Raw genomic sequence first — 55,782 nt, forward strand, 5'->3', positions numbered from 1 at the left:
TTATGGCTCAGGATAAGGAAATGATTGATGAAGCATTTCCAGGAGATATTGTGGGTCTGTATGATACCGGAAACCTGAAAATCGGTGATACGCTGACGGATGGAGAAGACATGCAGTTTGTCGGAATCCCAAGTTTCTCACCTGAGATTTTCCGTGAGGTGGTGAACAAGGATGCCATGAAAACCAAGCAACTTGAGAAAGGCTTGAAGCAACTGATGGAAGAAGGAGTAGCGCAGCTTTTTACCTTCGATATGGGTTCGAGAAAAGTGGTAGGTACAGTTGGTCAACTTCAGTTTGAAGTAATACAGTTCCGATTGAAAAACGAATACAATGCTACGGTAGAGTTTCATCCGATGAATCTCTACAAAGCTTGCTGGATCACCAGTAAGGACAAGAAGCAACTGGATGAATTTGTCCGCTCCAAAAACCGTCATATCGCCCATGATAAAGACGGCAAGCTGGTCTTTATGGCCGAGTCAAAAGCCTGGCTTCAGATGGTGATGGATAATTATCCTGAGATAGAATTTCATTTTACTTCGGAGTATTAAGCATAATCTTTTCAAAGTACCAAAAGCACCAAGAGGACAAGGTTTATCGTAATCCTGAAAATAAAGGCAATGTTATTCTTGACTGGATTTTCAATTTTTTCACTGTGCTTGATACTCTGAAAGAAATAATAGGTTGAGGATATAATTGTTAAGCAGACGACGAGAATCAATGGAATAGTCAGAAAGTTTAACTCTTCAATTCTGCTTGCAAAAGCATTGATAATAAATGAGATCATGGTCACAATGCTTCCGATGGAATGTGCCTTTTGGATTTGAGATAAAATATGGAAGTCTGGATCTTTCAAAATATGATAAATAATTTTAGCAAACGGAGAAAGAGCGTCTTGGAGAGAGCTTTATTTTAAAGATTAAGGCTACTTCTGTCTCCCGTCTTCTGTCTTCCGTCTCTCTACAAACACATCCTCAAACTCAAATCGCTGCCCATTAAACAGTCCTTTGTCGCTCAATTTCAAATCAGGAATCACCAGCAAGGCCATAAAGCTCAGCGTCATAAATGGCGAGTTCAGCGTAGCTCCCATTTCTTTGGCAAGTTTATCGATTCTCGTGTAGGCGGCAGCTACTTCGTATCCATCCGAAGCAGACATAATTCCTCCAACTGGAAGTGGAAGTATTTCTTCCTGATCTTCAGAGACAGCGGATACACCGCCTTTGGCTGCGATGATTAGATTCACCGCCTGACAGATGGATTCATCATCGATGCCGACTGCAATGATATTGTGGGAATCATGACCGACGGAGGAAGCGATAGCTCCATTTTTTAAGCCAAAGTTCTTAATGAAGGCTACTGCTGGTGGTGCATCTTCATATCGATTGACCACTGTAATTTTTAAGATATCTTCTGCTGGGTTGGATTCTGCAAAACCTTCTTTGATAAGGATTTTACCAGTGATTTCAGGAGTGATCAATTGTCCGTCTAAAGCTTCGATAACTCTGACTTTGGCCCCTGTGGCTTTGACTCGGAAGTCTTCAGGCCTTTTTAGGGATGTGTGGAAGTTGTTGATGATTTCGTTTGTGGTTGGCCGGATCAACGTTTTCCCATTTTCAGATACTTTCTCACCATCTATATAGGTGCTGATAACCTGAAAGTCTTTCAAGTTTTTCACCAGTATAAAATCAGCAGGGTCTCCCTCTCTCAATTGTCCTACATTCATGGAATAGTGAGCAATTGGATTCAAGCAAGCAGCCCGAAGAACATTGAACACATCTTTGCCTTTTGCGACAGCTCTTGCTGCCAGTTCATTAATATGAGAAATAGCTAGATTATCTGGATGCTTATCATCTGAGCAAAACATAATCATTTCAGGATAATCATCGATCAGGTCTATAAGAGCTTCGAAATTTTTGGCAGCAGAACCTTCACGGATGGCGATTTTCATTCCCAACTTTAATTTTCCTAAAGCCTCCTCAGCAGTGAAGCATTCATGGTCAGTGCTTGGGCCAGCGCTTACATAATTTTCTACCAGTTCGCCTTTTAGTCCTGGCGCATGACCATCGATAGGTTTACCGTATTTCTGCGAGATGCGGATTTTCTCCATAACCAGTTCGTCTCGATTTACCGTACCAGGCCAGTTCATCATTTCTGCTAGGTAATTAATCTCGGGGCGGGACATTAGATTTTCTATGTCAGCGGCATTGATTTCTCCACCCGCTGTTTCAAAAGGAGTGGCAGGTACACATGAAGGAGCGCCAAAGTAAAATTTAAAAGGAACCTGTTTCCCGTTCTCGATCATGTATTCCACACCTTCCATTCCACAGACATTGGCGATTTCGTGTGGATCGGAGACTGTTGCTATGGTTCCATGAACGACTGCAAGTCGAGCGAATTCGGAAGGAACAAGCATGGAACTCTCTACGTGCACATGGGCGTCAATAAAACCAGGCATCAAATAGGGCAAGGAAGGGTCTTCTTCTATTTTTTCCAGCTTCACTATTTTCCCATGGGCTACACTGAGAGAAACAGAATAAATTTCACGGTTTGGGATGTCTACGAATTGACCTAGGATTTGCATAAAAATGTGGGAGAAATTAATTGGAGAGAATCTGTATAAGCGATTCGATTCCAAGGTTTGGGGATTGGTTTAGATTAAAACTACTATATTTGCGCAGTAATAAAAAAACGAATTAAGCTGGTTTTTTGAATGAATAAAATCGTCATCGCCATTGATGGATATTCGGGATGTGGGAAGAGCTCCACGGCCAAAGCAGTAGCAAAGGATTTGGGATATACTTACATCGATTCCGGAGCCATGTATAGAGCGGCGACTTTACACTTTTTGAACCATTTCCTATCTCCAGCTAATCCACATGATGTGGAGAAAGCCCTGAAATCACTGGAAATTTCATTCCACCTAAATCCCATTACGCTCAAACAAGAGACCTATCTGAATGGTTTGAATGTGGAGGGTGAAATCCGCACCATGAGAATTTCCAATAAAGTATCAGAAATCGCGACTATCCCTTCCATCAGAAAAGAGCTGGTAGCCCAGCAACAGCGCTTAGGCAAGAAAAAGGGTGTGGTCATGGACGGCCGGGATATTGGATCAGTTGTTTTTCCAGATGCGGATCTCAAGGTTTTTATGACTGCTAATCTCGATACCCGAGCAGTCAGACGCCAGGAAGAGCTTTTGGAAAAGGGTGAAATGGTGGAGCTTGAAGCTATAAAAACCAATTTGTCAGAGCGGGATCGAGTAGATTCCTCCCGTGCAGAAAGTCCTTTGAAGAAAATGGATGATGCTATGGAGGTGGATACAAGTAATATTACCTTTGCGGAGCAAGTAGCGCAGATTGTTCACGCAGCGAGACAAATCATTGATAAATAAAAAGCTATGCAGGTAAGCATTGATAAAAACTCTGGGTATTGCTTTGGCGTCGAATTCGCCATTAAAATGGCAGAGGATGAAATGGAGCAAAGCGACCAGCTTTATTGCTTGGGAGATATTGTACATAATGATATGGAGGTATCTCGTCTGAGTGCAAAAGGTCTGGTGGTGATAGATCGAGAACAGTTATCAGAATTACATGATTGCAAAGTTTTAATTCGTGCACATGGCGAGCCGCCAGAAACTTATAGAACTGCAATAGAAAACAATATAGAGTTGATAGATGCTTCCTGTCCGGTGGTGTTGAAGCTTCAGCATAGGGTTAAAAGTGCTTTTGACAAAATGGAGCGTGAGGAAGGTCAAATCGTGATTTACGGAAAAAAAGGACATGCCGAAGTGATTGGCTTGACTGGGCAAACGCTTGAAAAGGCGATTGTCGTAATGGAAGATTCCGATCTGGATAAGATAGATTTCTCCAGGCCTGTGACGCTTTTTAGCCAGACTACAAAAAGCACAAAGGGGTTTTACGAGATTTCCCAGAAAATAGAAGAGCGAATTCAGGCAGCTAAGCAGGATTTGACTAGGGAGACGTTTAACGCAAATGATTCGATTTGCCGTCAGGTCTCTAATCGTGAACCACAATTACACCGCTTTTCCCAAGAGAATGATGTGATACTATTTGTATCAGGTAAAAAAAGCTCGAATGGAAAGGCTTTATATCAGGTTTGTCTGGCTCAAAATGAAAGAAGCTATTTCATAGAAAATGAGACTGAAATAGACCCTTCTTGGTTTCAAAAGGATGAGAAAGTGGGCATATGCGGTGCTACTTCCACCCCGATGTGGCTCATGGAGCAGGTCAAATCCTATGTGGAATCACTTGAAGAAGGAGTACTTACCGTATAAATCAGAGGTATTTAAAATAACAGGAAGCCATTCTTCCGAAAGTTCAAACATTAAAGTTCATATACCCTCAAATTAAAAAGGTTATTTATTAGATTTGGGGCGTTTTTCAAAAGCTCATAGTTCAAAAACAGATATGTCTAAAATAGTGAAGCTTAAGAAAGGTTTTGACATCAATATGGTGGGAAAGGCTAAGCAGGAGCTTGCTGATTTCGCCCCGGCGCAAACCTTCGCAATTAAGCCGACAGACTTTATCGGGCTCCAGCGCCCTAAAGTTCTTGTCAATGAAGGAGATACCGTAAAGGCAGGTACTCCAATCCTGATCGACAAAGCAATGGATCAGGTAATTTATGCAGCTCCTGTTTCCGGCAAAATCGTCGAGATAAAAAGAGGGGATCGTCGTAAGTTACTTGAGGTCAAAATTTTGGCGGATGCCACCATCGACCACGAACAATTCGGTAAAGTTGATATTGCTTCTCTGGATAGGGATGCATTGGCGACCAAATTGGCAGGAAGTGGTGCTTGGCCTAACATCATCCAAAGACCTTTCGGCATAGTAGCCAATCCTGCAGATACTCCAAAGAGTATTTTCATCTCTGCTTTTGATACACACCCTTTAGCTCCTGACTATGGTTTTGCCCTTCAGGGACAAGAGAAATATCTTCAGGCGGGAATTGAGGCTTTGGCAAAACTTACTAGCGGCAAAGTTCATTTGAATGTAGACGGATCTAAGTCTGTTCCGGCTGTGTTTTCAGATTTGAAAGGCGCCCAGGTGAACAAATTCTCAGGTCCCCACCCAGCCGGTAACGTGGGTGTACAGATTCACCACTTAGATCCTGTGAATAAAGGTGAAATTGCCTGGACTGTCACTCCTTATGGAGTTGCTCAGATCGGAAAATTTATCTTAGAAGGAATTTATGATGCTTCTAAAGTAATCGCGGTAACAGGTTCTGAATTGACGAAACCTGCTTATGTAAAGACCTACATGGGTGCTTCAGTATCGACTTTCGTGAAAGGAAATTTAAATTCAGGTCACGTAAGAGTAGTATCCGGAAACGTACTTACAGGCGAGAAGATTTCTTTGGAAGGTTTCTTAGGTTTCTATCACAACCAGATCACTGTTATTCCTGAAGGTGATTACTATGAGTTCATGGGATGGGCTAAGCCTACGACAAGATTGAGCTACCATAGAGCACTTGGTTTACTTTCTTTCCTTACGCCGAACAAAGAATTCGTTTTGGATTCTAATGGTAGAGGAGAAGAGAGAGCTTTTGTACAAACCGGCGTTTTTGAATCCGTGACTCCAATGGATATTCTTCCTGTTTATCTTTTGAAAGCCATCATGGCTGAGGATTTTGACGAAATCGAGGAATTGGGGATCTATGAGATCGTGGAAGAAGATTTAGCTCTATGCGAGTTTGTGGATGTATCAAAGCATCCTGTGCAGGAGTTGGTGAGAAAAGGAATTGAATTAATCCAATACAGTTAATCCATATGAAGTTTCTAAGAGATTTATTGGACAAGCAGAAGCCCCTTTTCGAAAAAGGAGGAAAGCTTGAAAGTCTATATTATGCGTTTGAGGCAGGGGAGACATTTATGTTCAGCCCTAAGCATACTACCGGCATCAAAGGTGCCCAGGTAAAGGATGCTATTGATTTAAAGCGAATGATGATCACGGTGGTAATCGCTATGATTCCTTGCTTGCTTTTTGGTATGTACAACACAGGTCATCAGCATTTACTTGCAACAGGTGGAACAGCCGGGTTGTGGGAAAATTTTGGTGAGAAATTGGGTATTGGAGCGATGTTGGTACTTCCACTTGTTTTGGTAGCCTATACAGCTGGTGGTATTGTAGAAGCAATTTTTGCAATAGTACGTAAACACCCAATCAACGAAGGCTTCCTAGTGACTGGGATGCTTATTCCGCTGGTAGTTCCTGCTACTACCCCATTATGGCAAGTTGCTTTGGCTACTGTTTTCGCAGTAGTTATAGCTAAGGAAGTGTTTGGTGGTACTGGTATGAACGTGCTAAACGTTGCCATGACTGCTAGAGCATTCTTGTATTTCGCATATCCTGCTCAGATTTCCGGTGATCAGGTTTGGACTTATTTAGGAGATAAAACACCAGTGGATGGGTTCTCTGGAGCTACTGCTCTTTCTGTAGTTTATAATGCAGGAGTAGAAGGTACCCAGTCCGCAGTGGAGGCTTTGGCCAGCCACAACAGTGTGCTTGGATCTGGATTATATGAATTTACTAATTTATTTATGGGTTGGATTCCGGGTTCTATTGGAGAAACCTCAACCTTGATGGCATTAGTAGGAGCTTTGATCTTGATCGGTACAGGAGTTGGAAGTTGGAAAATAATCGTTTCTGGTTTTGCAGGTGCATATATCATGGGAACAGTAATGAATCTTTTCGCTGTAAATGAGTACATGGCTCTACCTCCTCAATATCACTGGGTAATGGGTGGTCTGGCATTTGGAATTGTTTTCATGGCAACTGACCCTGTGTCTGCAGCACAAACAGAAACTGGTAAATGGATATATGGTCTATTAATAGGTATGCTTACCGTGATCATTAGAGTGACGAACCCGGCATATCCTGAGGGAATTATGCTAGCTGTTCTGTTCATGAACGTGTTCGCTCCACTGATCGATTATTATGTAGTTAAGGCAAATAAAACAAGGAGGTTACAACGTGCAACAGTCTAACACTTATATTATTACGTTCTCCGTCATCTTGACGGTAATTCTTGGATTACTTCTTTCTGGTACTTCACAGGTATTAGGGCCTATGCAAAAAGAAGCTATTGCCTTGGATAACAAGAAGCAAATTCTCGGAGCCCTTATTTCAGGTGATGAGATAGCTGCAATGAATCCGAAAGAGGTTAATGATTACTATGAAAATAGAGTTTCATCCATTGTTGTAGATATTAATGGTAAGGAAGTTACCGAACAGGATGGAGTTCCAGTAACTGCTGAGACAGTTGATGTTGCAAAGAATTATAAAAAGCCTGCTGAACAGAGACTATTTCCAGTTTATATCTATCACGCAGAGGGAAATCCAGACGATGTAGCAAATTATGTGTTGCCACTTTATGGTGCAGGTCTTTGGAATGCCATTTGGGGATATATAGCTTTGGATACAGATATGAACACCGTCGGAGGTATTACATTGGCACATGCTGGGGAAACTCCTGGGCTTGGAGCAAGAATTACCGATTGGGAAGTACAGTCTCGCTACGTGGGAAAAGAAATCTATGATGAGTCCGGTCAACTTGTATCAGTCGAAATGCAAAAAGGTGAAGGCATAGATTACTCCAACAGCCCGCATAAAGTCGATGGTATGTCAGGTGCTACCATTACAGGTAAAGGAGTAAATAATATGCTTTATAATTACCTCAATTATTATCAGGCTTATATAGAATCTAAAAAGTCATCTACCGCTGTAGCTGAACTTCAATAAAATTATCAACTCAACAATTTCATAAACATGAGTGCTGAAACTGTAGAAAAAGCGATTGAGAAAAAGCCCGCTGAGGCCTTATTATCTAAGCGCCGGAAAAAATTAATATCAGATCCATTAGTAGACGATAACCCCGTTACCATACAAGTATTGGGTATTTGCTCTGCTTTGGCTGTCACTACCCAGATGAAGCCTACTTTGGTTATGGCGATTGCTGTAATCTTTGTGGTGGTAATGTCCAATTTTGTGATTTCTTTGATGAGAAACACCGTTCCTGGACGTGTAAGGATTATTGTACAGCTGGCTGTAGTGGCTACCTTGGTTACTTTAGTAAATGAAGTGCTTAAAGCCTTTGCTTACGATATGTACAAAGAGCTTTCTGTATTCGTTGGTTTGATTATTACTAACTGTATTGTGATGGGCCGTCTGGAAGCATTTGCCATGGGCAATAAGCCATACGATTCAGTACTAGATGGATTTGGATCTGCTTTAGGATATTCCTGGATTATTTTAGCAGTTGCTTTCTTCCGCGAATTACTTGGGTCAGGTGCTGTATTTGGTATTCCGGTCTACGATTATATCTCAGGTCTCTTCGGTCCTGATTTCACATTAGCTACTAATGGATTGATGGTATCACCTGTAGGAGCATTTATGATCTTGGGTATCATCATCTGGGTACAGCGTACCAAGACAGGATATGTTGAACACTAATTAATTAGCGAAAAAATGGATTTATTTAATTTAGGTATTCGGTCGATTTTTATCGACAATATGATTTTCGCTTACTTCCTTGGAATGTGTTCATTCTTGGCTGTTTCCAAAAAAGTAAGTACTGCAATGGGTTTGGGGGCTGCTGTTATTTTCGTATTGACAGTAACTGTTCCTACCAACTGGATGCTAAATGAGTATGTGTTGAAAGAAGGAGCTTTAGCTTGGATCAGTCCAGGTTTGGCCGAAATTGATCTTTCATTTCTTCAATTCATCATGTTCATTGCCATTATCGCCGCTATGGTGCAATTAGTGGAGATGATCGTAGAGAAATTTGCTCCAGCCCTATATGGCGCGTTGGGTATCTTCCTTCCTTTGATTGCGGTAAACTGTGCAATCCTTGGTGGTTCACTATTCATGGCCCAACGAGATTATACACTAGCAGAATCTGCGGTTTATGGTTTCGGTTCTGGTGTGGGATGGTTACTTGCTATTATTGCACTGGCAGCTATCCGTGAAAAATTGAAATATTCTCACGTTCCCAATGGTTTGAAAGGATTGGGCATTACAATGCTTTTGACTGGATTGATGGGCTTGGCATTTATGTCCTTTATGGGTATTGATTTGTAAGTATATTCTCTTTAATAAAATATTTAAAAGCTTCGGGAAATTATCTCGGAGCTTTTGTTTTTAGCGGTAATTGATTTTTGTCAATTAGCTCGTAACTTTTCGGCTGAAAACTTATTAATTCAATAACCCTGACTCTTATGAAAATCCTATTAACATTTTGCTGCTTTGTGGCACTTACGTTTTCAGCTACCGCGCAAAGCGGAGAGTGGATCGAACTATTCAATGGCGAAAATCTAGACGGCTGGAAAATTTCTGAAAAATCACAATCTTTCCAAGTTGAAGATGGGGTGATAAAAGTAGCTGGACCGCGTGGACATGCGTTCTATAATGGTGATGTGGCAAATCACGATTTTAACAACTTTGAGGTAATTGCTGAAGTTAAAACAATGCCTGGAGCTAACTCCGGTATTTTTATCCATACCGAATACCAAGAGAATGGTTGGCCAAATGTAGGGTATGAAATCCAAGTAAATCAAAGCCACACTGATTGGAGAAAAACTGGTAGTGTATATTCCTTTCAGGACGTGAAAGATGTCTATGTGGAGGACGGTGAATGGTACACTGAGCATATTATCGTGCAAGGTGATGTAGTAACAGTAAAAATCAATGGCGAAACTGTCAATGTATATGATCAATCTAAGGATGAAAACCGCAAAGGTGATCTAGGTACTAAAAAAGTTGACCATGGCACTATTGCTCTGCAAGCACATGATCCTAAGTCTGTGATTTACTACAAAAGTGTGAAAGTAAAAGTCCTGCCAGATTAATCTGAGAGAAAAACAGAAAGAAAATATCTTAAAGTACAAATCCTGATTATTATTGAGTAATAATCAGGATTTTCATTTACTAGCCATGTCATTTACATACAAACGCATTATTTCTTATTTCCTTCGAGGACTGTTATTCATCACCCCGGTAGCAGTGACGCTGTATATTATTTTTCAAACCATCCTTTTCTTGGATAATCTGATACCCGTCCCGCTACCAGGAATTGGTATTGTGATGGTTTTAGCATTGATCACCTTCGTTGGATATTTGGCAAGCCTTTTCTTTGCCCAACCATTTTTTGATTGGTTTGAGCGGGGGCTAATTAAGATTCCATTGGTAAATCTGATATACACAAGTATCAAAGATCTGATGGGAGCTTTTGTAGGGGATAAGAAAAAGTTTTCTTCTCCGGTCAAAGTTCAGCTAAGCGATACTTTTATACGATTAGGGTTTATAACCCAAGAAGATATGTCCATCGTCGGGGAGCCCGGCATGGTTGCTGTCTATTTCCCGCACAGTTACAATGTCTCTGGGAACGTATTCTTAGTACCAAAAGACAAAGTGACGCCTCTTTTGGATGTGAAGAGTTCTGATGTGATGAAATTTATGGTTTCAGGTGGAGTTTCTCCCCTGATCTAGTTTATGGCTTGTGGTAAATCACAAACGAAATCCATTCGCCATCCGGAGACCAGCTGTGTACATTGATCGTGCCTTGACCTCCGTAAAATACTGGGGTCAAATCCTTGATTTCTTTTGTCTCCACATCTATTAGGCGTAGTTTGACATCTTTGCCAAATGGATGTGATCCTTTTTGATCTTCTAAATAAGAAATCATTACTGCTGATTTATTGTCTGGGGAAGGATGAGGAAACCAATTATCCAATTCATCGTCAGTGAGTTGCTCAGCCCCTGTTCCATCAGGCTTCATTCTGTAGGCGTGCATTCTTCCTGTGCGATTGGAATTAAAATAAATCCACTTTCCGTCATAAGAGTATTCAGGACCATCATCAAGACCTTCGGTGGTAGTGATCCTTTTCTCGTCACCTCCTATGGTTGGAATGGAGTAGATATCCCAAGCTCCATCCCGTTGAGCACAGTAGACCAAGGTTTTTCCGTCTGGGCTGATTCCATGCCAATAGCTTGGGTGATTTGGGGTGATCAGCTTTGGTTCACCACCTGTTAGGGGAACGGTATAAATACGTGAGCTAGTGCCCTCATCACTTTTGCTGATCACGAGTAGTTCACCATCAAAGCTAAGTCCATGGTCATTGTTTGCACGGGCAATTTTATCTGGTAAGATTTGGCCCAGTTTATTGCCGTCTAAATCTACTTTTTCGAGATGACCACCAGAATTTATGATTAAGAATTCCCCATCTCTAGACCAGTTTGGAGCTTCAAAATGCCTGACTTCTTTAAAAATCGTTTTTCGTTCTCCCGATTTTACATTGAGGATTACCAGTTCGCTGGTAGTTCCTTCTGGTGCTTGTTGAGCAAAAATCGAAAATGAGAATAGAAGACAATAAGCAGAAAGGAAGATTTTAGATACTGACATCATAGGGTTGGGTTAATTGTTCCCTTAATATAGGAAACTGATAACAAACCTATTGCATCACTTCTACCACGAACTCGTTTTTATCTTTAAATCGACCGATTTCCCATAGAACTTGATTTTGCTGCTTCATTGCTTCTTCAAACCAATCCTTATTTTCTGGATCCACTGCCACCATTAACCCGCCGCTAGTTTGAGGATCACAAAGTTTGACTAAGTCCATTCCCACCACGCCTTTTGTTTTGGCGCTGTAGGCTTTCCAGTTGCGATAGGTATTGTCAGGGAAAATAAACTGATTGATATATTCCTGTACTCCATCTATCATCGGAAGTTTATGCAAATCAATTTCAGCGGAGAGCCCAGACCCCTCACACATTTCAATCAAATGGCCCAAGAGACCAAAACCAGTCACATCTGTCATCGCATGAACTTCTTCGTGATTGCCGATTATCTCCCCTATAGAATTCAATCTACAAGCAGTATCAAGTAAACTCATGTAATCTTTGTCAGATATCTTCTGACGTTTTAGAGCTGTAGCCAATACGCCCACGCCAAGTGGTTTGGTCAGGTAAATAATGTCTCCGATTTTAGCGCCTTGGTTCTTTTTAATTTTATGCGGATGGACAATTCCGTTTACTGAAAGACCAAAAATCGGATCTTTAGCAGCGATGGAATGTCCGCCTGCCAATTCAATTCCCGCAACTTTGCAAATAGATTTTGCTCCTTCCATTACTTTGGCTGCAAGTTCAGGCGCAAGTTTTTCTACCGGCCAACTTAGAATAGCATTCGCAAAAATTGGTTTACCGCCCATAGCATAGACATCCGAAAGTGCATTTGCAGCTGCAATTCTTCCAAAGTCAAAAGGATCGTCCACAATAGGAGTGAAGAAGTCCACTGTATTAATGACAGCCAAATCTTCTGACACCTGATAAACGGCAGCATCATCTTTTCCCGAGTTACCTACCAATAAATTTGGGTCGGATTGGGAAAAGGATCCACTTGAACTTAATATTTGGTCTAAAATGGCTGGTGCGATTTTGCAACCACAGCCTGAGCCTTCACTCCACTCTGTCAGTCGGGTAGGTGTATTTTCCATAAAATTGGGATTTTGCTTCAAGTAGTATTTGTGTAGCCTTGTCTTCATCAATTCCGGAAAGGTCTAACTGTATCGTTTTCCCTTCAGGATGTTTATCAAGATCAAATGTATAAGCCTTATCATAGTAGATTAACATGTTTGAGATCCAGTCTTCGTGATTTCCATCAATAATTGCTTGTATCGCTTGGGAAGTTCGCAATCCCCCCAGACGTTTTTTGATGCGTAAAACAGCGAGAATCAACTCATCCTGAGGTAAGCTTGCATATTCTTTTTTAATCAAATCAATTCGTTCTTGGTCAGTCTTGTAAATATCAATCAGCGGTGAGGCAAGCATCTGATGGTAGAATTTATCAGGTAGAATTAATCTTCCGATTTTTCGACTTTCATTTTCTACCCAACTTGGTTTTTCAGGATCAAGATTTTGTAAAGTTTCTGCAAATTCATTTTCAAATTGCTCCACTGAAGGTTGGACAGGTTGCCCAATAGCGCCAAAGGCAGAACCTTTATGATTTGCAAGTCCTTCGAGATCGATGATTTGCTCACCAGCTTTATGGAGTTTTTTAAGTAATCTAGTTTTTCCACTTCCTGTTTTTCCTCCTAAAACAATTAGATTCCAATCTTTTCGGACCAGTTCATAGCTGTAGGTCCTATAAGTTTTATAGCCTCCAACTACGCGGAAGATTTCAAAGCCGACCATGCTTAACAACCATGAAAGAATATGGCTCCTCATCCCGCCGCGCCAACAATAGATTATTATTTTTTTCTCAGGGAAGCGCTTTAAAGCGTCTTTTAAAATTAAATGAAACCTGGGGCCAACTAACTCAAACCCTTTGATAGTTGCTTCTTCCGGGCCTCGTTCTTTATATAGTGTCCCAACTTGAATTCGCTCATTATTATTAAGGATGGGAATGTTAATAGATCCTGGTATATGGCTTTGGTCAAACTCTCTTTCGCTGCGCGCATCTATCACAGGAAAATGATCCCGCAAACTCCAAAATTCATCTAAAGAAATTAACTGCTCCGCCATAAAGTTTGAAGATAAAAAAAGCCGCAAGGAATTCCTTGCGGCTCTGAATGTAATATAGTCAACTAATTAAAGTTGAGCGTCTAGTTTTTGAGATAAAACAGATTTTGGAACTGCTCCCACTTGCTTATCTACGATTTGGCCACCCTTAAAGAAAAGTAGGGTTGGTATAGATCTGATACCGAATGCTTGAGCAACGCCCGGGTTTGCATCTACGTCTACTTTACCAATTACGGCTTTACCATTATAATCTCCAGCTAGTTCTTCCACTACTGGTCCGATCATTTTACAAGGTCCGCACCACTCAGCCCAGAAATCCACTAGGATTGGCTGCTCAGATTTGATGATTTCTTCAAAGTTTGCGTCAGTAATTTCGATTGCTTTTGACATTGTATGTTTGGTTTTTGATTTCGAGATTTCAAATATATGAGCAAAAGCCAATAGCGTATTAATAAGTTCCGAGGGGTTTAATTTTTTTGTCTATAGGTAATTGATAGAAACTATAATTATTTAAAAGCTTTATCCAAAAGTAGGATCGGAGCATATTAAACCACACGATACATTACCTCAGGAATTTCCTTCAGTTCCTTGATCATTTCAGCACTTGGATCGATAGAGAATCTTTTTGAGAAAAGCTCCAGAGCTATGTTCTCTTTTCTATCTACCACATCAAAATACAGCTTTGCATCTCCTTTATATTTCTCGGTGATTGCCTGAAGCTTTTCCATCAAATCCATCGTGAGATCGTCAAGATCAATATTGACACGAAGTCCTTTTACCATTTTACCGCGGATCTCATCCAAGAGCGTAATGTTGCCAATCTTAAATTCCAGTTCATTTTCCGCCCATCGTTTACCAGCTACAGTTCCGCTGATGAACAAGAACCAGCCTGGCATAAAGTACTCTTTGAACTTCACATAGTCATCTCCAAACAAGAAGAAAGTAAATGCTCCTTGGTAATCTTCTAAAGTAAGCGTTCCGAAAGGCTTTCCATTCTTTGTGGTTCGGTGGGCAAAAGTCGATACTGATCCAGCCAATTTGATGTCTGTACGATTTCTTAGGCTTTCCAAATCATTCAGATCAGGCAAAGAGGCATTGGTGAACGACTCAATTTCCAGTCTAAATTGGTCAAGTGGATGACCGGAGATATAAAGACCGACCACCTCCTTTTCAATGTTTAATTGCTGCAATTGCGTAAAAGGCTCCATGGGTGCAATGGTTGGAAGCGGTACTTCCATATTTCCTGCACCTCCACCGAAAAGACTAACCTGATTGCTTTCCTCCTCTTGTTGTACTTTCTGAGCGTATTTTGTTGCTTTCTCTATCAAATTCAAATCTCCATCCACAGCCTCCAAGTATTGTCTTCTATGATGCTGCGGGAAGCAGTCAAATCCTCCCGCCATCGCTAGGGCTTCCATTGTTTTCTTATTGAGTGCCTTGGAACTTACTCGCTTAGCAAAGTCAAAGATGTTTTTGTATGGCCCATTTTTCTCTCGCTCCACGATGATTGCATTAACTGCCGCAGATCCGGCACCTTTGATCGCTGCCATTCCAAAACGGATTTCTCCGGCAGCATTTACGGTGAAGCCATTTTTGGATTCATTCACGTCTGGCCCCAATACAGGAATTCCAGCCCGCTTACATTCTTCCATGAAAAACGTCACCTGCGTGATGTCATTCATATTATTACTCAGAACGGAAGCGAGGTATTCCGCAGGATAATGAGCTTTTAGATAAGCAGTTTGATAGGCAATCCAAGCATAGCAAGTTGAGTGAGATTTATTGAATGCATAGGATGCAAATGCTTCCCAGTCAGTCCAAATCTTTGAAAGTTTCTTTGCATCATGACCCTTTGCAGAAGCTTGTTCTACGAATTTTGGCTTCATCTTATCCAGTACGTCCTTCTGCTTTTTACCCATTGCCTTTCTCAAAACATCCGCCTCACCTTTGGTGAATCCTGCGAGTTTCTGGGACAAAAGCATCACTTGCTCTTGGTAAACTGTAATTCCGTATGTCTCCTCCAAGTATTCCTGCATGTCGTCCAGATCGTATTCGATCGCTTCGGTTCCATGCTTTCTTTTAATGAAAGAAGGTATATATGCCAAAGGCCCCGGACGATACAAGGCGTTCATGGCAATCAAATCCGCAAAAACAGTTGGCTTCAACTCACGCATGTATTTCTGCATCCCGGCAGATTCATACTGGAAAATCCCGACAGTTTCACCTCGTTGGAAAAGCTCATACGTCTTCACATCGTCGATTGGGAAATGATCCGCATCCAGCTCGATGCCATGCCTTTCCTTTACTATTCTGATAGCGGTCTTTATAAGCGTAAGGGTCTTTAGACCCAAAAAGTCCATTTTAAGCAAGCCTGCTGATTCTACCACTGAGTTATCAAACTGGGTACAAACCATGTCGGAGTCCTTCGCTAAGGCAACAGGTACATAGTTAGTAATGTCGGCAGGAGTGATGATCACCCCACAGGCGTGAATCCCTAAGTTTCTCACCGATCCTTCAAGCATGGTCGCCTGATTGATCGTCTTGGCAGAGTCATCCTGTCCTTTGGAAATTCGGATCAGCTCATCTGCTTTTGCAATCAATTCCCCCTGACCTTTCAGTTTGTCAGAAAGAGCTGCTCTATTTCCAGCCAAGCCAAAAAGTGCTTTCAGTTTGATGTCAGGGACTAAATTGGCTAATCTTCCAGCTTCCGCCAGCGGAAGATTAAGCACTCTTGCGGTATCACGAATCGCAGACTTGGCTGCCATCGTACCATAAGTGATGATTTGTGCTACCTGATTGGAACCATACTTTTTGATTACATAATCAATCACGCTCTGACGGCCTTCGTCGTCAAAGTCAATATCAATATCGGGAAGTGAAACTCGATCCGGATTTAGGAATCTCTCAAAAAGGAGATTGTATGCAATTGGGTCAATGTTGGTGATACCTGTGCAATAAGCAACCGCTGAGCCAGCCGCCGATCCACGTCCCGGACCCACAGAAACCCCCATTTTTCTTGCCTCCACAATGAAATCCTGAACGATCAAGAAGTAACCCGGATATCCTGTATTTTGGATTGTGGCTAGTTCAAAATCTAAACGTTCTTCAATTTCAGGAGTGATTTCTGGGTATCGTTTTTTAGCTCCCTCGTAAGTCAAGTGCCTTAGGAAGGCATTTTCTCCACGTTTCCCTCCGTCCACTTCGTCTTCTGGATGCTTGAATTCATCAGGAATTTCAAAAGCAGGAAGAAGAACTTCCCGTGCGAGTTTATAGGTCTCTATTTTCTCGGAAATCTCATTTGTACATTCGATGGCTTCGGGCAAATCCGCGAAGAGTTTTTTCATCTCATCGGGAGTTTTGATGTAGAATTCATCATTTGGAAAGCCATAGCGAAACTCACGGCCACGCTTTCCTATGTACTTTTTCGGTTTATCGTACAGTTCCCCGTCTTTCACACAAAGCAGCACATCGTGTGCTTTGGCATCGGATTTCTCACTGTAGTAGGAGTTGTTTGCTGCGAAATACTTCACATCATATTTCTTCGCAAACTCCAAAAGCACTTCATTTACTTTTTCTTCCTCAGGAACTCCATGGCGGTTTAGCTCCACGTAAAAGTCTTCACCAAACTGCTCTTTCCACCAGACAAAAGCCTCTTCTGCCTGGGTTTCGCCGACGTTTAGAATCAGAAATGGAATCTCTCCCCAAAGTCCTCCAGTAGTTGCAATTAGATCGCTCTTATATTCAACGAGCACTTCTTTGTCAATGCGTGGAACATAGTAAAAGCCTTCTATATTGGCGTAGGAAGCCAGTTTTGCCAGGTTATGATAACCTGCTTTATTTTTTGCAAGGAGAACAGTTTGGTAACCGTCGTCTTTGTTTGATTTGTTTTTTCTGTCGCGGCAAAGATTGAATTCACAACCCAAAATCGGTTTGATTTCTTTTGCAATGGCTTCTTTCACAAAGTGAAAAGCGCCCATCATATTACCATGATCCGTCATTGCGATGGCTGGCATTCCGAGCTCTTTTGCGCGAGCAATCATAGCAGGAATTTCGCAAGTTGCTTGGAGCACAGAGTACTGACTATGCACATGAAGGTGGGTAAAAGGAATTTCGGTGAGATCCGAAATGTCAGCCTTTCCAGCTTGCTTTAATACATCTTTGGCTGCGGCTTTCTGAGCATCTTTTGCTTGCGCAAAGTTTGCTTCTTCTAGCTTTGGAGCTTCGTAGATTACTTCAGCGATGGTAACTCCAGCTTCGGGAGCTTGGACGCCTTGATTAATCAACCCAAAGAAACAGCGTGCAGTAGCATCAACATCATAAGCTGCATCGTGTGCGTCACCGAAGCCTTTTCCGAAAAGCTTTTGATGAAGTTCAGTAAGTGTTGGCCACTTGTATTTTCCACCTCGACCGCCAGGAAGTGCACAGAAATCAGTTGATATGTCTTTGGTATCCAGTTGTTGTGCAGTCAGAGGCATGGTGGCTTCAGCACGGTAATATTCCGAACCGGTTACATTGACATCAAACTCGACATTGTGTCCAACCAAATATTTGGCTTGCTTCACATCTCCTTCGAAAATCCCAAGGATCTGCTTGAGGTCGTGACCTTCGGCTAAGGCGCGCTTGGTGGAAATTCCATGGACTTTTTCCGCATTGTAAGGAATGGTAAATCCTTCTGGACGGATGATGTAATTGTGATTTGAAATCAGATTTCCCTTAGCATCATGCAGTTGCCAAGCGAGCTGGACAAGGCGTGGCCAGTTGTCCACGTCGGACATGGGAGCATTGTAATCGCGAGGAAGACCAGTGGTTTCGGTATCAAAAATTAAATACATACAGCTTGGGTAATTGAGCCTTCAAATTAGGGCTAATCTCTGAAAGGAGGCAAGTGTACTGGAGGTAATTGTCGTAGAAATTTGAATTAACTAGGTTCAAGTTTGACCCGAAATAGGTAAGGGCTTTTAAACAATATGATTATCCGCAATGGTGACTTTCACCTTAGCATCTTTGGTCGGAAGACCCATGACATAAGTCAGGATTAGTCTCAATTATTATTTTAACTCAAACTAGATTGATTTTGCCTCTTCTGGTAGAAAAGCGGATGCACGTATTAAAAAATATTTTCCTTGATAACAATGAAATACCTTTTTCAAGGTAAAATGCGGAATAAATAAATAGGGAATTTGTTTACTTAATAATTTCCACACTCTATACCGTAAGATTTCTTGAGCTAATGGTTGAATAAGAGGTTCGTTTTTTTAGAACCTTATCCACAAGGATTTTTCCTTTTGGATAAATAAATCAACATCTTTCGACCTTTGTACTATGCAACCTCTTTAGTACCTTATTTCCCACATCCAAGCTCTCTTGCTTTCTATTGAAGTCTGAATAAACTCTCGGACCAGGTCCTGATATTTGGTACCAGATACTTCTCTCCCTTTTAGTTTTTTTGGAAGGGTGATGATTTCTTCCGGCTCCCCAAAAGTAATTTTTTCAGCTTCCACTATGAGCATACCATCGTTGATGTCATAAGCCAAAATCAAACCTGGTAGCCCGAATTGCTCTTCAGGGCCAGTTGGAACTGGAATATCGGATGCAAACCATGCTGTAATCTTTTGGCCTCTAAGGGTGTCTTCTGTCACGGCTTTCATACACATGTGCCCGAGAATATCTCGTATTTCATTCATGACCCTCCATTTTGGAGCATTAAGGCTGTCACGGACTATGTAAGTTTTGCCCATTTGATCCATGTATTTGAGATAGGTCTGATCTTTAAGATTGTTTTCAATGAAATAGTCTTCCACTTGCCAAGAGTAACTTTGAACCTCGTAGGGTGCACCAAAGGTGTAAAGACTTTTTTCTGGCCAAAACTGGAGTTTCATACGTGTGCTGTAGCCTTCTGGACTGCCCCAGGAAAGTAGGATTCTGTCCTTTTCTTGCTGGGTTAGGTGTGGTAGACTTGCGTAGATTTTGTCATAGAAAATTCGGTATCGGTATTCTACTTGACCAACAATATTTTGAGCTCTTAATCCCGTGGTAATCAGTATCAGTGCAATGGTTTTAAGTATTGATTTCATTGTCATAATGGTATCCTGCTAGTTTTTATTATCTTCTGTTTTTTACTTCTACTCCGCGCATATTGTAAGTCACTCCGAGAAGGAAATATCTTGACAATGTTTCAATCCTGCCAGTGGAAACGAAGTTTTGACCAGCATATTGACTGATGGTTTGATTTTGCTTAAAGATGTCATAGGCGGAGAGTCTAACTTCCCATTTTTTGGCCTGACCGAGAAGTTTATAGATAAATGCATTTAGAATAGGTACTTCCTGATCAAATCCAAAACTCTCGTTTTCATATCGATTGTAGTTGAACTTCATGTCCAGGTAGAAATTTTTGGGAAGCTTAATGTTCATATTAGTATAGGCACTCCAATTAATGATGTCCTGGTTCTGAGATGGGTTTTGCTCGTATTTGGTTTTGCTTAGGCGGAATGAGGTTCCGGCGTAGATGTTAAACCATTCCAACGGGGTAGCATCCAGGTTTACCCCAAAATTATGGCTAAAGGTGTTGGTCTCTGTCTCGATAGAATTGATTAAAGTTAGACTTTTAGAATAAGATGGATTTGCATTTAAGAATGCATTGAATTTTGTTTTTACGATTGGAAACCCAAATCCTATGTAGGAAAAATACCGCTGCCCTCCAGAAACGTTTCCAGCCTTATAGGTAGTGACAAAAGTTTCGGGATCAATGGTTTGGTTTTGAACCACCTGACTTTCGTAGAGAGTTGAATTCAATGAAATTCGGAAGTTTATAAATGTAGCAGGATCATACATGCTATATCCCGTATTAAAAGAATGTGCTACTTCAGGTTTTAGATCTGGATTTCCTTCTCGGATATACAAGGGGTTAGAAATATCTTTGAAAGGCTGCAGGTCAGAAATATTTGGTGGAGTTACACCCATGGAATAGCCAGCGTTGAGGCGCTTGTTGCCCTTCATGGTTTTCCAGTAGGATACATTAGGGGTTAAATTGAAATAGTTTTTGTCCACTGTGCCAAGAATATCACTTTCTTTTACTACTGAAAATTGACCGTTCAAATTGTAGTTGGAAGCCGCTAAGCCCACACTTAGGTTAGAGCCTTTATTAGCATATCTAATGCTGGACCCTACCCGGTTGTAGGTAATTGAATTGTCAAAAAATCGGCTAAGATCAGCATTCAGTTGTGGGGTATCACTTGCCTCCACATCGTATACTTTACGGTCTGTTTCACTATTTGAAAGACTGAAATTATAGAACGATTCCCAAAATAATGTCTTTTTGATAGGTTCAACAAAGAGTAAACTTGATTTGATCAAGTTCGAGCTATTCAATGCTTGGTTTACTTGATCCAAATTTCTAAAATACGTATTAGGATCTGTTGAGTTAACAAGGTCTACGATGGATTTTTGGACACCATCTTGGTCTGCCTTGCTGTATGTATTACTGGCGCTTGCTGCAAAAGTTCTTCCATTTTTCCTGAATTTATGCCTGTAAATGGCAGTTCCTTGAAACGCGCCAGACCATTTATCAGATTGGTTGTTACGATCCATTTGGCTCTGCTCGGTGCTACTGCGTATTAGTTCTTGATAACTTAATAGTGAGGTAGATAACGTGCTAAATCTACCTTTAGCGGTAAGTGTAATGGTGTTGGTGCTGTCAAGATCATTTTGAAAACGAATATTTGCCCGATGATGTCCGGCTACATTGTTTTGTGAATTTTGGTCTGTGGAAGTGAATGATGTGTTGTCCTCTAGGAAGGTAGTTCTTGCATTATAGCTTTCTACGATTTGATCACTCCGGCTAAAGAAATAGTTGCTGCTGAAATCCTTTTTGTCTTTTAGATAGTTGTAATTAACTCCGAAAGCCTGGTTATTTGAAAAGCCTGAACTTAGGTTGTTGAAAGGAATTTCGAAGGATTCCTCATTATCTCCTCCAAAAGAGATGTATGAAATACCTCCGCTTCCATTAAAACCGAAATCCCCGGTATCTCCAAATTGAAATGCGCTGCTCCCTCTAAACTCCTGTAGGTCGTCAAATGACAAACCACTTTGATTGACATTATTTCCATATCCTATAATTGAAAATTGGTTTGTCTTGTCAAACTTATTATAAGAGGCATTGGCTGCCCATCTATCATCAGTCCCTCCTGATGCTGAAATCTTTCCAAAACCTCCTTTTTTAGCCTCTTCCTTAAGCTCTACGTTTAAAGTTTTTTCGTTCACTCCATCATCCACTCCGGTAAGTTTAGCTTGTTCTGACTTATCGTCAAATAACTGTAGTTTGCTAATAGATTCGGCATTGAGGTTTTGAGTTGCCATTTTCGTGTTTCCTCCAAAAAAGCGCCTGCCATCTACTGTTACTTTCTGGACTTGTTGTCCTTGGGCAATAATGTTTCCATCTGCGTCGATCTGCATTCCAGGTAGTTTTCGGAGAAGCTCTTCCAAAGTCGCTCCAGGCGGCACTTTAAATTTGCTGGCATCATACTCAAGCGTGTCTCCCCGCATCATTAACGGCGCTTTTGCGGCCTTCACTACCACCTCGTAGAGTTCCTGTAAGATGGGCATCAACAGGATTTCTTCCACTTCCAAGTCACCTGTTTCTGGAAGGATCAATTCCTTTTGTTTAGGAAGGTAACCCATATAGGTAGCTTTGATGAGTAAGGGTTGCCTGTCTACGTTTTTAAATTGGTACTCACCATTTTTATTTGTCAAGGTATATGCTATTAAGGATGAGTCCTTTGGAGTAAGAAGTAGCACCGAGGTGTAGTCGAGTGGAGCATTGGTGGTGTCTTTCACCACTCCTCGAATATTGAGTTTTGATTGGGCTTGGGTCGTAAAAATGAGAGTAGCCAGAAGAAAGTATGAAATGAGGAATTTCATTTTTTTTAGTTTTATGTTTATAACTATATTTTTTTTGACAAAATGAACCCAATCAAAAGATAACTACTAATGCATCTCTGCAAGTAGTATTCTTTGTGTTAGATGAGAGACTGAGGATCGAATGGATACTATGTGAATCCAGCTAAGTTGAAAATGATTGTACTTTACTTTTGCAACCCCTTAGTCCTATATTATATATAACCTTAAGCCCTATTTCTATAAGAAGATTTTAAAATTTCTCTTTTCTTCTTTAGGGCTATTATTAAAACAAATCAAAAATTCTTTCAATCAACTAGCGCCGTTCAATGAAAAGTAGGCAGCTATCTATACAAAATAATAATAAGTATTTTGATACTACTAGTATAGTAATCATTTAACTAAAAGTAGCTTACTAGTTTGTTAAAAGATGTTATTAAGGAAGGGGGTAACGCGTGGGATTTAGAGAAATTTAAAGTTAAATGGAGACAATTAACTTGTTTTGATTAGTCTTTTATATATTTTATTTATTATGCTCAAAAGAAAAAAACTTCACCTTTTATCTTCCCAAGGCATGTAAATCACCTTTTTGGTCTCAAAAAATTCTTCTTTAAAATAGTCTTCCAGGTGATACACCACATAAGATTTTCCTAGCTCCTCCATTTCCTCGTCTACCTCTCCTCCCTTCAGATAAAGAATGCCATTTGGATATTCATTAATATCTTCTTTGCGGATTTTATTTTTCACCCAGGGATAAAAATTAACCATCCGAGTAACTGCCCGACTGATAACAAAGTCATATTTCCTGATCAATTGCTCTGCTCTCGCTTGTTGAGCTTCCACATTTGTCAATTTCAGTTGCTTGACCACATCCTTTACTACAGTTATCTTTTTCCCAATGGAATCAACCAAATGAAAATGCGTTTCTGGAAACATTATGGCTAATGGAATCCCGGGAAATCCACCTCCAGTTCCGATGTCCAATATCTTCGATCCCGGCTCAAAAGGCATCACCTTCACAATTCCAAGCGAGTGCAGCACATGATGCACATAGAATTGCTCCATGTCTTTACGGGAAATCACATTTATCTTGGAATTCCAATCTTCATAAAGCTCCTGGAGCTTTTCGAACTGAGCAAGCTGAGTCTCTGTAAGGTCAGGAAAATAAGACTGGATAAGCTGAGTGCCAGTATTCATTAAATGTGTTTTTGTTTGCCAGCGGCAATTTCGTAAAGTAATTCCCTTGAGCGGTGAAGTTGTGCTTTCACAGTTCCCAAGGGTTTTTCGAGTTCCTGAGCGATTTCTTCGTAGGAAAGTTCATCGAAATAGCGAAGCTGTACTAGCTTTCTATATTTCGCAGGAAGCTTGTCTACAAAAATTCTGACCATCTCGATACGTTGCGTACGGATGAATTCATCCTGTGGATTATTGTCATCATCTTCCACATCTATAGTCACAGCATTTCCTCCATCATCTGACATAGTCGTATTCAAACTCATCGTTTTGAGTTTTTTCTTTCTGATGAAGTCAATGGTGTTGTTTGTAGCTATCCGGAAAAGCCAGGTAGAAAAAGTATAATCTTTCTTAAACCGATGAAGATTTTTAAAAGCTTTGGCAAAAGCCTCCATAGTCAGATCCTCAGCATCATCCGCATCACGGATCATTTTCAGAATCATGTAATAAACGGCCTTTTTGTATCGCTTCATCAAAGAGGCAAAGGCTTGCTGATCTTTTTGGTGTACTGCCTGATCGATTAGCTCAAAGTCCTCAAGTGCTTTCTTAGAAAAACCGCGTTCGTTTATTTCCATTGGATGTCTTTTGCCTGGTGGGAAATAGTCCCTAAAATCCAAAAGTAACCTAAATACAAGAAATCGAGCATCCAGATATTTTTCGGTGGTTTAGTTCCTTGGATCTTCTTTTCCGCCGCTTTGAATACGCGGACAAGGAGAATAGATCTCAATAGGATAATACCGAAAACAATAGAAAAATGTTCCCAGCTTTGCGCTAAACCGAAATAAATAAGTAATCCTAAGCCAGCAATCCAGAATAATGCATGAGAAAAGGAGTATAATCCAATCTTTCTCTTGTCAGCACCGTCGTAATACTTCCCGGCATGTAGATGTCTTTTTTTCTGAATTAAATAGTCTTTTACGTTTTCCTTGGGTTTGGATGTAGTGTTTGCATCAGGGTCCAAGACTATCTCTGTGTTTCTTCCATTTGTATACAGATTTACAAAAAGATCATCATCTCCACCTTCTATATGCCAGAGGTTTTTGAATGCTTTCACTTCCATAAAGAAACTTCTCCGGTAGCAAAGATTTCTTCCCACTGCCATGAAGGGTCTTTTCCATAATCCAAAGGACATGTAATACAGTGCTGTCAACAATGTCTCAAACTGAATCCAGTTGTTAAGAAAACTTGATTTTTGCTCATATCCCGAATAGCCTAACGCAAAGGTTTTATTATGATTGCGGACTGGGGCAGTCATTTTTCTGATCCATTGGTCAGTTTGAGGTAGACAGTCTGCATCTGTCAATAGGATAATATCATTTTTAGAAACTTTGATACCAAGCGTTAAAGCATACTTCTTTGAGGTCACATGCGGTGGTGTATATTTGACTGTGACGGATCTGAGTTTCGGATAATTCTCCATCATTTTCTCAAGCAATCTTTTCGTGCTGTCAGAAGAGCGATCATTCACCACCATCACATCAAAAGCTGGGTAATCTTGTTCGAAGATCTTCGGAATAAGCACTTTAAGGTTTGAGAATTCATTGTGGGCAGCAATCAAAACGGTCACAGCTTCCTCCTTATCGGGTAGGGACTTAGAATTATTGCCAGAGTAAAAGGCGGTCTTACCAAAAATAAATAGGAGATATATTACCTGAATAAGTATTCCAAAACCGAAGAACAACCAAAGTAAAAATATGCCCATAGATAGCTTTTGCTAAGCAAATATAAAATCAAATTCAGCAAACCATTTAAGAATAAGCGTATATTTTTGTAGGCTGAAAGGGGCAGTTTGATGATTGTCTCTCCTGCAACCCTTTACCGATATGAAGTTTACCTTAGAGTATAATGATTCCAAAAGTAAAGCTAGGGCCGGTGTAGTAAAAACCGATCATGGCGATATTCAAACTCCCATTTTTATGCCGGTGGGTACGGCTGCCAGTGTGAAAGCTGTGCATACCCGAGAACTTAAAGATGATATCAAAGCTCAAATAATTCTCGGAAACACATATCACCTATATTTGAGACCGGGTTTGGAAGTGCTGGAAAAAGCAGGAGGTCTCCATAAATTCAATGGCTGGGATAGACCGATTTTGACAGACAGTGGTGGGTATCAGGTCTTCTCTCTATCGGGAACCCGGAAAATAAAGGAAGATGGAGTGATGTTCAAATCGCACATCGACGGTTCCAAGCATCATTTTACTCCTGAAAATGTCATGGATATCCAGCGGACTATAGGAGCGGATATTATCATGGCATTTGACGAGTGTACTCCTTATCCATGTGAATATGGCTATGCGAGGAATTCCATGGAGATGACACATCGATGGTTGACTCGATGTATCGATCGATTTGATGCTACAGAAGGGAAGTATGGTTACAACCAAACGCTGTTTCCGATTGTGCAAGGCTCAGTCTACAAGGATTTGCGCAAGCAAAGTGCAGAATTCATAGCCTCTACCAATCAACAAGGAAATGCAATTGGCGGACTTTCAGTAGGGGAGCCAGCCGAAATGATGTATGAGATGACGGAGTTAGTCACTGACATTTTACCTCAGGACAAGCCTCGCTACTTGATGGGAGTAGGAACGCCAGCGAATATTCTGGAGTGCATCGCACTTGGTGTTGATATGTTCGACTGTGTAATGCCTACGAGAAATGCTCGAAATGGTATGCTATTTACTTCTGAAGGATTCATAAATATCAGAAATGAAAAGTGGAAGGATGATTTCTCCGCTATTGATCCGGCTACTGGAGGCTATGTGAGTACTTTTTATTCAAAAGCATATTTGAGACACCTTACCATAAGCAAAGAAATTTTGGCTGCACAAATTGCCAGTATTCATAATTTGAGTTTTTACCTATGGCTAGTCGGCCAAGCTAGAGAACATATCCTTGCGGGTGATTTTGCCGTTTGGAAAGATCAAATGGTAAAGAAAGTGAGTACCAGACTCTAATATGAAACTACTCGATAAGCTGATCATCAAGGATTTTCTTAAAACCTACTTTTTTGTAGTAGTGATGCTGATTCTGGTTGTTTTGGTTTTAGACTTTACAGAAAAGAATGACACCTATATCCGAAACGAGGTGCCTTCGCGAGAGATTTTTAAGTACATGATTAATTATGGTTTGTACTTAAACAACTTGCTTACGCCGATTACTGTCTTTATCTCCGTTATTTTCATCACTTCCAAAATGGCAGGTAGAACGGAAATTATAGCAATTTTAAGTAGTGGTGTTAGTTTCATAAGAATGTTAAGGCCTTTTCTATTTGCTGCCAGCATGATTGGCGGGGCAAGTTTCTTGCTAAACGGATGGGTTCTTCCTGGAGCTACAGAAGGCGTGACCAAGTTTCGGATTACTTATCTGGATAAAGAAAAAACATCTTCCGAAGCCAATATTCACATCAAAGTAGGCGCTGATTCCTATGCTTACTTAAGCAGATTTTATGGTGTAGGAAATACAGGTTACTATTTTACTTTGGAAACCATTAAAGATGGAGAACTTCTGGATAAGTTGTCTTCTGATCGAATCGAGTGGGATACGGCAAAGCATGTGTGGAAACTAATTAATTGGAGACTTCGCAAGTTGGAAGATAGAAAAGAGGTCTTTACAGTAGGTGAGTCTTTGGACACCACTTTATCAATTACCCCTGATGATTTTGATTTACCTCCTAATCATCATGAGACATTAAAGCTTCCTGAGCTTGGACGGCAGATAAAAGTTTTGGAAGAAAGGGGAGCAGATAATGTCGGTTTCTATAAAATCGAGCGATACGTACGTTTTATGTCACCATTTGCAGCAATAATCCTGACATTTATAGGAGTAATCATGTCAGCTAGAAAAACTCGGGGAGGTTCAGGATTTCAGATTGCTATGGGGTTCTTACTTGCGTTTGTATACATCATCCTATTTATCCTCTCTAGAACATTTGCTGAAAATGGTGCAGCGTATCCTATTTTCGCTGTGTGGTTGCCAAATATAATATTTGCAGCAACCGGCCTTTTTCTGTACAAAACTGTCCCTCGATAGATGGACGGCACGATCAAGGATTATTTAATGCTCCATCTGATTGTACTCATCTGGGGATTTACCGCGATTCTAGGTTTACTGATTAGCCTCCCGGCAATAGAGCTTGTTTTTTACAGAACTTTGATTGCCTCCTTTGGAGTTGCTTTGCTCTTTCTTTTGAAAAAGAAAAGTTTACTGATGCCTTTTCCAGATATGATGAAAGTGACAGGAGTAGGATTTGTGATCGCCATGCACTGGATTTTGTTTTTCTGGTCTGCCAGAGTTTCCACAGCCTCTGTCTGTTTGGCTGGAATGGCGACTACCTCTCTTTGGACGGCATTCGTAGAGCCGGTTTTTAATCGTACAAAAATAAAATGGTATGAAGTTGGACTTGGTCTCATAGTCATCTCAGGGCTTTTGGTGATTTTTAGTTTTGAATCAGGCTATTGGCTTGGATTAAGCATGGCGCTGGTTTCTTCATTCCTAGCTGCAGTCTTCTCGGTCCTGAATGGTAAGCTAGCACACAAGCATAATCCATATCAGATCACTTTCTATGAGATGGCTGGGGCTTGTTTATTTTCGTTACTATTTATGCCAGTTTATTCAAGTTTCATTACGGGCAAAGGACTGAATTTAAATTGGGTCGGATACGATTGGTTTTGGCTGTTTATCCTCGGAGGAATCTGTACAGTATATGCCTTTTCAGTTTCGGTTGAATTGATGAAGAGACTTTCCGTATTCTCGATCAACCTGACTGTAAATCTTGAGCCAGTTTACGGAATAATTCTGGCAGTTCTGATTTTTGGAGAAAGCGAAAAAATGACTCCACAATTCTATTTAGGAACAGCCATAATTCTTGTTTCAGTGCTCACTTATCCTGTATTGAATTATCTGAATAGGAGGAGAAAGCCAGTAAGGCCGCTTGGGTAAAGACTTGACTAGTAGAGAACGGTTAGGCAAACTGACTTTCAAATACAAAGAACTCATTATTCCAATCAATGTGGTTGGGCTTTTGCTCATATAACCCAAAAACTGAGGACCCCGAGCCTGACATTGCTGCATAATAAGCGCCATGCTCATACAGCCTTTCTTTTATTGCCTTAATTTCCGGATGATTAGGAAAAATGCTTGCCTCAAAATCATTTATCAATTCTTCTTTCCATCTTCTTTTATCTGCCAAGACTTCTTTGAGTTTGACTTTTGGAGTGGCAGGAGTTACTCCTGCATAGGCTTCTTTTGTGCCAATATGTATACCTGGGTTTATTAACAGCAAATGCGACCCTTTCAAGTCTAGCTCGATTGACTCCAATATCTCGCCTCTTCCTGTGGCGATTTTAGGGGTGTTTTCAATGAAGAACGCACAATCACTTCCTAGTTGTGCTGCATATTCCTCCAGAAAAAAATCATCCAGAATCAGATCAAAAAGATTATTCATCAGACTCAGGGCAAAAGCAGCGTCAGCTGATCCGCCACCTAATCCAGCACCCATAGGAATGTTCTTGTGGAGGTGGATATTTACGTGCGGTAGGCTCGGAAAGTCTTTTTTCAAAAGCTGATAAGCCATCATAATAAGATTGTCCTTAGCCTCTCCTGGAACTTCCAGTCCAGTGGTAGTGAAACTGGTTCTTTTTTGATCAACGATCATTTCCAGTGCATCCATCAGCGGAATTGGGATCATACAGCTCTCTATATCATGGTACCCATCTTTTCTTTTGGCAGTGACATGAAGACCTAGGTTAATCTTTGCGTTTGGAAATGAAATCATTGTATTGAAAGTTTAGTCAAAAATAGAACAATTTCTCAGTGATGAGAAGTTATGAACCAATTGAGAAATTGTTAAAAAAGCTAGCATATATTAAAGTAAATGAGGTATATCATTTTTCTTATTAAAAAAAAGAGAATAACTTTTGCGATAAATTGAATATTATCAAAATCAATACAAAATTTTGAGAATCGAAAAATTAGACAAATCATTTGCTGAAAAACAGGGGTAAATCATAAGTATTGGAGTTTTATATTTTGAAAAAATAAATTTTTCATACATTTTTTATCTGAGATACTTGAAAATTGTAAAATTAAATATTGTAAGTCTGAAAATTCGGTTTTAAGTTTGTCATGTACTTCGGCATCGAGTCGAAGAGAACCTGGAAAAACAGTATGTATAAAGTAGTCATTTTGCTAAGCGTAATTATTCTCATTGGATTCTAAATGTGAGGCACTAGACTATTCTTTATAATGAAATAAAAAAAAATCTGAAGTGCCTCACTAACCTGAGGCACTTTTTTTATACCCTAATAAATATGACCCTGAAAAAACATAGTTGGGAGATAAGTGAGAATGACGAGCATCCAGCAGGAAAAGCAATGCTTTATGCTACTGGTATGAGCGATAAGAAAATGAAACAGCCTTTTGTAGGGGTAGCCAGTTGTGGCTATGAAAGTAACCCCTGCAATATGCACCTGAATGACTTTGCCGGTCTGATCAAAGCCTCTTCTCAAGAGCATGATCTGACCGGTTTAGTTTTTAATACCATTGGAATCTCTGATGGAACTACCATGGGTACGCTTGGGATGCGTTATTCATTGGTATCACGAGAAATTATTGCAGATTCTATTGAGTCATTTATAATAGGACACTCTTTCGATGGCTGTATATCAGTGGCTGGCTGCGACAAGAATATGCCAGGCGCATTGATGGGGATGATCCGTACAGATAGACCTTCCATTTTGGTATATGGCGGTACTATCGCATCAGGCCATTATAAAGGAGAGAAGCTAAATATTGTTTCCGCTTTTGAAGCGTTTGGAAAAAGAGTAAACGGTAATATCTCAGATGAAGATTACGATGGGGTGATGCGTAATGCCTGCCCTGGTCAAGGTGCCTGCGGAGGAATGTATACGGCAAACACCATGTCTTCAGCGATCGAAGCAATGGGGATGTCGCTTCCATACTCTTCGTCTTATCCAGCAAATTCTCCTGAGAAACTGAGAGAATGTCGTGAGGTCAATAAATACATGAGAATCCTGTTGGAAAAGGATATCAAGCCTAGCGACATCATCACTAGAAAAAGTATTGAGAACGCAGTTACAGTTGCAATCGCTTTAGGTGGTAGCACAAACGCCGTGATGCACATCATAGCCATAGCGAGAACTGCCGGAGTAGAATTCAATATCGAAGACTTCAAGGCAATCAATGCCAAAACTCCTATGCTTGGTGATTTTAAGCCATCAGGGAAATTCATGATGGAAGACCTTCATGAGCAAGGTGGAGTTCCTGCTTTTATGAAATATATGCTCCAAAATGGCTTTCTGCATGGGGATTGCTTGACAGTAACAGGTAAAACTTTGGAAGAAAATCTAAAAGATATAGAGCCAGTGACCGTTTCTATGGTGAACGTTATTCACCCATTGGAAACTCCGATCAAAGCTACGGGACATTTGTGTATCCTTGATGGGAATTTGGCACCGGAAGGAGCTGTAGCAAAAATAACAGGCAAAGAAGGTAGTTCATTTACTGGACCAGCTCATGTATTTGACTCTGAGCAGGAAGCAAATGATGCCATCCGCGATCATAAAGTACAAAAGGGCGAAGTACTAGTTATTAGAAATATTGGACCAAAAGGTGGTCCTGGAATGCCGGAAATGCTCAAGCCTACTTCTATGATTATAGGAGCGGGGCTAGGGTCAGAAGTGGCATTGATCACTGATGGAAGATTCTCAGGTGGTACGCACGGATTCGTAGTGGGCCATGTGACTCCAGAAGCTTGGTGTGGTGGCCCTATTGGATTAGTGAAAAATGGAGATGTCATTACTATTGATGCTGATGGGTTAAAATTATCTGTAGCAGTGACGGATGATGAATTCGCAGAAAGAAGGAAATCCTGGAAGCAGAGAGAAATGTCTGACTTGCAAGGAACACTTAAGAAATACAATAAACTTGTTGCAACTGCCTCAGAAGGTTGCGTAACAGATAAATTCTAGAACCATGAAGGATTCGATGATCAGAGGGGCTGATATAGTTGTCAGATCACTTATTGCCGAAAACGCGGAAATCATCTTCGGCTATCCCGGAGGTGCGATTATGCCGGTTTACGATGCTTTACATGACTATCATGACCAAGTAAGACACGTGTTGACACGTCATGAGCAGGGAGCAATCCATGCTGCTCAGGGTTATGCTAGAGTTTCCGGAAAAGTCGGGGTCTGTATTGCTACTTCAGGCCCTGGAGCTACCAACTTGATTACTGGATTGGCAGATGCCCAAATTGACAGCACTCCTTTGGTATGTATTACCGGCCAAGTTGCTTCTCACCTATTAGGTACTGATGCATTTCAGGAGACCGATGTGGTGGGCATATCTATGCCTGGCACCAAATGGAATATACAGGTAAGAAGAGTGGAGGATATTGCCCCGGCTATTGCAAAGGGCTTTTATATAGCTAAGTCGGGAAGACCAGGACCGGTTTTAATTGACATCACGAAGGATGCTCAGACGAATTTTGGTGATTTCAATTACAGCAAGTGTCTTGGCTTTAGATCATATAGGACGCATATTCCTGTTGAGAAATCAGCTATTCAGGAAGCTGCTTTCCTGATCAATATGGCAAAAAGACCATATGTGTTATTTGGTCAAGGTGTAGTATTGGGAGAGGCAGAACAGGAATTGAAAGCATTTTTGGATAAGTCTGGAATACCTGCTGCATCTACTTTGCTTGGTTCTGGAGCACTCACAGAAGATCATCCCAATTATGTAGGTAAGCTTGGTATGCATGGTAATTATGCTCCGAACTTATTGACCAATCAATGTGATGTTTTGATCGCTGTAGGGATGAGATTTGATGACCGTGTAACTGGAGATCCTAAACGCTATGCGAAGCAGGCGAAGGTAATTCACCTTGAGCTTGATCCTGCAGAAATCAACAAAATAGTAAAATGCGAGGTTGCTGTGCTCGGAAGTTGCAAGGACAGCCTAACTCTGCTTACTGAAGCAGTTAAGGAAAATTCCTATCCTGAGTGGATGGCAAAATTTAAGGAGCTTTCAGATCAGGAGCATGCGACCGTTATCCAGCCGGATTTGAAGCCGACCAAGGTAGGCATGACTATGGGAGAAGTGATTCATCAGATCAATCAATATAAAGCAGATGATGCAATATTGGTAACCGACGTCGGGCAACATCAGATGATAGCTTGGAGGTATTTTAACTATAAAAAACCAAGGACTCAGGTCACTTCCGGTGGATTGGGAACTATGGGTTTTGCACTTCCTGCAGCATTGGGAGCTCAGATGTACGATTTCTCCAGACAGGTAGTGTGTGTGGTGGGAGATGGCGGTATTCAGATGACTATACAGGAACTGGGTACCATTATGCAGACCAAAGCACCTGTGAAGATAGTGTTGCTTAACAACAATTTCCTTGGCATGGTACGTCAGTGGCAGCAGATGTTCTTTGATAAGCGCTACTCTTTTACCGAACTCGACAATCCTGATTTTATCAAAATAGCTGAGGCATATAATATTCAAGCGCAAAAAGTCACCGAACGTGGTGATTTGCAGGAAGCAATTGAAGATATGCTGATTCACGATGGACCATATTTCCTAGAAGTAGTAGTGGAAAAAGAAGATAATGTATTCCCAATGATTGCCACTGGATGTTCAGTGGAAGAGGTCAGACTTAGCTAATTTAACCTTATGAAATCGAGTACGAACCCAAGGTTTTCACAGATAGAGAATTACAGATTCTGTGAGATTCCATGTGACCTTTCAATGAAAATTCTAAACACATGAAACGATATACCATATTCGTTATTACCGAGAATTTCATCGGTATTCTAAATCGCATTACCATTATTTTTACCCGAAGAGGTATAAATATAGATGCGCTGACAGCCTCAGAAAGTAGACTGGAAGGGATTCATAGGATCACTATCGAAGTGACTGCTTCGGAGGATACGGTCACTCAGCTAGTCAATCAGATCGAGAAAATCATCGATGTGATTAAGGCTTTTTATCACGAAGACGAAAGTGTGGTCTATCAGGAGATTGCTTTGTACAAAATCCCTGTTTCGAGACTTGATGGCGGATTGGAGACGATTATCCGGCAGCACAATGCCAAAATCATCGCAGCTGAACCCGACTTTGTAGTCTTAGAATTGACTGGTCACAAAGAGCAGACTCAAGAGCTACTTGAAATTTTGAAAGGGTATGGTCTCTTGGAATTTGCCAGATCAGGCAGAGTAGCTGTAGCAAAAAGAATGTTGACAATTGACAGTTTTGTCAAATAATAATAAACCAAAACGGGATTCCGCTGGAACCTATTAAACACTAGTAATTAACTATTAAAAGCTCATGAAATTAAAATTCGGCTCAACAGAAGAAAACGTAGTAACCAGGGAAGAATTTCCACTGGAAAAAGCAAGAGAAGTACTTAAAGACGAAGTGATCGCTGTATTAGGTTACGGAGTACAAGGTCCTGGTCAGGCACTTAACTTGAAAGACAACGGATTCAATGTGATTGTAGGTCAGCGTAAAGGCTCCAAGACTTGGGAAAAAGCTGTAGCTGATGGCTGGGTTCCTGGTCAAACGCTTTTTGAATTGGAAGAAGCTTGTGAAAAAGGTACTATCCTTCAATTTCTACTTTCTGATGCAGGTCAGATTGCTCTTTGGCCAACAGTAAAAAAACACCTTACTCCTGGTAAAGCGTTATATTTCTCTCACGGCTTCGGTGTGACGTACAAGGAAAAAACCGGTATTATTCCTCCAGCTGATATAGATGTGATCTTGGTAGCTCCTAAAGGTTCAGGTACTTCTTTAAGAAGAATGTTTGTAGAAGGTAGAGGCTTGAATTCTTCTTATGCAATCTATCAGGATGGAACTGGTAAGGCGAAAGATCGTGTTGTAGCTCTTGGTATCGGTGTAGGATCAGGTTACTTATTCGAAACAGATTTCTACCGTGAAGTAACATCAGATTTGACTGGCGAAAGAGGAACTTTGATGGGTGCTATTCAGGGTATTTTCGCAGCTCAATACGAAGTGTTGAGATCAAATGGTCATACTCCATCTGAAGCATTCAACGAAACAGTGGAAGAATTGACTCAGTCTTTGATGCCATTGGTAGCTGAAAACGGAATGGATTGGATGTATGCTAACTGCTCTACTACAGCACAAAGAGGTGCTTTGGATTGGTGGAAGCCATTCAGGGATGCTACTAAACCGGTATTTGAAGAACTATATAACAGTGTAAAAACTGGACAAGAGGCTCAGAAGTCTATTGACTCTAACTCTAAAGAAGATTACCGAGTAAAACTGGAAGCTGAATTGAAAGAATTGAGAGATTCTGAAATGTGGCAGGCAGGTGCTGTCGTCCGTCAGTTGAGACCAGAAAATAATTAATATAAAACCCCCAAGAATTATGAGTGAGAAGCTATGGATATTTGACACTACCCTGAGAGATGGGGAGCAAGTACCCGGGTGTCAGCTGAATACCCAGGAGAAAATTGTGGTAGCAAAAGCGCTGGAAGAACTAGGTGTAGATATTATCGAAGCCGGCTTTCCCATTTCAAGTCCAGGAGATTTTAATTCTGTACTCGAGATTTCAAAGGCAGTTTCCAACCCAATTATCTGTGCCCTCTCCAGAGCTGTAGAAAAAGATATCGAAGTAGCGGCTCAATCCCTCAAATTCGCGAAAAAGGGTCGTATTCATACTGGAATTGGTGTTTCACCATATCACATTCAATACAAACTGCGCTCCACTCCCGAGGATATCATTGCCCGGGGTGTGGCAGCAGTGAAGTTTGCAAGAAGGTTTGTTGATGATGTGGAGTTTTACGCAGAGGATGCAGGTCGTGCCGATGCAGACTTTCTGAATAAGATCATTGAGGAAGTGATCAAGGCTGGAGCGACAGTGGTGAATATTCCTGATACCACGGGATATACACTTCCAGAACAATACGGTGCTATCATCGCAAGTTTGAAGAATAATGTGCCAAATATTGACAAAGCAATTATCGCTACACATTGTCACAATGACCTAGGAATGGCTACTGCAAATACGGTATCCGGCGTTCAGCATGGTGCCCGTCAAGTAGAAGTTACAATCAACGGTATTGGAGAAAGAGCAGGGAATACCTCTCTTGAAGAAGTTGTAATGGCTATCAAATGTCATAAATCAATCGAAGTCCATACTGATATAGTTACTCCTAAGATTTACAATACAAGCAGATTGGTTTCCAAGTTGATGAACATGCCTGTTCAGCCAAACAAGGCTATTGTAGGTAGAAATGCATTTGCTCACTCATCTGGGATTCATCAAGATGGAGTACTGAAGCATAGAGAAAATTACGAAATCATTGATCCTAAGGACGTGGGTGTTGGTGAATCAACAATTGTATTGACTGCAAGATCTGGACGTGCTGCTTTAAAACATCACCTTGATGCTTTGGGGGTAGAATTGGAAGGCGATGCTCTTCGAGATGTCTACGAGGAATTTTTGATCCTTGCTGATAGTAAAAGAGATATTGGACGCAAAGACCTTTTGGGGCTTGTGGGCAAATTTGTAAGTGAGTCAAATTTCATTGAACTGGGTAAGGTCACCTATTCATCAAATGGAACTATTCAAGCGCAAGTAGAAATGAAAATCGGTGACGAATTTCATACTTCTACCGCACATGGAAATGGTCCTGTAGATGCAGTTCTGAAAGCTATAGACAAGATCGCCAAGCCAGCAGTGGAATTGGAGGAATTCCTAATCCAAGCCATTACCCATGGTAGTGATGATGTGGCAAAAGTTCACATGAGATTAATCAAAGGAGACAAACCTTACTATGGTTTTGCCTCACATACAGACATCGTATTGGCTTCAGCTCAGGCCTTTGTAGATGCACTCAATAAAATCCCGGTCAAAGAATACGCGACCGCATAATTATGGAAAAGACAACATTATTTGATAAAATCTGGGATGCTCACGTAGTGAAATCCGTTCCGGCTGGACCAGATGTATTCTTCATCGATAAGCATTTTATCCATGAGGTAACTTCTCCGGTAGCTTTTCTAAACTTGGAAAAGCGTGGAATTGGCGTAAAAAACCCAAGCAGAACAGTTGCAACACCTGATCACAACGTACCTACAGTCGATCAGGATAAAACAATTAAGGACAAGCTTTCACGCATGCAAGTAGAAAGACTTCGTGAGAACTGTGCCAAATACGGCATCGAACTTCACGATTTGGGTTCTGCTCATCATGGGATTGTTCACGTGATAGGACCGGAATTGGGTATCACCCAGCCAGGAATGACTATCGTGTGTGGTGATAGCCATACTTCTACTCACGGCGCTTTCGGAGCAATTGCTTTCGGGATCGGTACTTCTGAGGTAGAAATGGTATTAGCGACGCAGTGTATCATGCAGTCCAAGGCTAAGAAAATGAGAATCACCATCGATGGCGTAGCTGGACCTGGCGTAACTTCCAAAGACTTGATACTCTATGTGATCGCACAGATCTCCGCTGCAGGTGCTACTGGATACTTTGTGGAGTATGCAGGATCGGCTATCCAAAGCCTTTCTATGGAAGCTAGAATGACGGTGTGTAACATGTCTATCGAAATGGGTGCTCGTGGAGGTTTGATTGCTCCTGATGAAACTACTTTCGAATACTTGAAAGGGAAAGAATACGCTCCAAAAGGCGAAGATTGGGACAAAGCTGTTGCTCATTGGAAAACTCTGAAAACAGACGAAGGTGCGGTTTTCGATAAGGAGTATCACTTCGATGCTGCGGATATCGAACCGATGATCACCTACGGTACTAATCCAGGTATGGGAATCAAAGTGAAGGGAAATATTCCTACCACTGAAGGCATGGAAGGAAGCAATAAATCTTCTTACCTGAAGTCTTTAGCCTACATGGGCTTCGAGCCAGGTGAAGCTATCGAGGGTAAAAAAGTTGACTTCGTATTCGTAGGCTCTTGTACCAACGGGCGTATCGAGGATATTCGTTCTGTGGCATCTTATGTAAAAGGACACAAAAAAGCAGATAACATTACCGCTTGGATCGTTCCAGGTTCTCGCGAAGTTGAGAAAATGGCACATGAAGAAGGTTTGGTTAAAATCCTGGAAGAAGCTGGATTCGAACTACGTCAACCAGGTTGTTCTGCTTGTCTAGCGATGAACGATGACAAGATTCCTTCTGGAAAATATGCAGTCTCTACTTCTAATAGAAACTTCGAAGGTCGTCAAGGGCCTGGAGCTAGAACCATGCTCGCATCTCCTTTAACAGTAGCAGCAGTAGCCATTGCCGGTGAAATCTGCGATCCAAGAGAAGTGTTTCAAAATTAAAAATACGAAGTCAGAAATGGGAAGTACCTGTTTGCACCGAGCAAACCATTCAACTTTCCAACTTTCCAACCTTTGAACTAATTAAAAAATGGCTTACGATAAATTTACTGTTCTCACGAGCACTGCGGTTCCATTACCGACAGACAATGTGGATACAGATCAGATCATCCCAGCTCGATTCCTAAAGGCTACAGAGCGTGAAGGTTTCGGCGACAATCTTTTCCGTGACTGGAGATATGATGTAGAAGGTAACCCTAAAAAAGATTTTGTCCTGAACGATCCTACTTACAGCGGTAAAATCTTGGTTTCAGGAAGGAACTTCGGTTCTGGGTCTAGCCGGGAACATGCTGTTTGGGCATTGTATGATTATGGATTCAGATGTGTAGTATCCAGCTTTTTCGCAGATATCTTCAAAAATAACTGCTTAAATATCGGAGTACTTCCAGTGACTGTTTCCCCTGAGTTTTCTGATAAACTTATGGATGCAATTACTACAAATCCTGAAACTACGATTACTGTAGACATTCCGAATCAGAAGATTACCCTTGACTCCACAGGGGAATTTGAGTCTTTTGACATCAACGAATACAAAAAAGATAACATGCAAAATGGCTTCGACGATATCGACTACTTATTAAGTATGTCAGATGAAATCGATGCTTTTGCTGCAAATAAATAAGTGAAAATGGCCGCAGGGAAGCGCATTGAAATAATGGATACTACGCTAAGGGATGGTGAACAGACCTCTAGCGTTTCCTTCTTGCCTTCTGAAAAGCTGCAGATCGCTAAGCTTTTGCTGGATGAATTGAAGGTAGATCGAATAGAGGTTGCTTCAGCTAGAGTTTCAGATGGGGAATTGGAAGGGGTGCAAAAAATCACACACTGGGCAGCTGAGAAAGGCTATCTGGATAGGGTTGAGGTTTTAGGCTTTGTGGATACACCCGCTTCGGTGGATTGGCTGTTGAAGGCTGGTGCCAAAGTGATGAATCTGCTTACAAAAGGTTCCCTTAATCACCTTGTGCATCAATTGAAAAAAACTCAGGATGAGCATTTTGCAGACATCCAAAAGAGCATTGAATATGCTCAGGAAAATGGGATTGATGTAAATGTGTATCTGGAAGATTGGTCGAATGGAATGCGGAATTCTCAGGAATACACGTTAGCCTTGATCGGATTCCTGACCACACTTCCTGTGAAGAGAATTATGCTTCCAGATACGTTGGGACTGCTTTCTCCGGAAGAGACAAAGGCATTTTTCATCCAAATATCTACCAAATTCCCGAACGCCCATTTTGATTTCCATGCGCATAATGACTACGATCTTTCTGTAGCCAACGTCATGGAAGCCATCATGTACGGTGCTTCTGGAATTCATACTACGATCAATGGGCTTGGAGAAAGAGCTGGAAATGCTCCATTGGAATCAGTGATTGCAGTGATCAAAGATTTCACTGATCTTCAGATCAATGTGCAGGAGCAGAAAATCTACCGCGTAAGTAAGTTGGTAGAGCAGTTTTCCGGACAGCATATTCCAGCAAATAAGCCTGTAGTCGGTGAAAATGTATTTACTCAAACTGCAGGAATTCACGCTGACGGAGACAATAAGAAAAACCTTTATTTCAACGATCTGCTTCCTGAGCGATTTGGTCGACAGCGGAAATATGCCCTTGGTAAAACTTCCGGCAAAGCCAATATTCTAAAGAATTTGGAAGAGCTGGGGATTTCTTTAGAAAAAGAGGAACTGACGAAAGTGACTCAGCGAATCATCGAACTGGGTGATAAAAAAGAGCGGGTTACTACGGAAGATCTGCCTTATATCATTTCCGATGTATTGCAGAATAACTCTATTTCCAAAAATATTTTCATCGAAGGCTACCATATGACCCATTCTCAAGGTCTAAAACCTTCTGTGCAACTTCGCTTAAACATTTACGGCAAATCCTATGACGCACATGCATCTGGAGATGGGCAATATGATGCATTTATGCGGGCAGTCAAAGAAATTTACAAATCCCGAAAAAGACAACTTCCTAAGTTGATCGATTACCATGTTTCGATTCCTCCTGGAGGCAAAACAGATGCTTTTGTGGAGACAGTCGTGACTTGGGATTATGGAAAAATATTTAAAACGAAAGGGCTAGATCCCGATCAAACAGTGGCTGCGATGATGGCCACAGAGAAAATGCTGAACATCGTCGAATCATTCAATCAAACACCAACGAAAGAAGAATCCAAGTTTTATGGAAATGAATATCGCGCTGTTGCCGGGTGACGGCATCGGACCTGAAGTAATCGACCAGGCTGTGAAAGTAGTGAAAGCTATTGGCCAGAAATTCGGACACAAAATCACTTTTACAGAAGCAGTAGTAGGAGCCGCAGCTATTGATGCGACTGGTGAACCTTATCCAGATTCAACCCACGAAATAGCTGCTGCATCAGACGCAGTTCTTTTCGGAGCTATCGGAGATCCTAAGTACGATAATGATCCTAAAGCTAAGGTTCGTCCAGAGCAAGGTTTGTTGTTGATGCGTCAGAAATTGGGCTTATTTGCCAATGTTCGTCCTACATTCACTTTCCCTTCTTTAGTGCATAAGTCTCCCTTGAAATTGGATCGTGTAGATGGTGTTGACTTTGTGTTTTTCAGAGAATTGACTGGTGGAATCTACTTCGGCGAGCCAAGAGGAAGAAACGAGCAAGGCACCAAAGCTTTTGATACCAATGTGTATAGCAAGCATGAGATCGTACGCTTGGCGAGAATGGGTTTCGAAGCTGCGCAAAAAAGAAGAAAACTCCTGACTTGCGTGGATAAAGCAAATGTGATGGCTACTTCTAGACTTTGGAGAGAAACCGTACAAGAACTTGCTCCAGAATATCCAGATGTGACAGTAGAATATGAATTCGTAGATGCGGTAGCGATGCGATTGATTCAGTGGCCAAAAGCGTACGATGTCTTGATTACTGAAAATTTATTCGGAGATATCTTGACAGATGAGGCTTCGGTAATTTCAGGTTCTATGGGCTTAATGCCATCTGCATCCTTGGGAACTTCCATCAAATTGTTCGAACCAATTCACGGTTCTTATCCACAAGCCGCTGGAAAAGACATTGCAAACCCATTGGCCACAGTTCTATCTGCTGCGATGATGTTTGATTATGCTTTTGATCTGAAAGAAGAAGCTAAACTAATTTCTGATGTAGTCAATCTTTCACTTGATGAAGGATATGTAACCGAAGATATTGCTGATGGCGGTACATCCTATAAAACTTCTGAAGTTGGCGATTGGCTAGCTGCGAAGATTTTGGCTTAAGATTGGAAAGTTAGAAAACTAGAAAACCACCTTGAAAGAGGTGGTTTTTTTATGCTTAATAGTAATGATAATCTAGAGCTAATCTTTCATTTGCAAGACCATGTTATATTTGATTATAACCTAAACACCCTATGCTATGAGATATCTTCCTATATTTTTTGTAATTATTGCTTTAAGTTTTGTCTCCTGCAGTTCGGCAGAGAAGATTGAAAAATCTTCCAAACAATGGTACAAAGGCAATCTTCATACGCATTCTTATTGGTCTGATGGTGATGATTATCCCGAGATGATTATGGATTGGTATAAGTCTCATGACTATGATTTTGTGGTTTTATCTGATCATAATACGCTGGCCCAAGGGGAAAAATGGAAGTTAATTCCGAAATCTCCCTCTCATGAATTGGGATTTCAAAAGTATGTAGAGAAATATGGTGATCAGGTTATTTATCGAAAGGACTCAGCTGATAGGATAGAAGTAAAATTGAAAACCTTGGCTGAATATGCTCCGATGTTTGAGGAAGAAGGAAAGTTTCTGATCATTCAATCGCAGGAGTTAACGGAGAGTTTTCAGAGTAAACCACTTCATATGAATGTGACGAACATTCAGAAATTAATCCCTGCAGAAGGAGGGAATTCAATTCCGGAGATTTTGCAAAATGGTTTGGATAGAGTTAAAGCACAGCGGGATTCTACTGGAGTGCCAATGTTTTTGCATATCAATCACCCAAATTTTGTCTGGGCTATCACGCCTGAGGATATTATAGCCTTGAATGGCGAGCGATTTTTTGAAGTTTACAACGGCCATCCTCAAGTGAATAATTATGGAGATTCCCTTCGACCTAGTATGGAAGTTTTGTGGGACAAAATCCAAGCATCGTATTTACAGGCTGGCAAACCCTTACTTTATGGATTGGCTGTGGATGATGCGCACAATTACCATGTTTTCGATCAAAATAGTAGCAATCCTGGAAGAGGCTGGGTAATGGTTTTGTCTGAAAGCTTAGATCCGGCATCTTTGGTTGAAGCTATGGAGCGTGGAGATTTCTATTCAAGTACTGGCGTTATTTTGAAATCAATAGACTTCAGTGGAAAAACGCTAAATGTCGAAGTGAAGGCGGAAGACGGTATTTCTTATGAAATCCAATTCTTTGGCACCAAAAAATCTTCCTCGGAAGAAAGCGGAATATTGCTGAGCGAAGTAAGCGGAACTTCAGGATCTTATACTTTGGAGTCAGATGATATGTATGTTCGAGCAAAAATCATTTCTTCCAAACCCAAAGAAAACCATTATCAGATCGGTGATACAGAAACGGCCTGGACACAGCCAGTTAAGACAAGATGAAGTTATAAATTAATGAATACTAAAATTATTGGTTGGTTTTACGTGACAATTGGAATATTTTCCTTTTGGTTATACAGGAAAATGTGGGTAGGGTTATCTAACTTCTTTGATAAGTCAGCAGATTTATCCAGTAATATATTTTCCTCTAACATCTTTTTCGGTCAATTATTTTTCTACATAAGTTTATCAACCCTATTAATTATTTTTGGAATAATAAAAATCAAAGAGGGTAAAGTAAGGAAGCTTAATCTAGTAATTATATTTGTGATAGGCCTTTGGTTCCTTCTTGAGATACCTATGTATAAATGTGATTTTTATGGAATACCTCATTCATTTTGGCATTCCCAAAAATTCCATTTTCACTAAAGAGCATACTTTGCACTAAAAATATAATGCATTGATGGTTTGATCTAAATTCCCTTAATTTCAAAGTTCAAATCACAAATCGTTATTTCATTGCAATCCCGACCATATTCCTATCTTTTTTCCATTTCATATTTTGGTGCACGATACAAAGGTTGGGCTCCTCAGCCCAATCAGCCAACAGTACAGCGTAGGTTGGAGCGGGTGATTAGACATTTGTTGGGTCATGAAGATTTTTCTCTGATTGGATCAAGCAGAACAGACTCTGGAGTTTCCTGTGTTGGAGGGTATGTGCAGATTTTCCTTCGGGAAAAAGTTGAAATGAATTCACTCTTGCCCGAATTGAATGAGCGCTTGCCTCAGGATATGCAGTTAAATTCCGTGCAGGAAGTCGCCACCAATTTTAACTTGATCCAATCCGTAAAGCAGAAAACTTACCGCTATTATTTTTCTAACTTAATAGATTTCCATCCTTTTGCTTCGGCTTTTCTAGTCAATATAAAGGAGAATCTGAATTGGGAAGCGATGAGAGAAGCTTGTCAATTGTTTAAAGGGAAGCATGATTTCAAGGCGTTTTGCAAGCCTTCTGAAAATAAAATAGATTATATCCGAGAAGTTCTATCTGCTGGTATCCTAAATACAAACGAGTTTTTAGGGCAGTACTTTCCTAAAGAGATTTATTACTTCGAAATCACTGGTACTGGATTTCTTCATCATCAAGTGCGAATGATGATGTCAGCCGTTTGGCAAATTGGAAAAGGGGAAATGGAATTGCCGGAAATATCTGCCCGGTTTGAATCCCCAGAGCTATTTGAGAAATTACCTCCAGCACCGGCAAATGGTTTGGTGCTTTGGGAAACAGTATTAGATATCCTTTGATCGGTAAAACTGAGAAATCTCCTCGGAAGGTTTAATTTTTTATTTTAAACCTTCGAGGTCAAAAAATGTTTTCAAAGGTTCATCTCAAACACATAATCATCCATCACATAACCACTTCCTATATCTATGACTTCCTCCTTGATATTTTCAAAACCCATGTACTCGTAAAATTCAATAGCGCCCTTATTGTACTTGTTTACATTTAGTAGCAGACTTTTTTGCTCATTTTCTAAGGCAATCTTTTTAATAGCCTGAATTAATTTCTTCCCAATTCCTTTTCCCTGAGCTGAGGGCAGAATATAAATCTTGTGGATTTTGGTTTGACCTGGCTTTAGATTGGGTTGAATTCCAGTAAACCCTAATTCTACTCCATCTTCATATGCGAGCAAAAAGATATGACCATCTTCAAATTGTGCTTCGAGATGGGGTAAATCATAAAACAAATTTAGCATGTAATCGATTTGAGCAGGGCTAAGGATATCCCCAAAAGTGTCTGGCCAAGTTCTGTGGGCGATGGATTGCACTTGTTTTAAATCTTCTTTGGATGCTGGGATTATTTGAATCATAGGAGTAGAAAATGAAAATTCAATTTATCCCGATTGTGTTAAAAAACAGAAACCGAGCCCCTTTTTGTGAGACTCGGTTTTTAAATTTTAACTTATAAGGCTAAACCTTACTTGGTTCTGGGTGAGTATACCCTTCTCTGTATGGCCTTCTCAGTCTTTCAGTTGCTTCTTTATCTCCGATCACTGTCATGCTTTTAGGATCGTATTTCAATGCTCTTCCGCCCAAGTCCATGGAAATATTTGCCAAAATGCAGGAAGCGGTAGAAATATGACCTTCTTCTATATCAGCAACAGGTAAGGTGTTTTGATCAATTGCTTTCAACCAGTCTTTCATGTGAAGTCTTGTCGCAGGTGCGGCATTCAATTCTATATCTGGTTCATTGACATCTTCAGGATATTTTTCTCGTTCAAAAAGACAGTCAAAATGGATTGGCTTTTCATCTTTGTCCAACGGAGTATAATCTGCCTGCATGGTACTTCCTGCCAGCATTCCCTTGTCTCCAAAAATTTTGAATGCCCACGGATAGTCAGAATCATCCGGGTTTCCCCATGTTCTATGCTGCCAAACGACATTCAGTTCTGGGTATTCGAAGATGGCTGATTGAGTGTCTGAAATATTTGATTTTCCATCTTTCTGAACATAAATCCCTCCTGATGAACTGATCTGAGTGGGCCAACCCAACTTCAACATCCATCTTACGGTGTCTAGCATATGAACGCACATATCACCAGTGATTCCGTTTCCATATTCCATAAATGTTCTCCACCATCTTTTGTGAGGAATTCCATCATAAGGTCTTAAGGGTGCAGGTCCAGTCCACAGATCGTAATTAAAAAATTCTGGTACCGGCTCTACAGGTGGATTCCCATTCGCCCGCATGTGAAAATAGCAGCAAACCTCTACGTGAGAAATTTTACCTAGTTTCCCGGTATCAATAATTTGCTCTTTGGCATCAATCAAATGTGGTGTACTTTTTCGCTGAGTCCCTACTTGGACAACCTTGTTATATTTCCTTGCAGCTGCCACCATCGCTTCTCCTTCGATCACATCGACCGAAATAGGCTTCTGCACATAGACATGTGCTCCAGATTTTAGGGCGTCGATGCATTGCAGCGCATGCCAATGGTCCGGTGAGCCAATTAGCACGAATTCAGGTTTTTCTTTGCTTAAAAGTTCTTTATAATTTTCATAGAGGGCTGGGACTTTACCGGATTTTTGACGCGTCGCCACCATATCTCCAGCTGCTTTCAGCATATTTTTGTCAGGATCGCAAAGCCCAACGACTTCAACTTCAGCTACTTGAATAAGTCGGAAAAGATCCGATTTCCCATACCAGCCAGTACCAATCAAAGCAACTTGAAGAGGTCCTTCCCGGTCTTTAAAATCCATTCCTAACAATCCAAAACTAGCGAGTGTAGCCAAGGCAGATGAGCCTTTCAGAAAATCTCTACGGTTAAGAGCATTCATTGAGTAAGAGTTTGAGGTTTATTGTAGCTATTAAGTTACAAAAAGACAATCCCTTAGCAACAAGAATTGGATAAGTGGAAAGAAGATTAGTTAGAAATTCAAAATTTAAATTCTCAAATTTGATCTGGTTCCGGGTGAATGTAACCATCTCTATAAGGTCTTCTCAAAAGTGCGGTGGCTTCTTCATCTCCTTCAACTGTCATCGTTTTTGGATTGTAGCGAAGTGGTCTTCCGTCTAGTTCCATTGACATATTTGCCAAAATGCAGGAAGCTGTAGAAATATGACCTTCCAAAACGTCTGCAACAGGCAAAGTGTCATTTTCTATCGCCTTCAGCCAGTCTCTCATTTGCTCACGCGTAGCAGGCGCAGCGTGAACTTCATTGTCTTTTTCGGTAACATCTTCAGGGTATTGCTCTTTTTCCAGCACTACGTCATAATGAATAGCCTCACCTCTGCCATCAGGGTAATAATCAGCTCGCATCGGGCTTCCTGCCAGCATCCCATTTTCCCCGTAGATTTTAAAAGCCCAAGGATAATCCTTATCTACTGGATTACCCCAAGTGCGATGCTGCCAGACTACATTCAACTCGTCAAATTCAAAAAGGGCTGTTTGAGTATCCGAAATATTAGCCACGCTATCTTTCTGTACATAAATCCCACCAGTAGAAGTCACTTGTAAAGGCCATCCCAAATCCAGCATCCAGCGTACCGCATCCAGCATGTGTACGCACATATCGCCTACAATCCCATTTCCGTATTCCATAAAAGCTCTCCAGCCTCGATGCAAAATGCCTCTATAAGGAAGCATTGGTGCAGGACCAGCCCAGAGATCATAATTCAGATTTTCAGGAACAGGCATCACAGGAGGATTGCTGTTGTTTCGCATATGGTAATAGCAGCAAACCTCAGCATGGGAGATTTTTCCTAATTTCCCGGTATCGATAATTTCCTTTTTTGCTTGGACTAAATGTGGGGTGCTTCTACGTTGAGTTCCAATTTGCACTTTGCGATCGTATTTTCTGGCAGCGGCCAAAATAGCTTCTCCTTCAATCACATCCACTGAAATCGGTTTTTGTAAATAAACATGTGCCCCGCTTTTCAATGCAGCTATTGCGATCAGTGCATGCCAGTGATCCGGAGTTCCAACGAGTACATATTCAGGTTTTTCTTTGTCTAAAAGCTCCTTGTAATCTTCATAGAGTGGTGGGACTTTCCCGGACTTTTGTCTAGTCGCTACTAGTTTTCCTGCCTCTGCCAACTGAATGCTATCTACATCACATAGTCCAACAACCTCCACGTCTGCTACTTGAATCAATCGGAAAAGATCTGATTTGCCATACCATCCGGTGCCTATTAGTGCTACTTGCAATGGGCCTTTTCTGTCTTTAAAGTCCATACCTAGCAAGCCGAAACTAGCCAAGGACATCAGGGCAGTACTGCCTTTTAAAAATTCTCTTCGATTGAGTGGGTTCATAAGTAATTGATTTAGGATTCTGAATTTACAAAAAGCAAGGATTTTGCCAAGTACTTATGGTAAACATGGAGGCATTACCTGATGAGCATAATCAGTTCTAAAAAAGATTAGGGATAAAAGTGCAGATGAACAAATTACTTTGCTACCCAATCTAATTGCCTTCCTTCATCTTGAGCTTGTTTGTCTTTTGAAGTACCTATGGCTATCCCAATTGCCATACCAATAGGAAGTCCTATCCCCAGGAAGGCCAAATTACCTAAAGCTATACCAAAAACTACTCCCAGTGGAACCCCGAATGTAGCCATTCCGAGAACAAGCCATTGGAGCTGATAGTGATTTTGCGGGACAAGCTTCAGTTCTTGATCTAGGAGTTTGATGATACCTGCTTGCGCGGATTTTATTTGCTTGAGCAATTCGGGATCTGGACCTGGGAAATTATTTACTCCCGCAACAATCTCGTTTATTTTCAGCTCTTGCTCATCAGGAATAGACTTAAACTCAATAGCAGAAAGTAGAGTTCTCAGATTATTGGCTGCTCTGGCAAGCTTAGGGTTTTCTTCGAAAGAAGGTCGGTGAGTTAATTCAGAAAGGGGCATGAGTTAAAGTTAAAAAAAGATATTTTAAAAAATCCTATGTATATCACTCCCTATCTCCAATCTCTTTTAACGTAATCTCTACAGACTTAAAACATCGGTCACCCGACATCCAACACCCCACATCCTTAAAACTTCACCCCAAATCGCTCTCCCAGTTCAGTCAAATCCTTTACCACTGGATCTAGCAATGGAATTCCATCTTTCATGCGAATAGCTTCTAATTCCCGCTCAGGATCACCTGGGATCAATACCTTTTCATTTCCAGGTGTAGGTTTAGCCGCTCTGAATCTAGTGATCCAATTATCCATATGTGCTTTGAACTCGTCTGCAGGGCGGAAAGCATCTACTCGCATTGCTCCGAAAAAGTGACCAATTCCTTCTCCAACTGGATTAGGATCTGGCTCGAGGAATGCCACAAATGGTGGAACCCAAGGACCGTAATTGGCACCTGAAAGTACTGCTGAGAAAATGTCCACAACTGACCCTAATGCATATCCTTTGTGAGAACCATGTTCCCGGTCGCCTCCAAGAGGTAGTAATGCTCCACCGTCTTTTACACCATTGGCGGAAGTAGTTGGATTTCCCTCTTTGTCTTGAACCCAACCAGTTGGCGTGTCCATTCCTTTTCTTTGTAGGATTTCCAATTTCCCATTAGCTGCAGTGGTTGTCGCCAAATCTGCCACAAAAGGAGGCTGGTTTTTAGCAGGGATCGCAACTGCTATGGGATTCGTCCCGAGAAGTCTCTCCTGTGAAAAAGTCGGAGCAACCAGTGGACTGGCATTCGTCAGGGAAATCCCAATCATGTCATGATCCAAAGCCTGCATAGCATGGTAACCTGCAATTCCGTAATGATTTGAATTCTTCACAGAGACCCAACCTGTGCCGGCAATCTTAGCTTTTTCAATAGCAACTTTCATTGCAAATGGAGCTACAACCAAGCCCAATCCACCGTCTCCATCAACGACAGCAGTGGAAGGTGTTTCGTGAACGACACGCACATTTGGCGTAGCATTTATCCTTCCTTTCTCCCACAAACGCACATATCCGGAAAGTCTAGCTACCCCATGACTATCTACACCACGCAGATCTGCAGACAGTAATACATCCGCTGCAGTTTTAGCTTGGTCTTCCGGACAGCCGATTTTAGTAAGCATGCCTAGCGTAAAAGCGTGAAGTTGTTCGAAGGAATAGGTCATAGGAATAGTGGATTAATCTGGTGAAAAACTACCAGCCAAATATAAGAAATGAAATTTTTTAGAAAGGCTTAAAGAGCTGTCTGCTCCGGAATAAGCAAGGAAGCGATTGCTCCTTCTTTCAATGCATAATGGGAGCAGGTGATGAAATCCACTTCAATATATCGCAAAATAAACTCGATCAAACTTGAAGCGACCACGATCATATCTACTCTCATTGGAATCATACCAGGAATCAGGAGGCGCTCTTCCTTGTTTTTACTCAAAATCATACGATGAATCGCCTCGTATTCTTCTACGGGAAGCTCAAATACATGCCGTCCAGTGAGTTTGCATTGGAGCATGGATTCGAAGTAAATGTCTGTCAGGGTGTCAAAAGTGCCTGAAGCTCCGACAAGACCTAAAGGTTTGTATTTTTGAATCGCTTCGATTAGCGGCTGAAGTTTTTCTTCCAAATAACCTTCCAGCTTATCGATTTCTTCAGGTAAAATAGGGTCATGGTAGTGAAAAAGCTCCAGTAGACGTTGGCCACCTATTTCAAAACTTTGTTTCCAAAATGACTCCTGACTGTTGCCTATAATAAATTCTACAGACCCTCCTCCGATATCCATCATCAAATCAGTCTGTCCATTTAGTGAGCCTGACAATCGGATTCCTTGGTAAATCATCTGAGCCTCTTCCTCGCCGGATAATACTTGAATGTTTATTCCAATAGTTTCCTTGACAGTTTTGACAAACTCAGGACCATTTTCAGCATTTCGAACTGCACTAGTAGCAAAAGCAAAAACCTGATCTATGTGCTCGCCATCGATCAGGTTTTTGAAATGTTTAAGCGTATGATAAGCTCGTTTTAAAGCGTCTTCAGCAAGATTGTTTTGGTTAATTCCACCTTTACCCAATTTGACAGGGATTTTCTCCTTGTAAATTGTTTTAAAAGTTACATTATCTAATTCTACCAATAACAAATGAAATGTATTGGTGCCCATGTCAATTACCGCCGCCTTTCGGGTACTCATACGCTGCCAATTTTAAAGATGGGCGAATATAGAAAGTTATTTGAAATGAGGACTTTTAACCTTTGTTTTATTACTCAGTTTTTTAAAAAAGCAACTGGTTAACTTAGACTTGAGCGTACGGACATTTCTGTATAGTCATTTTTTTTAGCAGGCAGTGACGAGCTATCTGGATTTCCTCATTCCTTATCATTTTTTTCCATAGCTGCTAAAGCCTGCTATATTTGAGCTAGTCTAAAAACTATACTATGAGCAATCAGGATAAACCCAATTATATTTTACCTGGAAACGAAGGGAAGATCGAAGTACTCAAAAAGAAAAATGCGGAAGCATTACTTGGTGGAGGAGAAAAAAGAATAGCTTCTCAACATAAGAAAGGAAAACTCACTGCTCGCGAGCGTGTGGAGTTACTGTTGGATGAAGGCACTTTTCAGGAGATTGATAAATTCGTCATGCACCGGGCAAAGGATTTTGGTCTGGACAAAGAACATTATCTGGGTGATGGCGTGATTACCGGATATGGAGAGGTGAACGGACGATTGGTCTATGTGTTCTCCCAGGATTTCACCGTTTTTGGCGGTTCTCTTTCCGAAACACATGCAGAGAAAATCTGCAAGATCATGGATATGGCAATGAAAAATGGTGCTCCATTAATTGGATTGAATGATTCTGGCGGAGCTCGAATCCAAGAGGGTGTGAATTCACTTGGCGGATACGCCGATATATTTTATAGAAATACACTTGCTTCTGGAGTTGTCCCTCAGATCTCTGCGATCATGGGCCCATGTGCTGGTGGAGCAGTTTATTCCCCCGCGATTACTGACTTTATATTAATGGTGGAAAACACCTCTTATATGTTTGTGACTGGGCCAAATGTGGTTAAAACCGTCACTCAAGAAAATGTTACCGCTGAGGAACTTGGCGGGGCTTCAGCTCACAGCACTAAAAGCGGTATGACTCACTTCGCTTGCGCAAATGAATTGGAATGTATCCAGCATATCAAAAAGATCTTGAGCTACATGCCTCAGAATTGTGAGGAAATCGCTCCAGTTTATCCTTATGAACTATTGGAGGATGAAAGCCGAGAGGAGCTTGATAGTTTGATTCCGGATAACCCAAATCAGCCGTACGATATTCGTGATGCTGTTAAAGGAATCGTGGATGAGGATTCATTTTTAGAGGTTCATGAAAACTTTGCTGACAATATTGTTGTTGGCTACGCAAGGATTGCGGGTAGAAGTATAGGTGTTGTTGGTAATCAACCTCAGTCTATGGCTGGAGTTTTGGATAACGATGCTTCAGTGAAAGCTGCTCGCTTCGTAAGAACTTGTGACAGTTTCAATGTCCCACTTTTGGTTTTGGTAGATGTCCCGGGATTTTTGCCAGGCACAGATCAGGAATGGAATGGGATAATCGTCAATGGAGCCAAATTGCTGTATGCTTTCTCAGAAGCAACTGTCCCTAGAATTACGGTGATTACCAGAAAGGCTTACGGGGGCGCTTATGATGTGATGAATTCCAAGCATATTGGAGCTGATTTGAATTTTGCTTGGCCGACTGCTGAGATTGCAGTAATGGGGGCAAAAGGGGCTTCGGAGATTATTTTCAAGAAAGAGATCGCCGAGGCTGAGGATCCGGAAGCCAAACTCCAGGAGAAAGTAGATGAGTACACGGCTAAATTTGCGAATCCTTATCGAGCAGCGCATCGAGGATTCATAGACGAAGTCATAATGCCTTCAGAAACTCGCATAAAACTTATCAAAGCCTTCAAAATGCTGGAAAACAAAGTCGATAAAATCCCAAGAAAGAAGCATGGGAATATTCCGCTATAATAAATTCAATTATCAATTTTCAAATACAATTTTCAATGGATTCGAATACCTTTTTATATAAGTATCTCAACAACGCTTCCCCAACTGGTTTTGAAGCTTCAGGTCAGCAGATTTGGCTGGATTATGTCAAGCCATTTGCGGATGACTATTTCACGGATAATTATGGAACTGCTGTTGCGGTGATCAATCCAGAGGCTGAATACAAGGTTGTGATCGAAGCACATGCGGATGAGATCAGCTGGTTTGTGAGCTACATTAAGGATGACGGATATATCTATGTGCGTCGTAATGGAGGTTCAGATCATATGATTGCTCCATCCATGCGGGTGAATATCCATACTGATAAAGGTATGATTCCTGGAGTTTTTGGCTGGCCTGCTATTCATGTGAGAAAAGAAGGAAAAGAAGATACGCCTACTTTGGATAATATCTTCATTGATGTAGGAGCTAGATCAAAAGAGGAAGTGGAGGAAATGGGGATCCACGTAGGATGTGTGATCACATTTAAAGATGAGTTGACTGAATTGAATGGTAAATTCTACTCTGGCAGAGCGCTTGACAATAGAATAGGTGGCTACATGATCGCCCAGGTTGCCAAAAGAATCAAGGAGAATAATAAGGAACTGCCTTTTGGACTCTATATAGTAAATGCAGTTCAGGAGGAAATTGGTCTTCGTGGCGCTCAGATGATCGCTGCCAAAATCAAACCTAATGCTGCAATTATCACTGACGTTTGTCATGATACCACTGCTCCTCTATATAATAAAGTGACAAGTGGTGATTACACAGCTGGCAAAGGACCAGTGTTGCCAGTTGGAGCTTCTGTACATAAGAAGTTACTTGATTTGATTATTGCCACGGCAAGAAAGAAGGAGATTCCTTTCCAGAGAGCTGCGGCATCTAGAGGTACAGGTACAGATACGGATGCATTTGCCTATTCTAATGAAGGGGTGCCATCGGCTTTGATCTCACTGCCTTTGAAATACATGCATACTACAGTTGAGACTGCAAGTAAGGATGACATCGAGCAGGTTATCACCCTGATGTATGAATTCTTAATTGATTTCGATCCAACTTTTGATTTTAGATATATAAAATAAGTCTGCGGTCCTCAATCATCTCGATTGTGGACCGTTTTTTTCTTCATGGAATATATTGATCAACTCAATCGAAGCATTTCTATAACGAATCTTCCTCAGCGGATCATTTCTCTCGTTCCTTCACAAACAGAACTGTTGGTTGATTTAGGGCTGGAGGATAGAATGGTCGGAGTGACCAAATTTTGTGTTCATCCTAAGGGTCTGAAAAAGCGCAAGGTCATCGTTGGAGGAACAAAGAATTATAGGATGGATGTGATAGACTCATTGAGACCAGATTTGATTATTGGTAACAAAGAGGAAAATGAGCAGAATCGAATTGAGGAATTGATGGAAAAGTATCCTGTTTGGATGAGTGATATCTATACACTGGAAGATAGTTTAGAAATGATCGGGAGTTTTGGAAAAATGCTTAATGTAGAAGAAAAGGCTCAAGAAATCATTAAGCAGTTGAAGGTGGATTTTGCTTTACCACATAAAAGAAAAGAGAAGGCTGTTTATTTGATTTGGAATGATCCCATCATGGTTGCAGGGGCGGATACCTTTATAAATGAGATGTTGAGTTTTGCAGGATTTGAGAATTTGATCCAGACTTCTAGATATCCACATCTTACCATTGAGCAGCTGATTGATTTAAATCCTGAAAACATTTTACTTAGTTCAGAGCCTTTTCCATTTAAAGATTCCCACATTCAATATTTTCAATCGCTTTTGCCAGAGGCTAAAATTAAATTAGTGGATGGGGAGATTTTCTCATGGTATGGCAGCAGATTGTTGAATGCCAAAACTTATTTTGAGAATCTATAAAATGATTGGAAAATGGAGAACACGATACTGTTTACCGTTCATGAAAAAATTTATTTAAGCAAAGGACTTTATTGAAAAAATCAATTAACTTTTGACTTTAATCAGTTCGTAACTAACAGTTCTATGAAAAATACAAAATATGCTTGGGTGGCTTTATTTGCCTTAGCTTGGTCATGTGGTCCTAAGCCAGCAGAAGATTCCGTTACCGAAACAGTAGTTGAAGAAGTACTGGTCCCTGAGAATTCACTTACAGAAGAGGAAAAGACCGATGGCTGGATGCTACTTTTCGATGGAGTAAACACCGATGGCTGGAGAGCATTCAATGGAGATAGTTTTCCATCAGATGGTTGGACTGTAGAAGACGGCGCTTTGAAAGCATTAGGTAAAGGTGGAGATATCGGAGGTGATATTGTTTTTGCACCGGTGGAATTTGAACAGTTTGAGATGGAGTGGACTTGGAAAATCGCTCCTGGAGGAAATAGTGGAGTACTTTATCACGTAGTGGAAGACCCAAAATATCATGCTCCTTACGAGACAGGACCTGAGTATCAGATGATCGATCAGCTAGGTTTTGCAGAACCTTTGGAGAAATGGCAATCAATTGGTGCGGATTATGCAATGACTGAACCGAATTACGAAGGTGCCGTGAAGCCAGCAGGCGAATGGAATACTTCAAAGATCATTTTCTCAGAAGCGGGATCTAGCTATTATTTGAATGGGCAGAAGACAGTTGAGTTTGTTCCTTACTCTGAAGAATGGACTAAAGCACGTAATTCTGGTAAGTGGAATGACTACCCTGATTATGCTATATCAAAAACTGGTTTGATTTCACTTCAGGATCATGGAGCTGAGACTTGGTTCAAAAACATTAAAATTAAGAAACTATGAAATGGAGCATGACAGTAATCATCCTGCAAAAGTTTGATTATTGTCATGCGAGATTCTATGTGACATTTGAAAGACAAATTATAAACATATGAAAAAGGTATTAGTGATGTTGCTTTTAGTAGCATCTGTGAATTTTGCTTACGCGCAAAAGAAAGTAAAGCTCTTTAATGGAGAAGACTTGACAGGCTGGACAATCTATGGTACAGAAAAGTGGTACGTAGAAGATGGTTTGCTAATTTCTGAAAGTGGCCCAGATAAAGGATATGGGTATTTGGGAACGGATGAGAATTTTGATGACTTCGAAATTACCCTTGAATTCAAGCAGGAGGCTAATGGTAACTCCGGTGTTTTCATTAGGTCTACAGTAGATGGAACCAAAGTTTCTGGTTGGCAAGTTGAAGTGGCACCTCCAGGTCACGACACCGGCGGGATCTACGAATCATACGGTAGAGGTTGGTTAGTGAAGCCTGATCCGGAAAAAGATAAGTATTTGAAGTTCGGAGAGTGGAACAAAATGAGAATCGTTGTTAAAGGTGATAACGTTACTTCATACCTGAATGGAAAAGAGATGGTAAACTTCTCTGACGCAAAAATAGCCGAAGGAAAAGGGGGTATATGTCTGCAGATCCATGATGGCGGTGGGATTAAGGTTTACTGGCGAAATATTGTTTTGAAAAAGCTTTAATTTTCCAATACCTATAGATTAAATGCCCTGATGATTCAATCATCAGGGCATTTTTATTTTGCAAAAACTTTTCCCCGTCTCTATCAGGAGTTTAAGTGTAAAGGAGTTAAAACTCTTAGATATTTATTGCCATTTCAATAAAAGTCCTGATATTTGCACTCCCAAACGACGCGAACGGCGCGGGGACTGAGGAGTAAGAAGCTCAGTAGATATTGAAAATAAATTAATTTGCTGCGGGGTTTGGAAGTCAAAAATGAGTTCTTACCTTTGCGCACCCATCTG

At 40.9% G+C, this 55,782-nt stretch carries 47 protein-coding genes (1 of these 47 cut by a window edge); 29 read left to right on the top strand and 18 right to left on the bottom strand.

What is annotated here, in order from left to right; translation table 11 throughout:
• Positions 1-548, top strand: partial view of a peptide chain release factor 3 gene (locus AACZ73_RS17585; RefSeq protein ID WP_339879876.1) — the final stretch only. The gene continues 1,033 nt to the left of window position 1, outside the view; 548 of the gene's 1,581 nt are visible here — the last part of the coding sequence; its start codon lies off the left edge, out of view; the stop codon is at positions 546-548.
• 374 nt (positions 549-922) lie between these two features.
• On the opposite strand, the gene ade is transcribed toward AACZ73_RS17585, so the two are convergent.
• Positions 923-2,578: an adenine deaminase gene (gene ade, locus AACZ73_RS17590; protein WP_339879878.1), complete on the bottom strand. Its 1,656-nt coding sequence runs from the start codon at positions 2,576-2,578 to the stop codon at positions 923-925.
• A 129-nt stretch (positions 2,579-2,707) separates the two neighbouring features.
• On the opposite strand from ade, the gene cmk reads away from it, so the two are divergent.
• From cmk to AACZ73_RS17635, 9 genes are all read left to right on the top strand, one after another.
• Complete coding sequence (gene cmk / locus AACZ73_RS17595) at positions 2,708-3,388, top strand: (d)CMP kinase (RefSeq protein WP_339879880.1); 681 nt, start codon at positions 2,708-2,710, stop codon at positions 3,386-3,388.
• A 6-nt stretch (positions 3,389-3,394) separates the two neighbouring features.
• Complete coding sequence (locus AACZ73_RS17600) at positions 3,395-4,291, top strand: 4-hydroxy-3-methylbut-2-enyl diphosphate reductase (RefSeq protein WP_339879882.1); 897 nt, start codon at positions 3,395-3,397, stop codon at positions 4,289-4,291.
• A gap of 133 nt (positions 4,292-4,424) precedes the next feature.
• A complete protein-coding gene (locus AACZ73_RS17605; protein WP_339879884.1) occupies positions 4,425-5,777 on the top strand; it encodes a Na(+)-translocating NADH-quinone reductase subunit A in 1,353 nt (450 codons plus the stop codon).
• Positions 5,778-5,782: 5 nt separating this feature from the next.
• Positions 5,783-7,000, top strand: a complete 1,218-nt coding sequence (locus AACZ73_RS17610) for an NADH:ubiquinone reductase (Na(+)-transporting) subunit B (protein ID WP_339879885.1) — start codon at positions 5,783-5,785, stop codon at positions 6,998-7,000.
• The gene (gene nqrC / locus AACZ73_RS17615) at positions 6,987-7,754 is read left to right on the top strand and encodes an NADH:ubiquinone reductase (Na(+)-transporting) subunit C (RefSeq protein WP_339879887.1); all 768 of its coding nucleotides are present in this window, start codon (positions 6,987-6,989) and stop codon (positions 7,752-7,754) included. Before AACZ73_RS17610 ends, nqrC begins: the two co-directional genes overlap by 14 nt.
• Positions 7,755-7,781: 27 nt before the next feature.
• A complete protein-coding gene (locus AACZ73_RS17620) occupies positions 7,782-8,465 on the top strand; it encodes an NADH:ubiquinone reductase (Na(+)-transporting) subunit D (protein ID WP_339879889.1) in 684 nt (227 codons plus the stop codon).
• A gap of 15 nt (positions 8,466-8,480) precedes the next feature.
• Entirely contained in the window at positions 8,481-9,092 is a 612-nt protein-coding gene (gene nqrE / locus AACZ73_RS17625; protein ID WP_339879891.1) for an NADH:ubiquinone reductase (Na(+)-transporting) subunit E, read from the top strand.
• Between the two features lie 137 nt (positions 9,093-9,229).
• Positions 9,230-9,859: a DUF1080 domain-containing protein gene (locus AACZ73_RS17630; RefSeq protein WP_339879893.1), complete on the top strand. Its 630-nt coding sequence runs from the start codon at positions 9,230-9,232 to the stop codon at positions 9,857-9,859.
• Positions 9,860-9,944: 85 nt separating this feature from the next.
• Positions 9,945-10,499, top strand: coding sequence for a DUF502 domain-containing protein (locus AACZ73_RS17635; protein WP_339879895.1), 555 nt, complete (start codon positions 9,945-9,947; stop codon positions 10,497-10,499).
• Between the two features lies 1 nt (position 10,500).
• Here AACZ73_RS17635 and AACZ73_RS17640 read toward each other — a convergent pair whose 3' ends face one another.
• From AACZ73_RS17640 to AACZ73_RS17685, 10 genes are all read right to left on the bottom strand, one after another.
• Positions 10,501-11,415 (bottom strand): transporter, encoded by a 915-nt coding sequence (locus tag AACZ73_RS17640; RefSeq protein WP_339879897.1) that lies wholly within the window; start codon positions 11,413-11,415, stop codon positions 10,501-10,503.
• 46 nt (positions 11,416-11,461) lie between these two features.
• Positions 11,462-12,505 carry a selenide, water dikinase SelD gene (gene selD, locus AACZ73_RS17645; protein WP_339879899.1) on the bottom strand — a complete coding sequence of 348 codons (1,044 nt, stop codon included), beginning with the start codon at positions 12,503-12,505 and terminating at the stop codon, positions 11,462-11,464.
• Positions 12,468-13,559, bottom strand: a complete 1,092-nt coding sequence (mnmH, locus tag AACZ73_RS17650) for a tRNA 2-selenouridine(34) synthase MnmH (RefSeq protein WP_339879901.1) — start codon at positions 13,557-13,559, stop codon at positions 12,468-12,470. The genes selD and mnmH overlap by 38 nt, the downstream gene beginning before the upstream one ends.
• Positions 13,560-13,598: 39 nt before the next feature.
• Entirely contained in the window at positions 13,599-13,919 is a 321-nt protein-coding gene (gene trxA, locus AACZ73_RS17655; RefSeq protein WP_339879902.1) for a thioredoxin, read from the bottom strand.
• Positions 13,920-14,074: 155 nt separating this feature from the next.
• Positions 14,075-18,361, bottom strand: a complete 4,287-nt coding sequence (gene dnaE, locus AACZ73_RS17660) for a DNA polymerase III subunit alpha (RefSeq protein WP_339879904.1) — start codon at positions 18,359-18,361, stop codon at positions 14,075-14,077.
• A gap of 501 nt (positions 18,362-18,862) precedes the next feature.
• Positions 18,863-19,603 carry a GLPGLI family protein gene (locus AACZ73_RS17665; protein WP_339879906.1) on the bottom strand — a complete coding sequence of 247 codons (741 nt, stop codon included), beginning with the start codon at positions 19,601-19,603 and terminating at the stop codon, positions 18,863-18,865.
• A gap of 28 nt (positions 19,604-19,631) precedes the next feature.
• Entirely contained in the window at positions 19,632-22,445 is a 2,814-nt protein-coding gene (locus AACZ73_RS17670) for an outer membrane beta-barrel family protein (RefSeq protein ID WP_339879907.1), read from the bottom strand.
• A 528-nt stretch (positions 22,446-22,973) separates the two neighbouring features.
• The gene (gene rsmG / locus AACZ73_RS17675; protein ID WP_339879909.1) at positions 22,974-23,618 is read right to left on the bottom strand and encodes a 16S rRNA (guanine(527)-N(7))-methyltransferase RsmG; all 645 of its coding nucleotides are present in this window, start codon (positions 23,616-23,618) and stop codon (positions 22,974-22,976) included.
• Positions 23,618-24,229 carry a sigma-70 family RNA polymerase sigma factor gene (locus AACZ73_RS17680; protein WP_339879910.1) on the bottom strand — a complete coding sequence of 204 codons (612 nt, stop codon included), beginning with the start codon at positions 24,227-24,229 and terminating at the stop codon, positions 23,618-23,620. The genes rsmG and AACZ73_RS17680 overlap by 1 nt, the downstream gene beginning before the upstream one ends.
• Complete coding sequence (locus AACZ73_RS17685; RefSeq protein ID WP_339879912.1) at positions 24,220-25,356, bottom strand: glycosyltransferase; 1,137 nt, start codon at positions 25,354-25,356, stop codon at positions 24,220-24,222. The genes AACZ73_RS17680 and AACZ73_RS17685 overlap by 10 nt, the downstream gene beginning before the upstream one ends.
• A 121-nt stretch (positions 25,357-25,477) precedes the next feature.
• On the opposite strand from AACZ73_RS17685, the gene tgt reads away from it, so the two are divergent.
• Genes tgt through AACZ73_RS17700 form a run of 3 tightly spaced genes read left to right on the top strand, consistent with a single transcriptional unit; the run spans position 25,478 to position 28,592 of the window.
• Positions 25,478-26,608, top strand: coding sequence for a tRNA guanosine(34) transglycosylase Tgt (tgt, locus tag AACZ73_RS17690; RefSeq protein WP_339879914.1), 1,131 nt, complete (start codon positions 25,478-25,480; stop codon positions 26,606-26,608).
• A gap of 1 nt (position 26,609) precedes the next feature.
• Positions 26,610-27,683: an LptF/LptG family permease gene (locus AACZ73_RS17695; protein ID WP_339879916.1), complete on the top strand. Its 1,074-nt coding sequence runs from the start codon at positions 26,610-26,612 to the stop codon at positions 27,681-27,683.
• Positions 27,684-28,592, top strand: coding sequence for a DMT family transporter (locus tag AACZ73_RS17700; protein ID WP_339879918.1), 909 nt, complete (start codon positions 27,684-27,686; stop codon positions 28,590-28,592).
• A gap of 22 nt (positions 28,593-28,614) precedes the next feature.
• Here the strand turns inward: AACZ73_RS17700 and ispE are convergent, their stop codons facing one another.
• On the bottom strand, positions 28,615-29,427 hold the full coding sequence (gene ispE, locus AACZ73_RS17705; RefSeq protein WP_339879920.1) for a 4-(cytidine 5'-diphospho)-2-C-methyl-D-erythritol kinase: 813 nt from the start codon (positions 29,425-29,427) through the stop codon (positions 28,615-28,617).
• Positions 29,428-29,962: 535 nt separating this feature from the next.
• On the opposite strand from ispE, the gene ilvD reads away from it, so the two are divergent.
• From ilvD to truA, 11 genes are all read left to right on the top strand, one after another.
• On the top strand, positions 29,963-31,642 hold the full coding sequence (gene ilvD / locus AACZ73_RS17710; protein ID WP_339879922.1) for a dihydroxy-acid dehydratase: 1,680 nt from the start codon (positions 29,963-29,965) through the stop codon (positions 31,640-31,642).
• A 4-nt stretch (positions 31,643-31,646) separates the two neighbouring features.
• Complete coding sequence (gene ilvB, locus AACZ73_RS17715) at positions 31,647-33,341, top strand: biosynthetic-type acetolactate synthase large subunit (protein ID WP_339879924.1); 1,695 nt, start codon at positions 31,647-31,649, stop codon at positions 33,339-33,341.
• 101 nt (positions 33,342-33,442) lie between these two features.
• Complete coding sequence (gene ilvN, locus AACZ73_RS17720; protein ID WP_339879926.1) at positions 33,443-33,943, top strand: acetolactate synthase small subunit; 501 nt, start codon at positions 33,443-33,445, stop codon at positions 33,941-33,943.
• A 64-nt stretch (positions 33,944-34,007) separates the two neighbouring features.
• A complete protein-coding gene (ilvC, locus tag AACZ73_RS17725; protein ID WP_339879928.1) occupies positions 34,008-35,051 on the top strand; it encodes a ketol-acid reductoisomerase in 1,044 nt (347 codons plus the stop codon).
• 19 nt (positions 35,052-35,070) lie between these two features.
• Positions 35,071-36,579: a 2-isopropylmalate synthase gene (locus tag AACZ73_RS17730; RefSeq protein ID WP_339879930.1), complete on the top strand. Its 1,509-nt coding sequence runs from the start codon at positions 35,071-35,073 to the stop codon at positions 36,577-36,579.
• A 2-nt stretch (positions 36,580-36,581) separates the two neighbouring features.
• Positions 36,582-37,988, top strand: coding sequence for a 3-isopropylmalate dehydratase large subunit (gene leuC, locus AACZ73_RS17735; RefSeq protein WP_339867776.1), 1,407 nt, complete (start codon positions 36,582-36,584; stop codon positions 37,986-37,988).
• Between the two features lie 88 nt (positions 37,989-38,076).
• Positions 38,077-38,667, top strand: coding sequence for a 3-isopropylmalate dehydratase small subunit (gene leuD / locus AACZ73_RS17740; RefSeq protein ID WP_339879932.1), 591 nt, complete (start codon positions 38,077-38,079; stop codon positions 38,665-38,667).
• Positions 38,668-38,673: 6 nt separating this feature from the next.
• Positions 38,674-40,260 carry an alpha-isopropylmalate synthase regulatory domain-containing protein gene (locus AACZ73_RS17745; RefSeq protein WP_339867773.1) on the top strand — a complete coding sequence of 529 codons (1,587 nt, stop codon included), beginning with the start codon at positions 38,674-38,676 and terminating at the stop codon, positions 40,258-40,260.
• Positions 40,229-41,296 carry a 3-isopropylmalate dehydrogenase gene (gene leuB / locus AACZ73_RS17750; RefSeq protein WP_339879934.1) on the top strand — a complete coding sequence of 356 codons (1,068 nt, stop codon included), beginning with the start codon at positions 40,229-40,231 and terminating at the stop codon, positions 41,294-41,296. Before AACZ73_RS17745 ends, leuB begins: the two co-directional genes overlap by 32 nt.
• A gap of 136 nt (positions 41,297-41,432) precedes the next feature.
• On the top strand, positions 41,433-42,638 hold the full coding sequence (locus AACZ73_RS17755; protein WP_339879935.1) for a histidinol-phosphatase: 1,206 nt from the start codon (positions 41,433-41,435) through the stop codon (positions 42,636-42,638).
• A 456-nt stretch (positions 42,639-43,094) separates the two neighbouring features.
• Positions 43,095-43,880 (top strand): tRNA pseudouridine(38-40) synthase TruA, encoded by a 786-nt coding sequence (gene truA, locus AACZ73_RS17760; protein ID WP_339879937.1) that lies wholly within the window; start codon positions 43,095-43,097, stop codon positions 43,878-43,880.
• A 71-nt stretch (positions 43,881-43,951) separates the two neighbouring features.
• Here truA and AACZ73_RS17765 read toward each other — a convergent pair whose 3' ends face one another.
• From AACZ73_RS17765 to AACZ73_RS17790, 6 genes are all read right to left on the bottom strand, one after another.
• The gene (locus AACZ73_RS17765; RefSeq protein WP_339879939.1) at positions 43,952-44,446 is read right to left on the bottom strand and encodes a GNAT family N-acetyltransferase; all 495 of its coding nucleotides are present in this window, start codon (positions 44,444-44,446) and stop codon (positions 43,952-43,954) included.
• A 100-nt stretch (positions 44,447-44,546) separates the two neighbouring features.
• Entirely contained in the window at positions 44,547-45,914 is a 1,368-nt protein-coding gene (locus AACZ73_RS17770; RefSeq protein ID WP_339879941.1) for a Gfo/Idh/MocA family oxidoreductase, read from the bottom strand.
• A 113-nt stretch (positions 45,915-46,027) separates the two neighbouring features.
• The gene (locus AACZ73_RS17775; RefSeq protein ID WP_339879942.1) at positions 46,028-47,389 is read right to left on the bottom strand and encodes a Gfo/Idh/MocA family oxidoreductase; all 1,362 of its coding nucleotides are present in this window, start codon (positions 47,387-47,389) and stop codon (positions 46,028-46,030) included.
• Between the two features lie 134 nt (positions 47,390-47,523).
• Positions 47,524-47,985, bottom strand: coding sequence for a hypothetical protein (locus AACZ73_RS17780; RefSeq protein WP_339879944.1), 462 nt, complete (start codon positions 47,983-47,985; stop codon positions 47,524-47,526).
• A 125-nt stretch (positions 47,986-48,110) separates the two neighbouring features.
• Positions 48,111-49,181, bottom strand: coding sequence for an Ldh family oxidoreductase (locus tag AACZ73_RS17785; RefSeq protein WP_339879945.1), 1,071 nt, complete (start codon positions 49,179-49,181; stop codon positions 48,111-48,113).
• Between the two features lie 68 nt (positions 49,182-49,249).
• Positions 49,250-50,194 carry an exopolyphosphatase gene (locus AACZ73_RS17790; RefSeq protein ID WP_339879947.1) on the bottom strand — a complete coding sequence of 315 codons (945 nt, stop codon included), beginning with the start codon at positions 50,192-50,194 and terminating at the stop codon, positions 49,250-49,252.
• Between the two features lie 245 nt (positions 50,195-50,439).
• Here AACZ73_RS17790 and AACZ73_RS17795 point away from each other — a divergent pair, with 245 nt between their 5' ends.
• From AACZ73_RS17795 to AACZ73_RS17815, 5 genes are all read left to right on the top strand, one after another.
• A complete protein-coding gene (locus AACZ73_RS17795; RefSeq protein WP_339879948.1) occupies positions 50,440-52,023 on the top strand; it encodes an acyl-CoA carboxylase subunit beta in 1,584 nt (527 codons plus the stop codon).
• A gap of 35 nt (positions 52,024-52,058) precedes the next feature.
• A complete protein-coding gene (locus AACZ73_RS17800) occupies positions 52,059-53,123 on the top strand; it encodes a M42 family metallopeptidase (protein WP_339879950.1) in 1,065 nt (354 codons plus the stop codon).
• A 45-nt stretch (positions 53,124-53,168) separates the two neighbouring features.
• Positions 53,169-53,927, top strand: a complete 759-nt coding sequence (locus AACZ73_RS17805) for a helical backbone metal receptor (protein ID WP_339879951.1) — start codon at positions 53,169-53,171, stop codon at positions 53,925-53,927.
• Positions 53,928-54,050: 123 nt separating this feature from the next.
• A complete protein-coding gene (locus AACZ73_RS17810; RefSeq protein ID WP_339879952.1) occupies positions 54,051-54,815 on the top strand; it encodes a DUF1080 domain-containing protein in 765 nt (254 codons plus the stop codon).
• Positions 54,816-54,903: 88 nt separating this feature from the next.
• Complete coding sequence (locus tag AACZ73_RS17815) at positions 54,904-55,500, top strand: DUF1080 domain-containing protein (RefSeq protein ID WP_339879954.1); 597 nt, start codon at positions 54,904-54,906, stop codon at positions 55,498-55,500.
• Positions 55,501-55,782: the final 282 nt, after the last annotated feature.

Origin of the sequence: uncultured Algoriphagus sp. (genome assembly GCF_963974835.1) — a bacterium.
GTDB lineage: Bacteria > Bacteroidota > Bacteroidia > Cytophagales > Cyclobacteriaceae > Algoriphagus.

Coding starts and splice junctions, on each gene's coding strand:
- ilvB (WP_339879924.1), top strand. CDS start 31,647: ATGAAGGATTCGATGATCAGAGGGGCTGATATAGTTGTCAGATCACTT.
- leuD (WP_339879932.1), top strand. CDS start 38,077: ATGGCTTACGATAAATTTACTGTTCTCACGAGCACTGCGGTTCCATTA.
- tgt (WP_339879914.1), top strand. CDS start 25,478: ATGAAGTTTACCTTAGAGTATAATGATTCCAAAAGTAAAGCTAGGGCC.
- AACZ73_RS17795 (WP_339879948.1), top strand. CDS start 50,440: ATGAGCAATCAGGATAAACCCAATTATATTTTACCTGGAAACGAAGGG.
- AACZ73_RS17805 (WP_339879951.1), top strand. CDS start 53,169: ATGGAATATATTGATCAACTCAATCGAAGCATTTCTATAACGAATCTT.
- ade (WP_339879878.1), bottom strand. CDS start 2,578: ATGCAAATCCTAGGTCAATTCGTAGACATCCCAAACCGTGAAATTTAT.
- AACZ73_RS17765 (WP_339879939.1), bottom strand. CDS start 44,446: ATGATTCAAATAATCCCAGCATCCAAAGAAGATTTAAAACAAGTGCAA.
- AACZ73_RS17770 (WP_339879941.1), bottom strand. CDS start 45,914: ATGAATGCTCTTAACCGTAGAGATTTTCTGAAAGGCTCATCTGCCTTG.
- AACZ73_RS17630 (WP_339879893.1), top strand. CDS start 9,230: ATGAAAATCCTATTAACATTTTGCTGCTTTGTGGCACTTACGTTTTCA.
- AACZ73_RS17640 (WP_339879897.1), bottom strand. CDS start 11,415: ATGATGTCAGTATCTAAAATCTTCCTTTCTGCTTATTGTCTTCTATTC.
- AACZ73_RS17685 (WP_339879912.1), bottom strand. CDS start 25,356: ATGGGCATATTTTTACTTTGGTTGTTCTTCGGTTTTGGAATACTTATT.
- AACZ73_RS17785 (WP_339879945.1), bottom strand. CDS start 49,181: ATGACCTATTCCTTCGAACAACTTCACGCTTTTACGCTAGGCATGCTT.
- AACZ73_RS17745 (WP_339867773.1), top strand. CDS start 38,674: ATGGCCGCAGGGAAGCGCATTGAAATAATGGATACTACGCTAAGGGAT.
- AACZ73_RS17730 (WP_339879930.1), top strand. CDS start 35,071: ATGAGTGAGAAGCTATGGATATTTGACACTACCCTGAGAGATGGGGAG.
- AACZ73_RS17635 (WP_339879895.1), top strand. CDS start 9,945: ATGTCATTTACATACAAACGCATTATTTCTTATTTCCTTCGAGGACTG.
- AACZ73_RS17605 (WP_339879884.1), top strand. CDS start 4,425: ATGTCTAAAATAGTGAAGCTTAAGAAAGGTTTTGACATCAATATGGTG.
- AACZ73_RS17775 (WP_339879942.1), bottom strand. CDS start 47,389: ATGAACCCACTCAATCGAAGAGAATTTTTAAAAGGCAGTACTGCCCTG.
- AACZ73_RS17810 (WP_339879952.1), top strand. CDS start 54,051: ATGAAAAATACAAAATATGCTTGGGTGGCTTTATTTGCCTTAGCTTGG.
- trxA (WP_339879902.1), bottom strand. CDS start 13,919: ATGTCAAAAGCAATCGAAATTACTGACGCAAACTTTGAAGAAATCATC.
- AACZ73_RS17610 (WP_339879885.1), top strand. CDS start 5,783: ATGAAGTTTCTAAGAGATTTATTGGACAAGCAGAAGCCCCTTTTCGAA.
- AACZ73_RS17815 (WP_339879954.1), top strand. CDS start 54,904: ATGAAAAAGGTATTAGTGATGTTGCTTTTAGTAGCATCTGTGAATTTT.
- AACZ73_RS17780 (WP_339879944.1), bottom strand. CDS start 47,985: ATGCCCCTTTCTGAATTAACTCACCGACCTTCTTTCGAAGAAAACCCT.
- selD (WP_339879899.1), bottom strand. CDS start 12,505: ATGGAAAATACACCTACCCGACTGACAGAGTGGAGTGAAGGCTCAGGC.
- ispE (WP_339879920.1), bottom strand. CDS start 29,427: ATGATTTCATTTCCAAACGCAAAGATTAACCTAGGTCTTCATGTCACT.
- AACZ73_RS17680 (WP_339879910.1), bottom strand. CDS start 24,229: ATGGAAATAAACGAACGCGGTTTTTCTAAGAAAGCACTTGAGGACTTT.
- nqrE (WP_339879891.1), top strand. CDS start 8,481: ATGGATTTATTTAATTTAGGTATTCGGTCGATTTTTATCGACAATATG.
- AACZ73_RS17670 (WP_339879907.1), bottom strand. CDS start 22,445: ATGAAATTCCTCATTTCATACTTTCTTCTGGCTACTCTCATTTTTACG.
- AACZ73_RS17600 (WP_339879882.1), top strand. CDS start 3,395: ATGCAGGTAAGCATTGATAAAAACTCTGGGTATTGCTTTGGCGTCGAA.
- AACZ73_RS17620 (WP_339879889.1), top strand. CDS start 7,782: ATGAGTGCTGAAACTGTAGAAAAAGCGATTGAGAAAAAGCCCGCTGAG.
- AACZ73_RS17790 (WP_339879947.1), bottom strand. CDS start 50,194: ATGAGTACCCGAAAGGCGGCGGTAATTGACATGGGCACCAATACATTT.
- ilvN (WP_339879926.1), top strand. CDS start 33,443: ATGAAACGATATACCATATTCGTTATTACCGAGAATTTCATCGGTATT.
- AACZ73_RS17800 (WP_339879950.1), top strand. CDS start 52,059: ATGGATTCGAATACCTTTTTATATAAGTATCTCAACAACGCTTCCCCA.
- AACZ73_RS17700 (WP_339879918.1), top strand. CDS start 27,684: ATGGACGGCACGATCAAGGATTATTTAATGCTCCATCTGATTGTACTC.
- dnaE (WP_339879904.1), bottom strand. CDS start 18,361: ATGTATTTAATTTTTGATACCGAAACCACTGGTCTTCCTCGCGATTAC.
- leuC (WP_339867776.1), top strand. CDS start 36,582: ATGGAAAAGACAACATTATTTGATAAAATCTGGGATGCTCACGTAGTG.
- leuB (WP_339879934.1), top strand. CDS start 40,229: ATGGAAATGAATATCGCGCTGTTGCCGGGTGACGGCATCGGACCTGAA.
- rsmG (WP_339879909.1), bottom strand. CDS start 23,618: ATGAATACTGGCACTCAGCTTATCCAGTCTTATTTTCCTGACCTTACA.
- ilvC (WP_339879928.1), top strand. CDS start 34,008: ATGAAATTAAAATTCGGCTCAACAGAAGAAAACGTAGTAACCAGGGAA.
- cmk (WP_339879880.1), top strand. CDS start 2,708: ATGAATAAAATCGTCATCGCCATTGATGGATATTCGGGATGTGGGAAG.
- AACZ73_RS17665 (WP_339879906.1), bottom strand. CDS start 19,603: ATGAAATCAATACTTAAAACCATTGCACTGATACTGATTACCACGGGA.
- AACZ73_RS17695 (WP_339879916.1), top strand. CDS start 26,610: ATGAAACTACTCGATAAGCTGATCATCAAGGATTTTCTTAAAACCTAC.
- AACZ73_RS17755 (WP_339879935.1), top strand. CDS start 41,433: ATGAGATATCTTCCTATATTTTTTGTAATTATTGCTTTAAGTTTTGTC.
- ilvD (WP_339879922.1), top strand. CDS start 29,963: ATGACCCTGAAAAAACATAGTTGGGAGATAAGTGAGAATGACGAGCAT.